This window comes from Salinivibrio sp. MA351 (assembly GCF_001996065.1).
GTDB lineage: Bacteria > Pseudomonadota > Gammaproteobacteria > Enterobacterales > Vibrionaceae > Salinivibrio > Salinivibrio costicola.
Map to the genome: position 1 here is coordinate 1 of NZ_MUFG01000019.1, position 57,671 is coordinate 57,671.

The following is a 57,671-nucleotide window of genomic DNA, read 5'->3' on the forward strand; positions in this document are numbered from 1 at the left end:
AAAGTTTTGCTATTTTCTTGAAGTCCTTTTTAAATTGTCTTGAGTACTCGAGTTTAAGCATTGTCGGTCCTACCGATATTGAATTCTTCGAATAGCTCTTCAATATTGCTGGCGGTATTTGCCTTGCCGGACTCGAGCTCGGAGATGGCTGAGGCTGTTGCTGCATTGGGTTGCTTGACTTTAAGCTCAAAGGGTATGCCGCCGTAATTAACGACCGCTTTGGCAAAAAGCTTTATTGCTTGAGAGGGGCTAAGTCCCATGTTCTCGCAAACGTGAGTAAACGCTAACTTGGTGTCGTGGTCAATTCGGGTGCTCAGCATTTCGTTTTTCATAACATCACCAAATGTGTGAATCTGTAATACAATGTGATACAAAGTATAGCAAAAGCATGTAACAATGCCAAGCAGGGCGACCCATTTTTCGTTGTGCCTGCGGCTTCACTACAAATGGGCACCTGTTGGCGGCGTTAGGTTTTTAAGAGGAAAATTATGTTTACAGTGGAAGTTGAAGAGGGGTTAGAACTTGCCCTCGTTGAGCCCAAATTTGCATCTGAATATCTCGAAATTGTCTCAAATCAGCGTGACTACTTAAGTGAATGGTTGGCTTGGCCACCTCATGCTGTAAATGAAGAGTTCTTCCTAAGCTTTATCAAAAAGTCATTACATGATTATGCAGATGGCAAGTCATTGGTCTGTGCGATGATGTACCAAAACGAAGTGGCAGGAAATATCAGCTTTAATACTATCAATCACGATTTACAAAAAGTTGAAATTGGTTACTGGTTGCGCTGTGATTTACAAGGCAAAGGTATCGTCAGTAAGTCACTATCGAGACTTATTGACTATGCTTTCACAAAATTGAATATGCAAAAAGTTCAAATATCAGCAGCAACGGATAATCAAGCTAGTCGAAATGTTTGTGAGCGTTTAGGGTTCAAATTGGAGGGCGTCATAACTCGTGCTGAAAATTTGAATGGCCGAGTTGTTGACCACGCAGTTTATGGGCTAAGTTGTCCGATTTTAGCCAAAACCTAACAATAAAATTTAAGGGTGATTCACAACGCTAGGCATTCTCACTTCAAGCAAGTTTAGTGTTTATGGCACAATGCTTTAGGCAGGTGGTTAGCGTTGTTCACACCTTAATTTGGCGTTATAACGGGGAGTCCTGATGTCAAGTTGGGATACAGATATTATCAAAGCATTTGAAAATCTTGGTGGAAGTGCGAGCTACGACGCACTTTATGCCGAGATTGAGCAGATTCGTACTGGGCTTCCGAGTACATGGAAGTCAGTTGTCAGAAGGCGTATTCAGGATCTTTCGTCTGATTCTGCCGGCTTTAAAGGAGGGCGAGACCTTTTCTTTTCTGTGGAAGGTTTAGGCGCTGGTGTTTGGGGTTTACGCTCGTACTTGGAGGAGACGCCAAAGGCCTTGGATTTACCAGAGGGTGTTGAGGAGCCTGGCCGTGCGTATTCTCTGACATATCGGGTTCTGCGGGACACGGTTCTGGCGAGGAAGATTAAAGTATTGAATCAGGATCGCTGTCAGATTTGTGGAATGGCGGTTAGTTTATCTGACGGGAAAACTTATTCTGAAGCTCATCACATAATACCGTTGGGCGTTCCACACAATGGGTCTGATGTCCCGGGTAATGTGATAGTGCTATGCCCGAATCACCATGTTCTCTGTGATTATGGTGCAATTCAATTAACTCTCTCAGATTTGCGGACTGTGGAAGGCCATGAGATATCTGAGCATAGCATTTCGTATCACAACGATGTCATATTCGGGCGTAAGTTATAACAAGTCGCAGCAGTTCGCGGTCGATGGCCGCCGGACGCTCGCAAACTCGCGCCGCTGTGCTCGGCGTTATACATTTTCGAGGAAACTATGGATTTAGAGAATATTGCTTCAATTGCGACAGCAAATGGCGTTGGTGTTGCAACTTGGCAGATACGCGAAAGCAAAAAGCTCGCTCAAGTAACGTTTGAAGATTCATTTAACCAACAATATAGAGATCTGATTTACGAAATCCCGGTTGATGCGCTTCTTGGCAAAAACCTGTCTGATCCTGAAAAGTTAAAAGCACGCGAAACCGTGTTTAACTATCTCGACTTGTGTAACGAGCAAATTGCTCATAGGCACAGTAAGCGTATAAGTGAGCGCCGCTGGAAGGACTGGGCGAGTGGAATTGAAGAAAATATTAATAGAGCTTTGTTCTCTGAAATTTGGTCCGAGATTAAAGAATCTGCTCCAGGAATATTTAGTTTTTTGGAAAAACTAGAGCAAGAAGGCTTCAAGTCCGATCCCAAAGTTTGGTCAAATGTATAACAAACCAGTATGTCGTCAATCCTAAATTTTAGCGAGATTTTTATCCCACATCACGCCGTCTCTGAGCATCGAATTTAAGATCACTACCATCTTGCGCACACAGGCAATAATGGCGACTTTTTTCGGCTTTTTAGCGGCGACTAATCGGGTATACGTGGCTTTAGAAACAGGATTACATTGCATCGCAGACATCATCGCCATATACAACACGGTACGAACTTGAGCACGTCCACCTTGGATCACTCGTTTTCCTTTATACCGTCCACTTTCTTTTGTCACGGGAGCAACATCAATGAGTGATGCCGCTTGTTTGTTAGTTATGTGTATTTCTAGCTTGGAGGTTAGATGGAATCGGTTAAGGTAGCATTAAACCCGCTGGATTGGTCTGGTGTTTCAGCAATTACATCAATCCTGATGCTTCTCATCAATTTTTTCTTACTCGTGTCGGTAATTTTTGCTTACCGCACCATCAAAGAGGAAGTAAAAAATAGGGACAGTACCCTGTTGCTTTGGGCAATGGATGAAATGTCAAAGATCAAGTCAGACCTATCATTGCTTCATAATGCAGGCGACTATTCAAACGGAGAGCTAGGGAGTGAAGACCATGAGGTCGCTTGGTCTAAAGAAACCGTTGATGCAGCGTATCGTGTCAGTATTGTGATGCAACGATTGTCCTATATGGCTATGTCAGGGCTTATTAGTCGAGAGCATTTTTCAAAAATGTGGGGTCCTGCTTTTATAAAGGCCTGGGATTCGTTAGAGCCGTATATCCATCACAAGCGCTTCCTAAATGGTGAACCTTTGACGCTCGCAGAGGGCGCCTACAGCCGGAATGATTTCGAAAAATATGCCCTGTACTGTAGGGATCTAAACACATAACACGGCCAAGCACGGCGGCGCCCTTTGACCTTTAAATTGCGCCTTTGGCTCCATTCCAAGGGTGCGCATGCTGCAAGCGTTAGAAAACTAGGAAGTTACGGATGATCAAGGAAGTTGGAAGCACAGTAATTCAAGAGTTTCACAAAGCTCAATGTCATTGTGGTTCAGTCGAGTTTGAGCTGCACTTGCCACAGGGCATCGAAAAGCCTAGGCGTTGTGATTGCTCGATATGCCGTCGTAAAGGAGCAATAGTAGCCTCAGTAAAATTGGATGGCATTCGTATTTTGAAAGGTAAAGAGCATTTAAAACTTTATCAATTCAATACGAATACAGCAAAGCATTACTTCTGCTCAAACTGCGGTATTTATACACATCACCAAAGGCGTTCAGATCCAAGTGAGTATGGTTTTAATGTGGGTTGCTTAAACGGGGTAAATCCATTTGATTTAGGTGATATTGTAACAAATGATGGGGTTAATCATCCAGCGGACAAACGAGAACGAACGACTTATGAAGGATATAGACATGCGTGATCATTACGATTTTTCTTAGTCCGTTAAGAATCCATACGCCAAGAAGCTCAAGAAGCAGGTTACGATCCGGCTGGTGTCGGAAAGGCAAAAGATCCGACCAAAAAGTGGGCAGATAGGCTGTCACGCCCACGCAGACCATGATCCGCTCCCCGCATGAAGGATAACATCGTGTCGAATGCTGCTCAGAGGTCGCCTCAATGGGCCAGATCTGAACAACTATCCTGACATCGGGAGATTCAGTGCTGTCCATATTGTGGTGAGAAGTTAGAACGAGAACTTACCCAGCAAAAGCAACCTATTTCGGCGCTTGCTAATTAGGCTGTTGATCTATGTTTTTTTAGTACGTCGTCAATCACTCGTTTTTGGCGAGGTTTTTATCTCACATTACGCCGTCTCTGAGCATTGAACTTACGATCACCGTCATATTACCAACGGTGCAGGTTCATTCTTTTAATGCGATTTATTACGCAGTTTGGATCGCCTGCTATCGAAGAAGGACGATGAGGCTCAGTCAAGCCTGAAGTGATGACTTTGCCTTAAATGAACACAATTGATAGGGAATAGAGAGTAAACCTGATATGATCCATGTCTTCCAGTTTTCACGTTGATAGCACTGGATTTACCTAAGACTAGGAACTATTTTGACCAATAATGACATTTTACGCCGTGTACGCTATACATTTGATTTAAAAGATAATGTAACAACTGAGATCTTCGCTTTAGCCGATTATACAGTGACCAATGATCAAGTCAGTCGCTGGCTGAAAAAAGAAGACGATGAATATTTTGTTAAACTTAGCGATACAGAACTAGCGATATTTCTGAATGGCTTTATCAATCTTAAACGTGGTAAACGAGACGGTGAGCAGCCTAAGCCAGAGCAAAGGCTAAGTAATAATATCGTTTTTCAAAAATTACGCATTGCTTTGAACTTAAAAGCAGACGATATTTTAGATATTCTGCAGCTTGCCGATTTTCGCTTAAGTAAGCATGAGCTCAGTGCCTTTTTCCGTAAACCGGATAATAAGCACTATAAAGAGTGCAAAGACCAAGTGCTGCGAAACTTCTTATCAGGCCTCCAGCGTCAGTTACGTCCAAGTAGTGACCAATTCGATGTGGAATAAGCGATAACACTGTCAAATAGCTTCCTCATCTGCGTGCCTAGCAGCATGAGGATGACTATTTACCAGAAACACGTATAAAAGGAATGTTTGTGTGAAAAGTAACTGTGTTCTCTTTTTAACATTCACAGTAATGCTGCCATGTTTTAGTACTGTGGCTGCAGAGCTCCCCATTAAAAAGCAGAACCTAATGGGGCAGTGGACATGCTCGTTTACCATGCAAGGTGATAAAGTCTACAAAGAGCAATGGACATTAAAAGATAACAACGCGTTCTCACTACAAGGACGTGTTGAATATTTTCTTGGCGAAAAGAATGCGCATTTTTTATATGATGCGACAGGTGAATGGGAGTTAATCAACGAGACAATTAAGTTGGTTTACAATCCGTTTGAGTTTCAGAGCAAAGACAGCTTCAGTCAAGATTATATCTCCGATATTGAAACCGTATACATTACACCGGCATGGAATGGCACACGACGATTTCAGTACGACGTTGAAGCATTGTCAGCATCACGTATGCAAATCGGCGATGACTACGATAGCTGGCAATGTAAAAGAAACAAACGTGCGAATTAAACGGCTAAAACTACTTTGTTGATAACTCGCGCAACGTGCCAAACCGCGAATTAGGTAGAAAGATCAAGGATGCTCATGAATACAGAACAACAGGAATACTTAAACGCCTACCTTGCCACTTTAAGTGACGAAGAACGTCAGGCCGTGCCTGAAACCATTGCCGAGTACTTTTGCGCGGATGAATACAACGCCAATGAATGCGCTCGTTTGATTGACCAAGGCATTAAACGCGCATCGTGCAGCTTAAAAGCTTGCTATGAGATAGAAAACGAACCCTACCCACAAGTGGGCCGTTTAACTGTGGTGCTTAACTGGGCGCAGCAGCCGGTTTGTATTATTAAAGTGACTGAAGTGAGCGAGTGCCCGTTTGATCAAGTGACTGCTGAATTTGCCGCTGCGGAAGGTGAAGGCGACAAGAGCTACGACGGGTGGCGGCAGGCACATCTTACGTTTTTTGAGCAGGAAGGGCGAACACTCGGCGTGCCGTTTACAACCCAATCCCCTTTGGTGTTAGAGCGCTTTGAGAAAGTCTATCCGCTTGATAACCATGATACTGAGCAGGTAAGCGCATGATAAAACAAGTCGGTCAAACATCCATCCAACCCGAACACTTGGCCCGCTGTCACTGCGGGGCGGTTGTGTTAAGCGAATAACCACTAAACATGTTCTTTAAGTTGTACATGTCTGGTTTGTTGCTCTATACTTCGATGTTGTACGAATAGGAGTGATCCGATGAAAATCATTTCGTTTACTGAAGCGAGAAATGGCCTCAAAACGGTATTAGATGGAGTGGTTAATGACGCTGATACCGCTGTCATTACCCGACGTGATGCAGAGGATGCGGTGGTGATGTCGCTTGATTACTACAACAGCCTTATGGAAACCGTCCATCTGTTGCGCTCGCCCGCCAATGCTGAGCACCTAAATCGCTCCATTACTCAGTACAAGATGGGGAAAGCGATGGAGCACGCGTTAGTCGATGACGATGAGTAGTCGCTTACTTTGCTGGACGGATGATGCGTGGCGTGACTACGTTTACTGGCACAGTCAGGATAGAAAAACACTCAAGCGAATCAACAAGCTTATCCTCGATGTAAAACGAACGCCATTCGAGGGAATAGGTAAGCCCGAAGCACTAAAAGAAAATCTGACAGGCTTTTGGTCGCGGCGTATTGATGATACCAATCGGCTGGTTTACGCCGTGGATGATACGTCTATTACGATCCTATCTTGCCGGTATCACTATTAGTCACCTAGCGCCTGCGGTGCACAATGGCACAATGAAGGTACGAGGCGTCATGTTCACCATCCTCAATAAAAACTACTCCTTATAACGCCTCCGGATAGTGTGTTTTCAGTAATTCGTCGACCACCGCCAGGTTCTGACCGAGCTTTCTTAGTGCCAGCAGGCGTGTTTTGCTAAATTTAGCGTCTTTAGGTACCAAGCGCATGATGTAGGCCGCGCGTTTGCCGTGGTGCACGTCCTCTGATTTATGGAAAAAAGCATTACAAAACAGCAGCGCATCACCTGCATCTAACGCAGGGGTCACTTTGCCTTTCTCCATATAATCATACTCTTGCTGGGTGATTTGAAACGGTGGGTGCTCGGGCACCGACGGGTCGGCAATGCGCACCAGTGAGTGTAATTGGTTGGCTTCGCGAATCAGCGACAGACGCACTGCGCCTTCTTCCATCACAATAGATAACTGCCCTGAGCCGACTTCTTTCACAGGCGTCAGCGGGATCCATACCGTGAGCATATCCTCTGGCCGCTCCATAAAGCCAATCGAGTCAAAATCGGTATGAAAAGGAAAGCCTTGATCCTCAGGCGTTTTCTCCAAATATAAGTCAGCCAAAATACGATAGTCTGGCAGCAGCGCCTCAATGGTGTCGGCGATGTTGAGATCTGGGTCGCGGAATACCATGGGTCCATAGATCGCTTTTTTGTAGATGTCGGCATACCACGTTTGTCCATTGGGCATGGCGTCGAGTTTGGCAGCGAGAGCCGTTTGTGTCTCTTGGCTCAGTACGCCAGGGACGACTTTGCCGTGATGGGGAGAGAGGTTGTCGAGAAAGTCGGGGCGAGCTGGCATAGAAGCTCCTAGTGTAGATATGGGAATCGAATGCGTTGTGATCCCAAGTGTAGCAATTCAGTGAGTCAAACACATAAACTCCCTTCTATCTTAGAGCCTTGGTTCGTCAACACGGTCAATTTAGCGTAGGATGCCAGTAATCCAGTCACATGTAGCTGTTTATGACTATTGAAGTAACAAACGTGCCAACCTCCGATGTTACCTGCGCGACGTGTAAAGCGTGTTGCTGTCGCTTAGAGGTGATGCTGATTACCGATACCGGTGTACCGAGAGAGCATATTGAAATCGATGCTTGGGGCGGAGAGGTAATGAAACGGCTTGACGATGGTTGGTGCTCGGCGGTTGATCGAGACACGTTTATGTGCACGATTTATGAAAATCGGCCTTGGATTTGTCGAGAGTTTGAAATGGGCTCAGATGAATGCATCGATGAGCGTAAAAACATGTAACCACGATTCACCGTGAAAAAAGAGGGCCTGTTGAACAAACAGGCCCTCTTTTTTTATTTTTTGATCGCGCGAGGGCGGCCGTTCTCATCAATGGCAACATAGTTAAATGTTGCATGACTGACCTTATTACGATCACCAATTTCATCATGGCTGACGGGCTTAACCCATACCTCGAGTTCAATGGTTATCGACGTATTGCCGATACGTTGGCAGGTACCGTAGCAGCAGACCACATCGCCGACGCTCACCGGTGATTTAAAGGTAATGTCATTGACTGAGACAGTCACAACGCGACCGCCTGAGATTTCTTTCGCCAAAATGGCGCCGGCCAGATCGAGCTGAGACATAATCCAGCCACCAAAAATATCACCATTGGCGTTAGTGTCCGCAGGCATCGCTAATGTACGAAGCAGCAGTTGGCCGCGTGGGCAGTTGTTTTTATTGTCAGACATGGCTCTCTTCACATCTTATTGAAAAGGGGCAATGCGCCCCTTTTTTACAGTACAAGATAAGAATTGTGACCGCTAACACAGCATTCGGGCAAGTTTTTATTGGTCCGATAAGCGTTAAACCCAATCCCAGCCGAAGACCAACAGCATTAAAATGGGGCAAATAACACGCACATAGCCGGGCCAAATTTTCCAGAACCAGGTGTCGCCCAGTTCAGGACTGCCTTGCACCAACTCTTTTAATATTTCGTTGCGGTGCCATAGCCAACCGGCGACAAGCGCAAACAGTAGACCGAGAATTGGCTGTGCGTATTCGGTGGTCACGGTGACGACCAAGCCAAACAGCTCGCCAAAGTTGTAGACGATGATGGCCGAGGCGGCGGTGATCAGGCCTCCTATCCACCAGACCGCTTTTTCTCGTGATTGTTTCAGCTCTTCGGTCGCACAGGCGACAGGCACTTCAAGCATGGAAATCGCCGAGGTGAGTGCCGCAATCACCATGAGCAGGAAGAAGGCAAAACCGATGAATAAGCCAGCCGAGCCCATGGTGTCAAACATGGCCGGTAATACGCTAAATACCAGGGTGTCGCTGCTCAGCAATTCGCCCGCTTCGCTGTATATCGCCACCCCATTGTGCTGTGCCACAAACATGGCGGGCATGATCAGTAGCCCCGCGGTAAAGGCAATGCCCGTATCGAGTAGCGCAACTTGCGCGGCCGTTTTAGGAATGCTGGCAGATTTGGATAAGTAAGAGCCGTAGACCATCATCACGCAGACACCGAGCGATAACGAGAAGAAGGCTTGCCCCATGGCACTCACAACCAGGCTAGGTGACAGGTGTGACATATCGGGGATCAGGTACATTTTTAAACCGTCGATCGCACCCGGTTGGAACAAAATGTACACCACCATGACCACGAACAACAAAAACAGGACGGGCATAAGGCGGGATGACCAACGTTCAATACCGTTAGCAATGCCATTGCGCACAACCAGGATGGTCGGCACCATAAAACACAGCATCAATACCAGATTTCGGGTATCGCTAAATGATTCTAACCAGGTTGCTGTTTCGGTAAAGCCCAATGCGGTGAGTAAAGGCGAGACCATAAACCCGACCAGCCAGCCAGCGACAATGGCATAGAAGCTCAGAATACCCGTCGCTCCCAGCATACCGACTAAGCCGAGCAGGCGGCCCAACCACTTGTGTCCGCCGGCAACCGACGACAAAGCGCGAACAGGGTTGGCATTACCGTAACGACCAATAGTGAGTTCTGCTATTAAAAGAGGGTACGCTAGGATAAAAACCATTAGCAGATAAATGAATAGAAAAACGGCGCCGCCGTTAGAGGCGGTTTGGGTAGGGAATCCCCAAATGTTGCCTAGCCCAATGGCTGAGCCTGCTGCCGCCAAAATAAACCCAATGCGGGATGAAAATTGTGCGCGTTGTGTGTTTGCCATACCTACTCGTTATCGTTTGCGATAATTAATTGATTTTTTTAACGACACCTCAGGATGTCGTCGTTGATGAAACTGTCAAAGGTGTAAACTTTTTATTACGAACTTGGATGAGTGATTCCCAGCTCAAAGACTCGTAAGTAAAACAGTTTATGCGTAGAATTTGAAGATCTTGCCGTATGTAATGCCTAAAATAAGCATAATTTCCCCATATTCTTCCTGCTCGTGATGACTTCTTCGACAGTGATAAGCGCGATTCGCTACCTATAGTGAGTATCACAGTGACTTTCTCTGCTGCAATCACTGATTTAACAATCTAGTAACATTGCGATGAGTTGTCACAATAATATGAATGACTGCGCTAAGATAAGCGCCAATGATGTGCGTTAACTCACTGTCGAGTCTGATTGTGTCGTAACCTAAAGACAAGGCGTTGCTTGCACCCGCTCAAAACCTAGGCAGAATGGAAGAGCTAGCGGGTTAACCCTTTATTAATGACTATCAAGGTGTGCACTTGGGCATGGAAAAAGTCTACGAAATCCTTACCGTACTGTTGTTGTTACTGTACTGGTTAACAATTGCGGGTGTAACGATACGCGTGGTATTCAAGCGACGCGCACTGGGCGTGTCGATTGCTTGGCTGATGATTATCTATATTCTGCCGATTGTGGGGGTGATTGCGTACCTGCTTTTTGGAGAATTGAACTTGGGGAAAACCCGAGCCGTGCGGGCGAAAGCGATGTTTGAGCCTTATCGTCAGTGGCTGTTAAGTTTACAAGCGTGTCCCGCGCACCGTCCCCATCATATTAATGAGCAATCCCACCATGTGAACCGGCTCTGTCATGCTCGAATTGGTGTCCCTGAGCTCACGGGCAATCAATTGGCGTTGAAAACGGAACCAGCAGAGATCCTTAAATCTGTGGCACTCGACATTCGTCAGGCGCAAAAAAGTGTGGATATGGTGTTTTATATCTGGCACCCGGGCGGGCACGCTGATGAGGTGGCGCAGGCGGCGTGCGATAAAGCAAAACAGGGCATTCCAGTGCGGATCATGCTGGATTCTGCAGGGAGCAAAGCTTTTTTCCGTAGTAAATGGCCTCATGCGATGCGCGAGGCTGGGGTTGAGCTGATAGAAGCACTGGCGGTGAACCCGTTCAGGATGTTCTTTCGTCGCCTCGATATTCGCCAGCATCGTAAAGTGGTTATTATCGATAACCAACTGGCTTATACCGGCTCGATGAATATGGTCGATCCACGATTTTTCAAGCAAAATGCGGGTGTTGGTCAGTGGGTCGATGTGATGGTTCGCGTGTCGGGGCCGACGGTATCGGTGCTTAGCAGCGTATTTGCCTGGGACTGGGAAGTTGAAACCGGCATTCGTGACCTGCCCAGTGCGCCCGAATGCTTGATGATAGAAGATCATCAACATGCCAATCATGCCGTACAAGCGATTCCGTCAGGGCCTGGATTGCCTGAGGGAATGATCCAACAAGTGCTCACCTTGGCCATTCACCAAGCGGAAACCAGTATTACGATTACCACGCCTTATTTGGTCCCCAGTGAAGGCCTGATGGTCAGCCTGCAAACCGCGGCGCAACGCGGTGTGAAAGTGACGATCATTGTGCCGGAAAAAAATGATTCGCTGATGGTGGAGTGGGCGAGTCGCTCATTTTTTGAGGACTTGATGTCAGCGGGGATAAACATCTATCGCTTCAGCGGTGGCTTATTGCATACCAAGTCAGTGCTTGTCGATGAGCAGTACTGCTTAGTGGGAACGGTAAACCTTGATATGCGCAGCCTATGGTTAAACTTTGAATTGACTTTAACTGTCGATGACCCTGAATTTTGTGCTGCTATTAACCAATTACATCAGGATTATCTGGCTCAGTCTTCGCGCGTGAACCCTGAGAGCTGGCAACAAAGGCCGGTTTACCTCAAACCTATCGAGCAGTTTTTTTATATGTTTAGTCCGCTGTTGTAAAAAAAGCCCACCATGGCACGACTTGCCTGGTGGGCTTTTTGCTATCGGTACTGATGACGACAAGCGACTGAAAGCTACGAGGCGTGTGCTGTTGCCGCTTTCATGGCTCGGACAAACTCAGTAAGCGCGTTGAGCATAGTCGGCACGTCGTGCTGATGGGTTTCAATAATTTTCACCACCGCTGAGCCTGATATTGCACCGGCGGCTCCGGCCACAATGGCTGCCTTGACTTGCTCAGGGGTTGAAATACCAAACCCAAGTAGCGGGCGCGGTGCTTGATGATGAAGTAGGGTGCCTAGCAAGTGCTCGACCGGTGTGCCGGCTTTGGCTTCCGCACCTGTTACCCCGGCGCGCGATACCAAATAGGTATAGCCACGACCCAGCTCGGCCACTTTGGCGAGGGTTTTATCGTCCGCATTGGGTGGGGCGATAAAAATCGGATCGATACCGTGCGCTAGGGCGTGATCACGAAAGGGGGCGGATTCAGAAATCGGGGCATCGGCGATAAGCACCGAGTCGACGCCAACCTCAGCGCAGCGGGTGTAAAATGTTTCGATACCCCGTGCATAGACTAAGTTGGCGTACATTAATAACCCAATGGGAATCGTGGGGTGCTTGGCACGAATGGTCGCTAACATGTCAAAACAGGTATCGGGTGTGGTGCCGGCTGCCCGCGCTCGGATGGTGGCGTCTTGAATGGTCGGCCCATCAGCGAGCGGATCGGAAAATGGCATGCCGAGCTCTAGGGCATCCGCGCCACCTTCAATCAAGGCATCGACCACGGCGAGCGATTGCTCAGGATTCGGATCCCCCAAGGTCACAAAGGGAACAAAGGCGCCTTGCTGTTTGGCATCCAAGTTTGCAAACATTGATGAGTATCGCGTTGATGGTGCCACCATTACAGCTCTCCTTTGCCTTCTAAAATCTCATAAACCGAAAAAATATCTTTGTCGCCTCGGCCCGATAAATTAACCACCAATATCTGCTCTTTATTGGGGTCGGCGGCGATCATTTTTTGCGCGTGTGCCAGGGCGTGGGCGGTTTCTAATGCGGGAATGATCCCCTCATTACGCGCCAGTGATTGAAAGGCTTCCAGCGCCTCGTCATCCGTGGCCGCCGGGTATTCAGCACGACCAATGGCGTTTAGGTGGGCATGTTGAGGTCCCACGGACGGGAAATCTAACCCCGCAGACACGGAATACGACTCTTCTACTTGGCCATATTCATCTTGCATTAATGGCGATTTCATCCCAAAGAAAATCCCGGGCTTGCCGTGTTTTAGGGGTGCGCCGTGCTGATCGGTATCGAGTCCTTTACCGGCCGGTTCCACGCCAATTAAGCGCACGTCTTTGTCTTCAATAAAGTCCGCAAACATGCCAATGGCGTTTGAGCCGCCGCCGACACAGGCGATCACCGCATCGGGCAAGCGGCCTTCTGCGCGCAGGATTTGTTCGCGGGTTTCTTCGCCAATAATGCGTTGAAACTCGCGCACAATGGTCGGGAAAGGATGAGGGCCGGCCGCGGTGCCGAGCAAGTAGTGCGCGGTATCATAGTTGGCAGACCAGTCGCGCATCGCCTCGTTACAGGCATCTTTGAGGGTCGAAGAGCCCGCGTGCACGGGGATCACCGTTGCGCCCATCAGCTTCATGCGAAACACATTGGGGCTTTGACGTTCAACATCTTTGGCACCCATATAAATGCGGCATTTTAGCCCCAACAGCGCACATGCGAGTGCGGTCGCCACGCCGTGTTGTCCGGCGCCGGTTTCGGCAATAATTTCTGATTTTCCCATGCGCTGAGCGAGCATCGCTTGGCCAAGCACTTGGTTGGTTTTGTGCGCGCCACCGTGGAGTAAATCTTCACGTTTGAGATAGAGTTTAGTCTTGGTGCCCTTGGTAAGATTACGGCATAACGTCAGTGCGGTGGGGCGTCCCGCGTATTCTTGCAATAGACGAATATAGTCGTCTTTAAAGGTGGGATCTTCTTGCGCATCAATAAACGCTTGCTCGAGTTGATCGAGCGCAGGCACCAAAATTTGTGGCACGTACTGGCCGCCAAATTCACCAAAATAGGGGTTAAGCTTGCTCATAATAATCCTTTTACGTCTTTAATTTGGTGCCGAGGTGCGTCGTTCACCCCGGCGTAATCACTCATCTCTGGACAATTAATAACGGCGTAGGGCACGAAACGCCGCGTTAAGCTTGTGGGCGTCTTTCACACCGGGCGCATGTTCGACGCCGGAGTTAAAATCGAGCCCTAAGCAGCCTTGTGCAGCGGCCTTTGCGGCATTGTCGGGCGTCAAACCACCCGCGATCATTACTTTGTCTTTGGCCGCTTTTGGGATCAGGTGCCAATCAAAGGTTTTGCCGGTGCCGCCAGATTGCTGACCGACTCGGCTGTCGATGAGGTGGCGGTCTGCGTCGACGCCGTCTAACGCTGGGGCGACATCAGACACACCGTGCGCTTTCCATATTTCACAGTGGGTCGGAAGCCTTTCGCGCAGTGCTTGTAAGTACGCAGCATCTTCATCGCCATGTAATTGCACCGCGTGTAGGTTGAGCTGATGGGCATGCGCTGCGACTGTCTCTATTGCGTGGTTTTGGAACACGCCCACATAGCGAAGCGGCGCGCCTAGCTTTACACGTTCGGCCACGGCTGGGGTTACCGCGCGCGGCGAGTGTTCAACAAAAATGAGCCCGCCATAAACCGCGCCCGCGTCATAGGCGGCGAGGGCATCATCGGCTGAGGTTAACCCGCACACTTTGTTATCGCCCAAGATCACTTTACGTAGCGCAAGCGTGAGATCGGGCTCTGCCATTAAGGCACTGCCAATCAAAAAGCCGTCGGCGTAATCGGCGAGGTCGCGCACATGGCGGTGGCTATGAATGCCACTTTCTGAAATCACGATCGCTTTTTCCCCCACTTGCGGTGCTAAGCGTTTGGTGCGATCGCGATCAATACTTAAATCGCGCAAATTACGGTTGTTAATGCCAATCACCACCGCCCCTAAGGCATTGGCCCGCGCCAGCTCGTCTTCGGTACTCACTTCGGTGAGTACCCCCAGCTTTAAAGACTCGGCTAAATCGGCTAGCTCACGGTATTCGGCGTCGTCGAGCACTGACAGCATCAACAAGATCGCATCGGCTTGATAATGACGCGCGAGGTAAACCTGATACGGGTCGATAATAAAGTCTTTACACAGCACCGGCGCATCAACTTGGTCACGCACGATGGGGAGAAAATCAAAACTGCCCTGAAAGTAGTCTTCATCGGTGAGTACCGAAATCGCCGTGGCGAATGGCTTGTATGCTTGCGCAATGGCTGCTGGATCAAAATCGTCTCGAATCACCCCTTTCGAGGGCGAGGCTTTTTTGCACTCCAAGATAAACTGCGAGCCCGGTGCGGCTAACGCAGCACGAAAATTACGATCGCTCGGCGTCAGTTGGTCGACAAAGCTTTCTAACGGCTGGGCTTTTTTGCGGGCGGCGATCCAGCGTTTTTTGTCGTCGACAATACGGCCTAAGATAGTGTCGTTGAGGGCTGACGTGGTCATACTGCGCTCCTTTGTGCTAACGCTTGCATGATGGTGTAAGGCTTGCCCGACGCCATCACGTTCAAGGCCTGTTGGGTATTTGCTTTCAAATCTTCTTGTCCGAATAAGCGTAGCAATAGGGCGACATTGACCGCTACCGCCGCTTGCTGGGCATCTGTGCCTTTACCTTGCAAAATCGCGCGGATCATCTCGCGGTTTTGCTCGGGCGTGCCCCCGGCAATGCTGTCCAGCGGGTATTGGGATACACCAAAGTCGCTGGGGGTCAGGGTGTAATGCTCAATCTGCGTTGGCGTGATTTCTGCTACCGTCGTAGGGCCATGGATCGCCACTTCATCCAGGCCGTCACCGTGAACCACTGCCGCGCGCGTCATGTTGAGGTTTTGCATGGTTTGCGCAATTGGCGCCACCAGTGCTTGGTCGTACACGCCCATTAGCTCAATACTGGGCTTGGCTGGATTAATTAACGGTCCAAGCAGGTTAAAGATGGTGCGTGTTTTCATGGCTTGGCGCACGGGCATCGCATGGCGCACACCGGTGTGGTATTGCGGGGCGAATAAAAAGCACACGCCAAGTGTATCCAGTGCCGCACGCGCTTGCTCGGCAGGCATGGCCAAATCAATCCCAAACGCGGCGAGTAGATCCGACGAGCCGGATTTGCTTGAGACCCCGCGATTGCCGTGCTTGGCGACTTTCACGCCACAGGCAGCGGCCACAAATGCGGCGGTGGTAGAAATATTAATGGTGTTCGCCCCATCGCCACCCGTGCCGACGATATCGGCAAACGGATAGCTGGGACGTGGAAAAGGCTCGGCGTTATCGGTGAGTGCCTTCGCGGCGCCGGCGATTTCTTCCGGGGTTTCCCCTTTAATCTTCAATGCGGTTAACGCAGCGGCTAATCGAGCAGGCTCGAGCTCGCCTTGAATAATGGCGCTAAATAGTTGTTCACTGTGCGTTTGGCTGAGCGACTGCTGTTGGTAGAGCGCTTCTAGTAGGTGATCCACGGTTGCTTGATCCATCACTGCATTTAACCTCGATGTGTCTGTCCTGACGTCCGTACTTATTGGTGATGTACGTGTTGTATCTCTATTCGTTTCTTTATTTATTGGTTTGTTTAGCTATTAATCACGATTGCCTTGGTAAAATTCACTCGCCCAATCAATGGTGTGGGTGAGTAGCGCCGCCCCTTGCGTGGTTAAAATCGATTCGGGGTGGAATTGATAACCGACTACATAGTCGGTGTTGTTAACCACGGCCATCACTTTCTGATCTTTGCCATCAAAGGTTGTGGCGATGACATCCAAGTTGGCAGGGACATCAGTGGCAACCAGTGAGTGGTAACGGGCGACGGTTAATGGTGAGGCAAGTGGACCAAATACCGCATGTTGCTGGTGGTGCATGGCTGAGGCTTTGCCGTGCATAATGGTGCCGGCGCCTGCCACTGTGCCGCCGTAGGCTTCAACGATGGCTTGCTGGCCCAGACAAATTCCTAACATCGGCACGTGGCCGCGTAACGCCTCAATCAATGCGGGCATGCAGCCGGCATCGGCGGGTGCACCCGGGCCGGGCGAGAGCACCAGTAGCGGCTGGGGCAGGGCACGAATGTGGCTGACAATGGCATCAGCATCTAAATGGTGCCGGAACACCGTGACCGGGTAACCCAATGCGCGAAATTGATCCACTAAGTTATAGGTAAAGGAGTCCATGTTATCGAGCAAGACAATGTCCATTTTCGGGGTGCTCATGGTTGGCCTCCTTGGTGAGCAGCTTGAATCGCATGGATCACGGCTTGCGCCTTGCCGCGGGTTTCGTCCGCTTCCGCTTGTGGGTCAGAATCAAACACCACGCCTGCGCCGGCTTGCACGGTAGCAAGGCCGTTTTCAACGTAGGCGGAGCGGATCACGATGCAGGTGTCCATGTCGCCTGAACCGGTAAAATATCCCACCGCACCGCCATAGCTACCGCGGCGGCAATGCTCGGTATCACGGATCAGTTGCATCGCTCTAAGTTTCGGTGCACCGGTGAGCGTGCCCATGTTCATACAGGCTTGGTAGGCATGCAGCGCGTCAAGATCGGATTTAAGTTGACCCACCACCCGAGAGACTAAGTGCATGACGTGGCTGTAGCGGTCCACTTTGAGCAAATCGGCCACGTGGCGGCTGCCGGGCGTGCTAATGCGTGCAACATCGTTACGGGCCAAATCGACCAGCATCATGTGCTCAGCATTTTCTTTTTCATCATTACGCAGCTCAAGTTCAATTCGGCTATCTAAGTCGTGATCAATGCTGCCTTGGGCCGTTTTTCCGCGTCGACGAGTACCGGCAATAGGGTAAATTTCGACTTGATTGGTCGTTTGGGTATATTTGAGTGCGCTCTCTGGTGAGGCACCAAATAAGCTGAATTCGCTATCGCGCAGATAAAACATATATGGGCTAGGATTGCCGTGTTTCAGCGCGCGATAGGCATTGAGCGGCGACGGGCACGCGAGAGTAAAACGGCGCGAGGGCACCACTTGAAAAACATCCCCGGCGATCACGTGTTTTTTTAGCGCTTCAACTTGCTGACAAAAGTTTGAATCGGAGACTGAAACTGCGACTGAGTGTTCAGTCATCACGGGCGCGTCGGGAAGTGGCGCAGGCGATAAGCAGGCTTCTTTGATGCGTTGCAAGCGGCGCGATAAATCCACGTAGTGGGCACTTGCATTATCGCCACCAAACAAGGTGCCTTGTAAGCGTGCTTGTCGGTGTTGGTGATCAATCACCAGTAAGCTCTCGGCGACATAAAAGAGATAATCCGGACAGCTCTCGGTGCCGTCTACGCTGGACAGTGTTTCGGTACTGGCGACTAAGTCATAGGCAAATAAGCCGCCGATAAACAGCGCATCGTCAGGCTGGTTATCCAACGCGACGCTTTGTTTAACGACGCGCAGCGCATCAAACACCGACGCTTGGCGCAGGCGGGCGTCTTCATCCAATAGGGCACCATTGTCGTTAGGATGGCGGAATGTCAGTGTCAGTGCCGGCTGATTGTTACGCTCAGTGCTTTCTGCCTCACAGGGTAACGCTTGCAGCGCCGCACTTTGCCTGATGCTGTCGAGCAAATGGGCGCCATTATGGGTCAGCGCTTGCAAGGTTACGGTTTGCGCCCGGCATTCAATCCGTACCGCGGCGTCAACGAGCATCAGGCTTTTCACGTTGCGCTTTGAGTCAATTTCAGCTGACTCCAGCAACATGCTAAAGGGTTTATCTTGGCACACGGCGGCATACAGCTCGGTCGGATCGGCCACATAAGGCACCGACAGTTGGAGCGTATCGAGCTCACCGTATTGGAGGTGATGGGTGTTCACAGCTTTCTCCCTGCCGCTTGAACAAAGGGGGTTAATTCTTGCATTAGCTGCGCGAACATATCGCCGGTCAATGCTTGGTGACCGTCTGACAACGCCTCGCTTGGATTCAGATGGCTTTCCACAATAATGCCATCTGCGCCGACGGCTGCAGCCGCGCGTGATAGCGGCGTGACGAGCTCTCGCACACCCGTTCCATGGCTTGGGTCGACCAGTACTGGCAGGTGGCTGCGTTGTTTCATAAAGGCCACCGCGTTTAAATCCAAGGTGTTTCTTGTGGCGGTTTCGTAAGTGCGAATGCCGCGCTCACACAAAATCACATTAGGGTTGCCCGCATCGACAATATATTCCGCTGCCAGCAAACATTCTTCGATAGTGGCGGAAAGGCCGCGTTTTAACAAGACCGGTTTGCCAGTTTCTCCCACTGCTTTGAGTAAGCCATAGTTTTGCATATTACGTGCGCCAATTTGCAAGCAATCAATGTATTCACACACGGCATCGACTTGGCTGATTTCCATCACTTCTGACACGGTTGGCATGCCGGTGAGCTCACTGGCTTTTTTTAGCAGCTTAAGCCCTTCTATTCCCATGCCTTGAAAATCATAAGGGCTGGTGCGCGGCTTAAAGGCACCGCCACGTAACACGCGAGCGCCGTGGGTTTTAACTCGCTCTGCCACGGAAAGCAATTGAGGTTCCGACTCCACCGAGCAAGGGCCTGCCATGACCACAAAGTCTTGTCCACCGACAGGCACATTGCCGATATTTACTACGCTATCGTGCGGCTGCACATCACGGCTGACGCGTTTGTACTTGGTTAAAATCGGTTTCACTTCTTCAACCAGCGGGTTGGCCTCAAAGTGGCATTGTTGCAAAACGCGTTCATCGCCCAACGCGCCGAGTACAATGCGCTCAACCCCTGGCATGTAAAGTGGTTTTAATCCGCACTGCTCGATTTGGTTGAGTAGCCCTTTGGCGTCCTGCTCAGTGGCTTGGGGTTTAAGTACAATAATCATCAAATATCCTTTTAAACTATGGTTGTGGATTACCGTGGCTGAATGCTTAGTGGCCAAATGCTTAGTGGCTAAATGCGTAGTGGCACGATAACGCTTAATGGCAAAGCTCAGAGACAAAAACGCCCGCGTCAGTGGCGGGCGTTGTGAATAAGGTAGCTGTTGATACAGCCTGTCACACCGCCCGTAAGGAGCCGTGCCACCCAATAAGCGCAACAGAGGTCATAGATGTCGCTAGCGCGCTGACGGCCAGTACTGCAGTGGGTGCCGTGTAAATGCCCTTTGTACGAGGCGAGGTATTGAAATACATGCTGCGAGACTCCGTTGTGACTGTTACCCTTAGCGCCATCTTGCTCCCCGAGACCGAGAAACGGTGCGCGTTAACTTGTGTACTAGTAAACTGATATTTTGTCTCTGTGTCAACGGGGAAAACCAAAAGAATGCAGAAAAAGTGCGGAAACAGCGCACCATAAAAAATAACAAATGAATCAATAGTGTTCGCGTACGTGCATTAACTTGCTTGCGTTAGCATTACCAGAGCGCGTGGACATATTAAGGAAACCCGATACACCATGATCATTGATTTACATAGTCACACGACGGCCTCAGATGGCCGTTTATCGCCCCAAGATTTAGTGCAGCGTGCGGTTGAGCGCCGTGTGGGGGTGTTGGCGATTACCGATCACGACACCACTGCCGGGCTGGTGGATGCGCAAGCAGAAATTGACCGCCAAGCGCTGCCCCTCACCTTGGTCAGCGGTATTGAGATTTCTACTCTGTGGCAAAACTTTGATATTCACATTGTGGGCTTAAATATCGATCCGCACCATCCGGCATTAATCGCGCTGATTGCCGAGCAAGCTGAGCGACGCCAACAACGGGCGGAGTTGATTGCTGCACGGCTAGAGCGCTCGCATTATATAGGCGCGTTAGCGGGTGCACGTGAGCTGGCCGGTGATGCACCGCTAACTCGTGCGCATTTTGCCCGCTGGCTGGTGGAGCAGGGCCACGCGAAAACCATGCAGGCTTGTTTTAAGCGCTTTTTAACCCGAGGCAATACGGGGTATGCGCCGCCGAATTGGTGTTCGATTGCAGAGGCCGTTGAGGTGATTCACCAAGCCGGTGGACAGGCAGTACTCGCTCACCCGGGCCGATACAAACTCAAGGCTAAGTGGCTGAAGCGACTGCTAACGGCGTTTTCTGAGGCGAAAGGCGATGCCATCGAAGTCGCACTCCCTCAGCAGTCGCAACAAGAACGTCGTTTGCTCGCTGACTACGCGCGGGACTATGGCTTATTGGCCTCATTGGGCTCAGATTTTCATTACCCTTCACCATGGACAGAGCTAGGCCGAAATCTATGGCTGCCTAAAGACTGCCAGCCGCTTTGGTGGAATTGGGCATGGTTAGAGGCTGCCGAGCAGAAACAGCAATCAATAAATCAACTAGATAGCAACCAGTCAGACGCGTTACAATAGAAGGATAATAAGGATTATCCGGCGCGTCGGCCACTATCGCTGGGTTGCGGTGCGCATCCAAAACGTGGTCAAGCTACAGCAGGAGGAACCATGAGTCAGTTTTTTTATGTCCACCCAGAGAATCCGCAGGCGCGGCTGATCAAGCAAGCGGTGGAAATTGTGCGAAACGGTGGGGTGATTATTTATCCGACTGATTCGGGCTATGCGCTTGGCTGTCAGCTTGAGAATAAACAAGCGCTAGAGCGTATTTGCCGTATTCGTGATCTCGATAAAGATCATAATTTTACGTTGCTATGTCGCGATCTTTCTGAGCTTTCACTGTATGCACGGGTGGATAATGTTGCGTTTCGGCTAATCCGGAACAATACCCCAGGGTCGTATACCTTTATTTTTAAAGCGACCAAAGAAGTGCCAAAACGTTTGATGAATCCAAAACGTAAGACCATTGGCATTCGTGTTCCCGATAATCAAATCGCCCTAGATTTGCTCGAAGCTTTGGGTGAGCCATTAATGTCGACCTCGCTGATTCTGCCCGGTAATGATTTCACCGAATCCGATCCCGAAGCGATACGCGATCATTTAGAACACAGTGTGGATTTGATCATGCACGGTGGGGTGTTGGGTGAGCATCCAACGACGGTGGTCGATTTTAGCGACGGTGCGCCTGAAATTCGACGCCAGGGTCGTGGTGATTCGACGCCGTTTGATTAATCCTTTATCGCCAGTGAACCAACAAACATTGCACTGCGTAATTATCAGTGCAATGTTCTTGTTCTGATGTTGCGTCAGCCAGTGGTTGACCTTCCATTCCCGCCCAGCCACCTTGCTGGGCGTTTTTTTATGATCCGATATGTCTCAATTTATGCGGTAGGCGATGCACTATTGACCCAGTTGATGCGCCGTTAAAATTGCGGAATAAACATTATCTGCTGTCACAGGAAATGGCATATTATGGATAGTCTCTCCTTCAGCAGTTGATGCTTCTGCCACCGCACGCAACGTCGTATGATTCAGCGTTTTTACGCCCATATCAAAAAGATTGGTCGGTAGGCCAACGGAACGGCAGAAAGCGAGGACGGTATTTATCTCTTCCATTGCCGCGTTTTCGAGCACGAGTTGAACAAGTGTACCAAATGCCACCTTCTCTCCATGGTAAAGGTGGTGGCACTCCTCAAGCTTGGTGAGACCGTTATGGATCGCATGTGCGCCAGCTAGGCCACTGCTCTCAAAACCGATACCGCTTAGGTAGGTGTTGGCTTCAATAATGTTTTCTACCGCCTTAGTACTCACACCATTTTCTACTGCGATTTTCGCTTTTAAGCCATCTTCAAGTAATGTTTCATAACACAGTTTTGCTAGCGCTTGCGCGGACCGGGTCGCAAGCCCACCGGCCATGGTTGCTTTACCTGACGTCATATTTGCACGAGCTTCAAAGTAAGTTGATAGCGCGTCACCCATCCCGGAAACCAATAAGCGAACCGGTGCTTTAGCGATGATCGACGTATCCATGATCACCATGTCCGGATTTTTAGGAATCATCAAGTATTCAGAAAATTCACCTTCTGGGGTATAGATAACGGCGAGAGCCGACGTTGGCGCATCTGTAGACGCGATGGTCGGCACAACAACAACGGGAATTTTGGTATAGAAAGCAACGGATTTTGCCGTATCTAATGTTTTCCCGCCGCCAATACCGACGATGACATCATGTTTCTGTGTCGCACAAATATCGGTGATGCGCTCAATCTCAGCACGCGAACACTCGCCATTAAAAATATTGGTTGCGAGTGATATCTCTTCATCAGCAAAACTCTGTTTTACCTCTGCACCCACCAAGTCGGTCACGAACGCATCAGCGATGGCTAATGGTTTCTCACCAAGACTTTTTACATAGTGTGCAATCGAGCTCAGTACTTGCTCACCTTGGACGTATTTACTGGGGCTAATAATTATTTTGTCCATAATTCAGACCTTTATTCTTTATTCTGTGTGTTTTCTGCAATGAAAAACCATTGTAGGGAAGGCGCTATATTAGGACTGACAGCTCAAACGAGAAAGGATATCGAGGATTTGAATTGAGCTTTTATGACCGCAGTGTCAAATCCGTCGCGAAAGAAAAAACGACAAACCCTGCTTTATGGCATTGATCACTATTCAGACTGTTTGCGTCATTCGTGTTCCATATTGAAACGAAATAAAAAGATAAATTGTTCCACTATGGAACAAAATTATTTTTGTTGAGCCCCTGTTTTCTCTGCTTAAGATGAGTTCATACCCTACGTGAAAATAAATGGAATGAGATAGAACGATGAAAAAACTAATCAATCAAGTCGATGATGTTGTCTTGCAACAAATGGAAGGCCTTGCGTTGTCCCGTCCTGAGTTAAAGGCCAATTACGAACCTCGTTATATGTGGCATGAGGAAACACCAGGACAAGTCGCGTTAGTATCTGGTGGCGGTTGTGGTCATGAGCCATTGCACGCGGGTTTTATTGGTAAAGGTATGTTGACCGGATCGTGCCCGGGAGAAGTCTTTACATCGCCCACACCGGATCAAATGTATGAGTGTGGTAACCAAGTAAACACCGGTGAGGGCGTGCTTTTTATCATTAAAAACTACACGGGCGATGTGTTGAATTTTGAAACGGCCGTGGAGCTACTTCATACCGATGGTATCAGTGTTGGATCAGTCTTGGTGGATGATGATGTGGCCGTAAAAGATAGCCTTTACACCGCTGGCCGTCGTGGCGTGGCAGGCACTGTGTTAGTGGAGAAATTAGTCGGCGCTGCGGCAAGTAAAGGTTATACGTTGGCACAGTGTGAAGCGCTTGCTCGACGCGTCAATAACCAGTGCCGATCCTTTGGTGTCGCGCTTAATGCTTGTGTCGTGCCAGCCGCAGGTAAGCCGTCGTTTATCTTAGAAGATAATGAAGTGGAGTTTGGTGTTGGTATCCATGGTGAGCCAGGTATTAAACGCATGCAATACACAGACGTCGATACTTTGGTGGATGACATGTTTGCTGAACTCGCTGAAAACGCACCTTATCAGCGCACGTTACGGATTTGGAATCGTGAAGAAGGCGAATGGGATGAGGTCGTGTCTAGTATTGAGCCTTTTTCTGCCGATCATGACTACATCGTGATGGTCAATGGTATGGGAGGCACGCCAATTTCTGAGCTTTACGGCGTGTATCGCCGTCTAGCGCATAACTGCGAGCAAGCGGGATTCCGCATCGTACGAAATAGGGTAGGTAACTTCTGTACGTCGCTTGATATGGAAGGGGTGTCAATCACCTTACTCAAAGCGGATAAAGAGATGTTAGAACTTTTTGATGCACCCGTTGATACTGCCGCAATCAACTGGTAACAGGGGAAATAACATGCAAATTGAAAAAACACATATTATTCACTGGTTAGAGTTGTGTGCGACGACCTATCAAGACAACCAAGATTTTCTCACGGATCTTGATCGTGATATCGGCGATGCCGACCATGGTCTCAACATGAATCGTGGTTTTAAGAAAGTCGCGGAAAAACTGCCACAAATTGTCGAGCAAAACATTGGTAGCATTCTAAAAAATACGGGAATGACATTATTGTCTAGTGTCGGAGGCGCGAGTGGCCCTTTATATGGCACGTTATTTATTCGCACAGCGGCGGCTGTCGGGACTCGAGAACAATTAACCTTTGAAGAGCTGATCGACGCGCTAAAAAGTGGGGTCGATGGTGTGGTTTCTCGTGGTAAAGCTGAATTAGGCGACAAAACCATGTGTGATGTTTGGCTACCGGTTTTGACGAGTATAAAGGCATCGTTAGATAAGGGCACAAGTGCTGATCACTTACATAATGAGATGATTGAGCTCGCAGAAGCGAATGTATTAGCCACCATTGAAATGCAAGCGAAAAAAGGACGAGCGAGCTATTTAGGTGAGCGCAGTATCGGTCATCAAGATCCCGGTGCTACGTCCTCTCTATTAATGATTAAAGCACTAAAGCAAGCAATAGCAGGTAATTAAGATGGTGGGAATTGTTGTTGTCTCTCATAGTCGTCGCCTTGCTGAGGGGGTCGCTGAATTAGCGACCCAAATGACCCAAGGCAAAGCGAATATCGCCATTGCTGCAGGTGTTGATGATCCTGAAAACCCGATAGGTACCGATACCATTGCTGTCATGGAAGCGATAGAGCGGGTGAATGATGAAAAAGGCGTTATTGTCTTGATGGATCTCGGAAGCGCATTGCTAAGTGCAGAAATGGCGCTAGATCTCCTTGATGATCAAATAAAGGAAAGTGTGACGTTAATATCAGCGCCCATCGTCGAAGGGACGATGGCGGCATCGGTGGCAGCAGCGGCAGGGTTACCGATGGCAACCGTGGTTGAGGAAGCGCAGAATGCCTTGGGTGTAAAACAAGCGCATCTAGGTGATCAGCCATCAACAGATGTGGAACCCGCGCAAACGGCGAAGCAGGATAAAGAAACGCTGACATACGACTGGATTGTGCAAAATCCGCATGGATTACATGCTCGGCCAGCAGCAGCCATTGTTGGTGCACTTGCGCATTTTGACAGTCAACTCTGGCTACAAAAGGGCGATCGACAGGTCAATGCAAAAAGTCTCAATAGTATTGCGAAGCTTGGTGTCCGTTGCAATGACACAATAACCATACATGCCCTTGGTTCCCAAGCCGTGGATGCAATAGCAGCATTTAAAGTACTCGCACATGATCACTTTGGCGAAAAACAAGCCGTTGATGATGGGGTTATCGAACATCAAAGCGATGAAGTCGATACATTACACCATGAGGTGAATGCGCAAACTATTGAAGGCGCGATCACAGGGATTAGCGTGAATGAAGGTATTGTAACGGCGCCCGTTGTTCTTTTCACCAGTGATATGCCACCCGCACCCGATCGTCCCTTTGGTCATAAAACCGATGAAATTACGCATGTTAAGCAAGCGATAGAGTGTGTTGTTCAACGTTTACAACGTCAAGCAAAGCAAGCGAAAGGCGACATATTTTCGGCGCATAGCATGATGTTAAGTGACCCTGAATTGTGGCAATCGGTCGAATCGCATATTCAGTCAGGCATGATTGCCGAGCAAGCTTGGCTAGAAACCCTTCACGCGCTGGCGGAAGAATATCGTCATGCTGAGACGCTATACATGCGCGAACGTGAAGCTGATGTACATGATATTGCCCGCCAAGTGATGATTGAAATGACAGGTGCCAAGCCTCAGGCCATTGAGATTCAGGAGCCAAGTATTTTATTGGCCCATGACCTTATGCCCTCGGATGTGGCTGGATTAGATAAAGAAAAAGTGCTCGGTATTTGTTTAAGTGAAGGCGGTAAAACGTCCCATAGTGCGATACTTGCTCGCGCGATGGGGATCCCCGCGATGGTAAAAGCGCAAGGGTGTCTCGATGCCGTTCGGTCAGGTCAAATGGTGACGCTTGATGGCTTCAAAGGGCACTTATGGTTTGCGCCGTCAGATGAGATACAGCAGGCGCTAGACGCACAGAAAATTGAATGGCAAAACGCGCGAAAAAGTGCGCTAGCGAGCGCACAGCAAGTGGCGATGACTCGCGATGGTATCGCTATTCCCGTTTTAGCGAATATTGGTGGACCGAATGATTTGGAAAATGCGTTAACATCGGGGGCAGAAGGTGTTGGTCTATTTCGTACCGAGTTTTTATTCCAAGACAGTGAAGCCTTACCGACTGAAGATGAACAATACCAAGTTTATCGAGACATTGCCGCTGCGCTCGGCGATAAACCACTCACCATTCGTAGTCTCGATGTGGGAGGGGATAAACCTCTAGCGGCTTATCCTATGCCTGAGGAAGATAATCCTTTTTTAGGCTTGAGAGGGGTACGTTTGTGCCTCAAGCATGAAGCTTTATTTAACACGCAACTGCGCGCGATTTTAAAGGCGTTTCAGGTACAGCCGAATATTCAACTGATGATACCCATGGTCGCGCAGGTTGAAGAAGTAAAAAAAGTGAAAGCATTGTTGGCGCATCAAGCTCAGCAATTAGGGGTGGATGCAAGTAAGCTTCCTGTCGGTATTATGATAGAAGTACCCGCTGCTGTCCTAAATGCGGATGCGTTGGCGCAAGAAGTTGACTTTTTTTCTATTGGTACCAATGATCTGACGCAATATGTTATGGCGGCAGATCGCGGCAATACGGCAGTCGCAGAGCTTGTGAATTACTTTGAACCGTCGGTGTTAAAAGCCATTGAATTGACGTGTGCTGCCGGTGAGCGTGCTGGTATTCCCGTGAGCATGTGTGGCGAAATGGCGGGTGATCCGAACGCAACACAGATGTTACTTGGTATTGGTCTTCGTAAGTTCAGCGCTAGCGCTAGCCTGCTGCCTGGACTCAAAGCTCAGATTCGCCAACTGTCTTTGCAGGCATAGCGTTCCTCTACGTATAAACCGGCGTTCAACGCCGGTTTTTTTATATGACTTTTTTAATATGACTCGTTAGTACCACTCCATCTGTTCATGTAAGCCAAATTTTTTGATTTTTCGCCATAGTGTCGTGCGTCCAATTTGCAGTGCTTTGGCCATCTCGTTCATTTTCCCATTACACTGATTCCAAGCCTGAACAATGGCTCTTTTCTCGGCTTCTTCTAGGGTTATGATCGGCGTATTATCTGTACGATGATGGGCGTTCAATTTTATGTCCTCAGGAATATCACTCAGTTTGATCAAGTTTGAACCTCGATTAAGCAAGATGCGCTCAATTCGGTTTCTTAACTCGGAGTTATTTCCTGGCCAACGAAAATTCATTAACGCTTCCAATGCCACTTGTTCTATCGAGAGGGTTACATTGTGGCGACGCTCGTAATGGCTAACAAGCTGCTGGACAAGATGTTCGATGTCTTCTCTGCGTTTTCTTAGTGGCGAAATAGGGAGTTCGTTTGAGGATAACTCATAGTAAAGTTGGCGACCAAATGAGCGCTGTGTGACATATTCGCTGATTTCTGCGGTCGTGCTGGTAATGAGTTGAAAGTCTACTGGGATCAATCGCAAGCTGTCGCTACGGCTTACCAAGCCTGTCTTTAATAACTTTAGTAACACGGCTTGTAGGTCTGGCGATAGGTATTCCACTTTTTCTAAAAACAGAGTTCCGCCGTGAGCTAACTCAAACTTAGAAGGCATGCCCTGTCCTTCATCATAGCCCAAGGTCTCTTTCACCAGTTGTTCCGTATTGATCGAGCGGCAGTTGAGCGTAATGAATGGCCCATCTTTATAGCTACTCTCATTATGAATCGCCATGGCTAACGTCGCTTTTCCCACACCTTCCTCTCCAGTAATGAAGATCGGTGAATTCGATTTTATCGCCCGCTTGGCCATGGTAATCACGTGTTTCATCTTGCGTGAAATAACAGGCAACGTATTGAATGTATATCGTGCACTGCCTCCGATTTGCTGTTGAGCTAGTTCGCGAATTTTATCGATGGGGTGCAAGAACAGTAAATGGGTGCCGTCATTGAGCGCACGCAGCGTGATAATCGCTTCAACAAACTCGCCGCCGACTTCTATTGTGGTCAATTTACGCTTAATTGTTGTACCAGATTCAATACTGTTGAGTACATTGGGAGGGAAACGAAAAACACAGAACACATCTTTTTCTAAGACATCGCTTGCCTCGATATTCAGTAACCGCTCAGATTGATGGTTAACCATGGTGATGTGATTGTCTTCATCCCATGCCAGGAGACCATCATCCATGGACTCTAGTGTGGCGTTGTGCGCGCAGGAAAGACGGTTAATATTCTCTTGTTCAGAATGAATATGTATCTGCAAACTGATTTCTCTCGCACTTGACGCGATGATGACTAAGCTCTCTTTCTGGTAGTGTTCTGCGTTTTTGATCAAACACGTTGTCCCACGTAGCTTGCCAAATTGATCGAAAACAGGTGCTGCCACGGAGGCATAAGGATGTAAGTGACGATTAAAGTGTTCTGCGGCAAATACTTCACAAGGCATATGGGTGTTGATACAGAGATTGACTGCATTGGTACCAATCTTCCCTTCAGAAAGAAAGCAACCGTGTTTTATACCAAGCTCGTTCATCTCCTGCTTTATTACGTCATGCCCGACGAGAGAAAGAATGCAGCCATTGTTGTCAGTCACAATCAATAGCAAATTTTCTTCGCCTAACATATCGTAAGTATCTTCAAGCACTGTGGTGGCACATTCGATAAGATGCTCGTTGCGCTTCATCAAAGACGACAAGGTAAAACCAGAGGCAATGTGTGGTTTTGACCAAGTGTAGGGATTACATTGCTTTATACACCGCTCCCACGACTTAAGTACGGGGGTACGTGAGAATTCATGAGACACCCAGTGGTGTCTTTGGAAAAAGTCCCATTTGGTTTTATTGTCTTCGATCGAAAGCATGCTATACCGCTCTAGCACAAGTTATGGACTGTCGGCATGTTACAGGTACTTTAGCCCAGCAGCTGTGAGAACTTTCACGCCTCAGCACAGAGAGACGAAATGAGCGAGATAAAAGACGTATAAAAACTGACCGTTTTATCCAGTGGTCAGGGTGTATTTTTCTATGCGTGCGTGATGCGGTCGTGTATCATTAGGCACCTGTTATAGCGCCGCGCTTTATCTTGTTGGGGATGTTTCAACAAGTTTTACTAGGGGCGTATTATAACCAGCCATAACGTAGAGTTATTCCGTTTTTGACGCCTGTGAAGGCGACAGTAAGGTAAGACAAACATGAGCGAAAAATTACAGAAGGTGCTAGCGCGTGCTGGCACGGGGTCACGCCGCGAAATGGAAAGCTATATCCAAGCCGGCCGAGTGAGTGTCAATGGTGTGGTGGCCAAGCTGGGCGACCGTCTTGACGATCCGAGTGCGCTGGTGCGTGTCGATGGCCATGCAGTGCCGCTCAATGCGCCTTCTGAGTCAGTATGTCGCGTGCTGGCTTACAACAAGCCAGAGGGCGAACTATGTACGCGTAGCGACCCAGAAGGTCGTCGTACCGTGTTCGACCGGTTGCCAAAGCTCAAAGATGCCCGCTGGGTCGCTGTTGGCCGCTTGGACGCCAACACGTCCGGTCTCATGCTGTTTACCACTGACGGTGAACTGGCAAACCGCTTGATGCATCCAAGCCGCCAAGTGCAGCGTGAATATATGGTGCGCGTTTTTGGTGATGTGAACGAAGACATGGTGCGCAACGTGGTGGCCGGTGTCGAGCTTGAAGACGGTGTTGCCCGCTTTGAGGACGTGGTTTACGCGGGTGGCGAAGGGATGAACCACACCTTTTATGTTGTGATCACCGAAGGGCGTAACCGCGAAGTGCGTCGCCTTTGGGAAACTCAAGGTGTGACTGTGAGCCGCTTGAAGCGAGTGCGTTACGGTGACATTTATCTTGAGAAAGACCTGCCACGTGGTGGTTGGCGCGAGATGGAACTTAAAGAAGTTAACTATTTGCGCGAGATGGTGGAAATGAAGCCTGAATCGCAAACAGTGATCACGCCAGAAGACCAAAAGCGTAAAAAGTCGCGTCAGAAAATTCGTCGAGCAGTGCGCCGTTATGAAGAGCGTATCGACTCGAACGATAAGCCAAAGAAAGCCCGTCAAGCTCGCCGTGGTAATGCCCCGGCAGCAGGACCAAAAGGGTCGGGACCCAAAAAAGGTAGCCCACGCCCTGGCGCGCCAAGAGGGAAAGGAAAGCCTCGGACGCGTAAATAAAACGCTTTCAGCATTAATGAATGAAAACCCGGCCTTGTGTCGGGTTTTTTTATTCAAGAGAGAAGAGAAGGGTATACATGATAACGATTATTATTTGTGTTATTGTCAGCTCAATTTATAGAACTATCGATATACGGAAATAATGACGATCGCTGCTGAGCCTTATCAAGCTGCCACCCGTTTGAATCGGATTGAGCGTGTATTAGCCTACATCCATACCCATTTAGATCAGCCACTATTGGTTAGTGAACTTGCAGCAAAAAGTTGCTGGTCTCGTTGGCAACTGCAGCGCGTGTTCTCTGAGCAAACGGGGATGAGTGTTGCGCACTACGTGCGGGAGCTTAAATTGAGTGATGCCGCTAAGCAGTTACTGACTGGCCAACGTCGTATCATTGATATTGCCTTATCCTGTGGGTTTACCTCTGAGGCTAATTTTTCCCGCGCATTTCGACAGCAATATAATATGACGCCTCGAGAATATCGTCGACGAGGCATTATGGATGGTATTCGTACACCGTTACAAATTACCACTTTAACCACACCACAACCTCTGTGGTTATCTGTGCAGATTAAAACGCGACCTCAAGCCACAATCGCGGGAGACGTTGCACCGATATTGGGATTATTTGCGCCAGAGCCTGATTTTAATGATGTTGTGCCAGCGCTTTGGCAGCGAGCCTATGCGCGCGGCGTGATTGATCTAAACCAGCCAAGTATCGGTGCCATTGATGTAGCTAGCGCGGATACACTGCAATCACCGTTGCCATACCTTGCGGGACAACAGGCATTAGCAGGCTTTCAACATGACACCACAAGCTGGATCATTCCGGAAACGACCTATGCCGTTATCACGCACTCCGGGCCGGTGAGCGGGCTCCCTGATACATTGCAGGCGTTTATTTACGCTTGGCTACCAGACTCTGGCTATCAATGCACCGATGGTATAGAGCTTGAAATCTACCCCAGTGGTTACCAGCCCCACTCGAATAGCGCAGTAATGACATATTGGGTGCCACTCAATCCCGTGCATCGTGCTATCGATCCCGTGCATCGTGCACCAAAATGAACAGTATTTCCTCTATGCATCCATAAAATACGAATGATTCCGTTTTAGATTTATTGGTTCGTCATTAGAGGAAATCATGATGCATACAGGTTTTTCGTGCCCACGGCAGGCTATTGGGCGATTGTCGCCGTTGACCTTAGCTGTGATTAGCAGCGTAGTAACTGTGTCGGCTTACTCTGCTCCCCAAGAAGCCAACATGGAAACCATACAAGTCCTAGGCGACACGTACCGCAATACCGCCACCAAAACGGTATTGGCACCCGAAGAGACACCACAAGCGGTCACAGTGATTAACCGCGACACTTTGGAGCAGCGCCAAGCAAGTTCATTAAGCGAAGCCGTCCGCTACACCCCGGGCGTAAATACCGAACTTCGCGGTGGGGCCGTGACCCGTCTCGACCTTTTCAATATTCGTGGTTTTATCAACTATCAAAATTTTTACGACGGGTTAGCGATCCCTTACAACACCTGGAATTTACAGCCACAAATTGATCCGATCGCGATTGAGCAAGTCGAGGTTTTTAAAGGGCCTACATCCGTGTTGTACGGAAATATTCCACCGGGCGGTATGGTGAATATGATCGCGAAAACGCCACAGCGTGAAGCCGCGCATCGGGTTGGCGTCAGTACTGATACAGAGGCGTTGCGAGAAATATCAGTCGACAGCACCGGAGCGATTCAAGATACCTCGTTGGCCTATCGGATGGTGGCGCTGGCACGGAAAAAAGACGGGCAAGCCGGGCATTCAGAAGAAGAGCGGTATGTCGTGGCTCCGTCGCTAGATTGGCGTATCTCGCAAGATACCTTAGTGAATTTTAATCTATATTATCAAGCGGACCCGGCTGCGGGCATTTATACGTCGCTACCAGCGAAAGGCTCAGTGCTGCACAGTGACCAAGGCAGCCTTTCGAGTGACAGTTTTTCCGGTGACAACAACTGGAATACCTATGACCGAGAGTTTTTAATGCTGGGCTATAAAGTGCAACACCAACTCGCTTCTGATTGGTCACTACTGCACACCGCACGATACACCGATGCCGATTTACTGCAAAAGAACATGTACCATCAAAAAAGCAGTGATGGCAGACACTATCCGCGTAATGCGTACCTGACAGATGAAACCATGGAATCGTGGGTGGTTGATACTCAGCTTTCTGGCGATTTGCGCTGGGGGGCAGCGCAACATTACACCTTGTTTGGCTTGGATTATCAAAACATGTCGTCCAATGTTGGCTATGACGATACCCTTGCAGGTGTGGTGCCGGCTATTGATATCTTTGAGCCCAATAATAACCAGGTTGACCCAAGTTCACTTAGCTTCGTTTATCAGGATCAGCATGACATTGAGGTCACGCAGACCGGACTCTACGCGCAAGATCAGATCCTTTGGAATCAATGGGTCTTTCTCGCTGGCGCGCGATACGATGAATATGAGTTAAAAGATGATCAGCAAACATTGTTTGCTGGGTCACCGAGTACCTCTGATAAGAACATTCGCCACTACAATTTGGCGTTTCGCGCCGGAGCCATGTACCAATTTGATAACGGTATTTCCCCTTATCTCAGTTACTCCGAGAGCTTTGAGCCGACAGACATGGATAATCGAGGTAATGTCTTTGATCCATCGAAGGGCGAGCAGTGGGAAGCAGGCCTGAAGTATTTATCGTTGGATGGGACGACAGGGCTCAACTTGGCGTTATTTGAGCTGACTAAGCAAGATGCCTTGGTCAACGATCCCAATGATTCTTACGCCAAAATTCAAACGGGTGAAATCCGTTCGCGAGGCGTAGAAATTGAACTGAATCATGCGCTGAGCCTAGATACCAATGTGGCCTTAACCTATAGCTATATTGATATGAAGATCACCGACGATCCTAACCTTGAAGACAAGACACCGGTTTGGGTGCCCGAGCAAACGGCCAGTGCTTGGGTGAACCATCGGTTAACCTCCGGATTAGAAGTGAGCGTGGGGGCGCGTTATGTGGGCGAGTCACAGGGTAACGCGAACAATACCTTTAAAGTGCCTGATTATACCCTGTTTGATACCGCTCTAAACTATGATCTTGCTCAGCTAGATACGTCGCTATCAGGAGCGAAATTGTCACTATCTGCAACGAACCTGCTGGATAAAACGACCTATAGCTGCTTTGACGAGCTGAACTGTTGGTATGGTGATGAGCGGAATGTAAAAGCAAAAATTACCTTTGATTTTTAAACCGCGTTTGTGAAAAACAACGCCCCCGTCAATGGGGGCGTTTTTGTTTATCGTTTGGGTTGCGCATCAATGCACTGGCCATGCACTTCAACACCTTCCGGGGCCATGAGGTAGACGTAGAGCGGAATAATATCGAGTGGCGTTTTTAATGTGTCGGGATCCTCGCCTGGGAAGGCGCTGGCGCGCATGCTAGTTCGCGTGCCACCTGGATTAATCGCGTTCACTCGTACCTTGGTGTCTGACATTTCATCGGCCAGTACTTGCATCATTCCTTCCGTGGCGAACTTAGAAATCGCGTAGCTGCCCCAGTAAGCACGGCCTTGATGACCCACGGTAGACGTGGTAAACACCACGCGCGCATCATCAGACTTTTTCAGCAGTGGCAGCAAGGCTTGTGTCATCAACATGGTGGCTTTGACGTTCACTTTCATCACATCGTCATGCGATTTTTCATCGATTTGATCGAAAGGGCTTAGCACGCCAAGTAGGCCTGCATTATGGAGTACACCGTCTAAACGACCAAATTGTTGGTCAATGGTATCCGCCATGTCGAGGTAATGCTGCCGGGTTGCCCCCAGCATGTCTAAGGGAATAATGGCAGGTTGTGGTGCACCCGTGGCAGTAATTTCATCGTACACAGCTTCAAGTTTTTTCACGGTGCGGCCGAGCAAAATCACCGTCGCGCCTTTTTCAGCATAGCTCAGTGCCGCTTGACGACCAATACCAGCGCCGGCGCCGGTGACCAAAATTACACGCCCTTGAAGCGCGTCGGAGGTTACTTGATAGTCCACAGTACAAATCCTTATTTATTGTTAAACGTAGATTATTGTAAGGTTGCGGGTAATGTGTGACAACCAAGTGCGTGATGCACTGGGCTGAGGCATTGCAAACTCAGAGATAAAAAGAGGATACAACATTGGAATTCATTGCGGATTATGGGCTTTTTTTAGCGAAAGTCGTCACCTTTTTAATGGCAGCGGTGGTGTTAGTGGCACTGCTACGCGCGGCGAATGATAAAGGCGGACAGAAAGGCAGCCTGAAGCTTACCGATTTAACCGATAGCTTTAAGACCTACCGGCAGTCGCTCGAACATCATCTTTACAATGAGTCATCGTTAAAAGCGCGCGATAAAGACGAGAAAAAGGCGAAAAAGAAAGAAGAAAAGGTACAAAAGGCCGCAGCGAAGAAGCAAACGGCGCAGCCAACACAGCGCGATCCACAACTTTTTGTTCTGACTTTTAAAGGTAGTATTGATGCCCGCGAAGTCGAGGCATTGCGTGAGGAAGTGACCGCCATTTTGTCGGTAGCGACCGAACAAGATGAAGTCTTGGTTAAACTGGAAAGTGGCGGCGGCATGGTGCACGGCTATGGGTTAGCCGCCTCGCAACTGGCACGCGTTCGTAAAGCCGGCGTACCGCTGACTGTCGCGGTTGACAAAGTCGCGGCTAGCGGTGGTTATATGATGGCATGTGTGGCCGATAAGCTGATCGCTGCGCCTTTCGCAATCATTGGTTCGATTGGTGTGATTGCCCAGCTCCCTAACTTTAATCAGTTGCTCAAGAAAAACGATATTGAGTTTGAGCAGCTGACGGCAGGGGAGTTTAAACGTACCTTGACCATGTTTGGTGAAAATACCGACAAAGCGCGTGAAAAATTCAAAACCGAGTTGGAAGAAACGCATGGTCTATTCAAAGCGTTTATCACCGAGCACCGCCCTTCGTTAAATGTTGATGAGGTCGCAACCGGCGAGCACTGGTTTGGCAACCAAGCATTAGAACTTGGCTTGATTGATCAAGTCTGCACCAGCGACGAGTATCTTTTTGAGGCGGCCAACAAGGATCGTAAAGTGCTATCGGTCTCTTATCAGCAGCGCAAAAATATCGCTGAGAAATTAGCAGGAACCTCCGCTGAGGTGGCCGATCGTGTGTTACTTAAATGGATTAGCCGAGGCCAGCGTCCGCTGGTGTAAGCAAGCGCGCGTGCATGATACCGGTATATTGCACATAAAATAGGGCATCGTCGCATTGACTGCTGGCATGCCTTTGGCTTGGCGAAATCACGCTATGATGGGATAAATATCAAGAATAATGTGAGCCAAGCCAAAAATTACCGTATCCACTTAGCTATTTTACAGGCGGCAATGGTAATGATTAGCGCGCTTTTTGCCGAAAAGTGGCATAGCGAATAACCGATACACTACTATCACAATTGGTTAACAATTGTGGAAGGTACGAGCAATCAGCGTGTTTTACTGCGAATTTAGTTGATATTCGGCTAGACTCGCTCAATATTGTAAAACAGATAGCGGCATTCCAATATCGGAGTGCAACGCAACGAATTTTCGACAGTTTTAGCGCAAAGGGCGTCAATTAGGTCATTATGGGCAAATCTCTCGTTATCGTGGAGTCCCCTGCAAAGGCGAAAACGATCAACAAATATCTCGGCAAAGATTTCATTGTGAAGTCGAGTGTCGGGCATGTGCGTGATCTGCCTACTGGAGCGACCCAGGGCGGTAAAAAAGCTGCACCTGTGTCTACGAAAGGGCTCAGCGCCGAAGAAAAAGCGCGAATTAAGAAACAAAAAGAAAAGAAGGCGCTCATCAATAAGATGGGCGTCGATCCTTACAACGGTTGGCAGGCGAAATATCAAGTGCTGCCGGGCAAGGAAAAAGTCGTTGCCGAACTCAAATCACTGGCCGAGCAAGCTGACCATGTTTATCTCGCAACGGATTTGGACCGCGAAGGGGAAGCTATAGCTTGGCACCTGCGGGAGCTGATCGGTGGCGATGAAGATCGTTTTAAGCGTGTTGTGTTTAACGAGATCACCAAAAATGCCATTACCCAGGCGTTTGAAGCGCCGGGAGACGTCAACATTGATGGCGTCAATGCACAGCAAGCCAGGCGCTTTCTCGACCGTGTGGTGGGCTTTATGGTGTCACCGCTGCTTTGGAAAAAAGTGGCACGCGGTTTGTCGGCAGGGCGTGTGCAATCGGTCGCGGTGAAATTGTTGGTCGAACGCGAGCATCAAATTAAAGCGTTTATTCCTGAAGAGTTTTGGGATGTGCATGCGGACACGCTCACTCCTAACGAGCAGGCGCTTCGATTGCTCGTTGCACAGCAAAATGGAAAAGCCTTTAAGCCGAAAAACAGCGATGAGGCGATGGCCGCGGTGGCCGCGTTGGAAAACGCGAGCTATGTGGTACGTGATCGTGAAGATCGCCCCTCAACCAGTAAGCCATCTGCGCCCTATATCACCTCAACACTTCAGCAAGCCGCCAGTACGCGGTTAGGCTTTGGGGTGAAGAAAACCATGATGTTAGCGCAGCGTCTTTATGAGGCGGGTTACATCACCTATATGCGTACCGATTCGACCAACCTTAGCAAAGAGGCGGTGGACGCAGCGCGGGGACATATTGCCAGCGAATACGGTGAACAATATTTACCTGAGTCGGCGAACGTCTACGGGGCAAAAGCCAATGCGCAAGAAGCCCACGAAGCGATCCGTCCATCGGATGTTGGCGTGACGGCGAGCGATTTGCAAGGTATGGATCCTGATGCGCATCGACTGTACGACCTGATATGGCGTCAGTTCGTGGCGTGTCAAATGGTACCGGCTAAGTACGACTCCACCACATTGACCGTAGAGGCCGGTGAGTTTTCTTTGAAAGCAAAAGGGCGGATTTTACGTTTCGATGGTTGGACGCGCGTACAGCGCCCGACGGGTAAAAACGAAGATCAAATCTTGCCTGCGGTGGAAGTGGGACAATCACTGACGTTGAGTCAGCTTGATCCGAAACAGCACTTCACTAAGCCACCGGCGCGATTCACGGAGGCGGCTTTGGTTAAAGAGCTGGAAAAAGCGGGTATTGGCCGTCCGTCCACGTATGCGTCGATCATTTCGACCATTCAAGATCGTGGTTATGTGCGCGTCGAAAATCGTCGTTTCTACGCAGAGAAAATGGGAGAGATCGTCACCGATCGTCTGACCCAGAGCTTTGCAGACTTGATGGATTATGACTTTACCGCCCGGATGGAAGCGTCGCTGGATAAAATCGCTGAAGGTCAAGCCGATTGGAAAGGCGTGCTTGACGACTTCTTTGCCGACTTCACCGCAGAGCTAGAGCAAGCGGAACAAGACGAAGAAGAAGGCGGGATGAAACCGAACAATATGGTCATGACGGATATCGATTGTCCAACATGTGGCCGTAAAATGGGTATTCGTACTGCATCAACTGGCGTCTTTTTGGGCTGCTCAGGGTATGCATTACCGCCGAAAGAGCGTTGCAAAACCACCATCAATCTGATGGATGAAGACGGCATTGTTAACGTCCTAGAAGAGGATGTTGAAACCGCGGATCTTCGTGCCATGAAACGTTGTCCGATTTGCGAAACGGCGATGGATTCATACCTGATTGACCAACATCGTAAGCTTCATGTCTGTGGTAATAACCCAAGCTGTGAAGGTTATGTGGTCGAAAAGGGTGAGTTTAAACCGAAAGGCTATGACGGTCCGGTCGTTGAGTGTGACAAATGTGGTAACGATATGGTGCTGAAAAATGGCCGCTTCGGGAAGTACATGGGTTGCACCAATGATGAATGTAAGAATACGCGCAAGATCTTGAAAAACGGTGATGTTGCACCACCGAAAGAAGATCCTGTGCATTTCCCTGAACTGCCTTGCGAAAATTCGGACGCCTATTTTGTGCTGCGAGACGGCGCCTCGGGGCTGTTTATGGCGGCAAGTAACTTCCCTAAATCGCGTGAAACTCGCGCGCCGCTGGTGGAAGAGCTCGATCGCTTTAGAGATCGTATCTCGGAGAAATTCCAATACCTTGCGGATGCACCACAACAGGATCCTGATGGACGACCGACGGTAGTTCGTTTTGCACGTAAAACCAAAGAAAACTACGTGCGAAGTGAAGAAGACGGTAAGCCATCCGGCTGGTCAGCTTTCTTTGTCGATGGTCAGTGGGAAGTCACTGACAAGCGCAAGAAGAAGGCCAAAGCCTAATGAGATTCAACCCGCCATCACGGCGGGTTTTTTTTCGTCGTTTTTAGCGGCCGTGATACCGACGTTTGATCTCTACCAAAGTGCCACTGGTTTGTGCTGCTAAGATGCGACTTTGTATTGAGCCACGAGGCACCATGGAGCTGCACCAGTTAGTTAATACACTTGGCCAAGATCTCAAGCACCGCTATGGCGAACGGGTGCATAAACTGACGTTGCACGGTGGTTTTAGCTGCCCAAACCGCGATGGTACGTTGGGACGGGGCGGTTGCACGTTTTGTAATGTGGCCTCGTTTGCGGATGAAAAAGCGCAACATGCATCGGTCAGTCAACAACTCAGTCAACGCGCCAAAGAAGTGGATCGTGCCCGCCGTTATTTAGCGTATTTTCAGGCTTATACCAGCACCTATGATGAAGTCGCCCGTTTAAAAGTGTTATACGAGCAAGCACTGGCCCAAGAGCACATGGTGGGATTATGTGTGGGAACACGTCCTGATTGCGTGCCGCATGCCGTGCTCGATTTGCTTGCAGATTATTATCAACAAGGCTTTGAGGTGTGGTTAGAGCTTGGCTTACAAACCGGCCATGATAAAACGCTCAAACGCATTAATCGTGGGCATAACGTCGCGGTATACCAACAGGTCGCAACAAAGGCCCGTGCCTTAGGGATCAAAGTGTGCACCCATTTAATTGTCGGCCTGCCAGGGGAGGAGATAACGGCCCATCAACAGACGATTGATACAGTGGTAAATACGGGCACCGATGGGATCAAGTTGCATCCGCTGCACATCGTTGAAGGAAGCACCATGGCAAAGGCGTGGCGAGCTGGGCGACAAAGGAAAATTTCGTTCGACGATTACATCGCTAGCGCCTCGATGATGATTCAGCGAACGCCACCAGAGGTGGTTTACCATCGGGTGTCGGCAAGTGCACGTCCACCCACATTGTTAGCACCTGCCTGGTGTGAAAATCGCTGGCTTGCGATGACAGCGATCGCCGAGACACTCACACAAACAGGCGCACAAGGGGCCGCGCTGGGCCACCCCTTTGTAGGGCGCTAGCCGATTGAATCTTTTGAACTAGCGGGGTTGATCCTCTGATGCCGTTGGCAAGACGCGTTGCATTAGTCTTTGCAACACTCTGCCAATATCTTGCAATATCAGGTACAAGCAAGGCACAAGAATCAGTGTGAGCAAGGTTGCGAACATCACGGCAAAGCCTAACGCCACTGCCATGGGGATCACAAACCGTGCTTGTAAGCTAGTTTCAAACATGATCGGCAGTACCCCGGCAAAGGTGGTGATGGAGGTGAGAGTGATGGCACGAAAACGCGCGCAGCCGGCGTCAATCACCGCTTGTTTGACTGCAACGCCCGCTTGCCGAGCCCGGTTGATGTAATCGGTCATTACCAGTGAATCGTTGACCACCACACCTGCCGCGGCAATTAAGCCAAAGGTCGACATCAAGCTCAAATCGATATCAAACCAATAATGTCCCCAAATGGCGCCGGTGAGACTAAATGGGATCACCGACATAATGATTAATGGCTGGGTGTAACTTTTTAATGGTACGGCAAGCAATGCATAGACCACGATCATGCCAGCGATAAAAAACAGCAGTTGCTCACTTTGCTGAGCTTGTTGCTCCTCAATCGAGCCACTGAGCTCACTGGTGACTTCAGGATAATCGGCCAACACATCAGGTATTATCGATTGTCGAATCGTTTCAACCACTTGGTTGGGTTCTACTTGCTCTTCATCAATGGCGCCATAGACGTAGACAGTGCGAAACCCTGCTTCACGGCGAAGGCTACTGATCCCAGGCTGTTGCTCAAAGTTGACCACATCACCCAGCATCACTTGTTGCCCCGTTGGCGTCGTAATCACGGCATAGCGTAGCGATGAGAAGGTTTCTCGCGTGCGCTTTGGATACCGCACCATGACTTTGATTTCTTCACCGTCTCGGATCAATCGCTGTGCTTCACCGCCATAAAAGCTGCCCCCAACTTGCTGGGCAATGGTCGTCAGATCCAGTCCCAGATCATGGGCGACGGGAGTGAGCGAGATCAGAATTTCCTGACTGCCAGAATCCATCGAAGAGGATATATCGAAAAGCCCTGGTTGCTGATTAAGGCGTGACATCAGCGCCCGCCCAGCGGCATTGAGGGTATCAATATCGGGGCCGAATAACAGGTAACCAAATTCATCACCTTGTTCTCCGCCGTTGACATCGTCTTGAATGGTGAGCTTTTTCACCCCCGGAATATCAGGCATGGCATCGCGCCAGCGCCGAGAGAGTTCAAAAGTGGTAAAGGGGCGAACGGCATCATCCACCAAGGGGATCACCAGCTGCCCAGCGGTTCGGCCCTCATTAAATACCAGGGTTTCTTTGATCATGGCTTGGCCGGTTTCCGCTTGAGTGTTGTTATCAACGTCGTAGACCATACGCTCGATAGCTTTTAGGGCAGCGATGGTTTGTTCGCTCGATGCGTTGTTATTCATCTCTAAACGAATATTGGGGAAGTCATGTGGTACTTTCGGCGTCGGCACCATACGAACGTGGCTGGCCACCACCAAAGCAATACTGATTGCCAATAGGGCAATGAATACGGTAAGTACAGACCAACGCCAGTGTGTGGCCCGGGTGACTGTACGACGATAAGGGCCGTGAATGAATTGCTGAAAACGGCGGTTAAAGCGTTGGCGTAAGCTATTTGGTTTAGGGGTAGAAAAGTGGGTATGAGCAAGGTGTGCTGGAAGGATGAGTTTGGATTCAATCAAACTAAATACCAGACACAAGATGACAATGGCGGCGATACCAAAGAAGAAGGCACGCTCTGGTCCACTAGACATCAAAAAAGGGGCAAACACTGCAATGGTCGTTAATACCCCAAAGGTAGCGGGTGTTGCAACCCGTTGAGCACCGGCAACCACGTTATTCACACCACCGCCCTTATGCTCGACTTCGGTATAAACGCTTTCGCCTATCACAATGGCATCATCAACGACGATCCCCAACACCATAATAAAGGCAAACAACGACACAATATTAATACTGACCCCTATCACTGGCATCAGCATAACCGCGCCAAGAAAACAAACGGGCAGTCCAACGAGCACCCACATTGCTAGCTTAAAGCGTAAAAAGAGGGTCAGTAACAACGCGACGAGCACTGCCCCTTGCAGCAAGTTTTTGAGCATCATGTCCAAGCGCGCGTTTAAGTAGTGGGTCATATCAACCACGGACTTTAGCGCCAAGCCGGCTGGAAGCGTGTTGTTTTTCGTCTCGATGTAATCTTTGACTGCGGAGGCGACGGTAACCATGTTTTGCGACGCTGTCGCGTTCACCGAGAGAAAGATGGCATTTTGCCCAGAGTATTTAAAATAGCGCTCACCTTCGGTAAAGCCATCTTTAATGGTCGCGATATCTTGCAGTCGTAGCCGGCTACCATTTGGACCAATTTTAATCGGGATCTGTCGAAATTCGTCGCCGCGATAGCGTTGGTTTTCCACGCGAATGGCGATCATACCGCTATCGGTGCGCACTTCACCGGCTGAGAAGTTGGCTGAATAGCGGGCTATGGCATCACTGACTTGACCCAGAGTGAGGTCGTATTTTCTTAATTGTTGCGGTGCAACTTCAATGGCGATTTCGTAGTTAGGGGCACTGAGCTCGACTAATGTCACATCGTTAAGTTGAAGTAACTCGTCTTCGATGTTTTGTGCGACGGGTTTTAGCTCGGTCAGTGGCTTGTCGCCCACCACCGCCATGCGTATCACTGTTTGTCGAAACTCAACTTGCGACACATTGAGCGGCTCCATAGACGCGGGCAGATTAGAAATGGCATCGACTTTCTGATTCACCCGATCCAACACCACATTGAGGTCTTCGCCAACATCCACTTCGATTTCGACACGGCCAAAGCCTCGGCGTGCTGTCGATACCACAGACTCAATGCCGGTGACATCTTTAATGGCTTCTTCAACCTTTACGAGGATGCTTTCTTCAACCTCTTGTGGCGAGGCGCCTGGGTAGTCAGCAGTGATATGGATATAATTAATTTCGATGTTGGGGAACATCTGACGTTGAATAAAGAAGTAGCTCGCGATCCCCATGATCAATACAAAAATCATGATCAGATTCGCCGCGACAGGGTTATGTGCAAAATACGCAATGAGACCACGAGGTGGCGTAGGGGCTTCATTCATCGTCGTCGTTCTCCTGCGCAACCTGCGATGCCACGCGTACCGTCATTCCCGCTTCAGGAAACTCGGGGGGCGTTGTCACAATCTGGTCATTGGCACTTAGCCCTTGGTCCGCATAAAGGTATTGCCCTTCGGCACGGACGATATTCAAGGCGCGAGATGAAAGTTGGCCCTTGCCATCGACTACCCAAACTTGTCGATTATTTGCCAAGGCTTGGGGAAGTTTAAATACTGCGTCTAACGTGGTGCCGTTAAAGGCCACCTCAACATAACTGCCGAAGGGCAGAGTTGGTTTAGGCGAGCTGATACCGTAGGGGTCATCAAGACGCACAACCACACGCATCATCCGTGTACTTTGTTCCACAATCCCTAAATCACGCACCACGGTGCCTTCGCGATGAATCGGCGATGTGCCATTTCGTGTCAGCGAGGCCTGAATCCCTTCGAGTTGTTCGGGCAGAAATGCACTGTCAAACCCAGCCACAGGTACGTGGACTTCCGCCACTTCAACATTGTTGATCGTACCCACAGTCGTGCCTGCGCTAATATATTGACCCACACCGATATCGCGTGAGACCACTAGGGCATCATAGGGTGCAGTGACTTGACAGTTATCAAGATCGCGTTGAGCGCGTTTTAATGCCGCTTGGGCCGACTTCACCCGCGCCTTGGCCGTTAATAGTTGTGGTTTGCGTAAATAGAGATCGGTGACCTGTGTCGGAGGCAAGCTTTTTGCTTGGCGCTTTGCCACTGCGGCTTGCGCTTGTTCTTCAATGAGAGCGGCTTGCGCGCTGGCGAGATCGGCCTCTGCACTGAGTACCGCCGCCTGATAATTATCCGCCTCAATAGAGAAGAGCACGTCGCCACGTTTTACGATGCCACCGGCGACAAAATTCGGGTGCCAATCCATGACTTCTCCCGATACTTGCGCGGAGATTTGCGTGGTTTCCAGCGGCATTAATTCACCATGCCCCGTGATGACTACTTGATGTTGCGTAGGCGTGATGAACTGCGTATCGACGATCGGCGGAGGAGGAGCGGGATTATCGACCTGTGTCTCTGATTCTGTTGCCGCAATAGCAGTATAGCCAAGGTAGCCGAGCCCTAATACCACTAAGGGCAGAATCCAACGTAGTCCTTTCATTAATGATGAGTCCTTTCTGTGCGTCGCCATGTGTAGTGTGACAGCCGATTCGGGTTATATGTCTATTAACTAATTTATCATGTAACGTCAGTACTGTGATGACACGCTAACTGATCTTTTGAATTTCATCATTTTTTGTTGCACTCAACACGTTACGACTGAGTGTGTCCTCCCGATCGCCTCGTTTCGGTCATCCGGCATGTGTCTTTTACTAAAACGCAAACCTGTTCTTTTTTTTCAATAGATAATTACATAGTTAGTTTTTATCTCACTTATTTTTACGTTTTTTACGTGATTTCTCTGAATTTGTTGGTAAAAAACAAGCGATCCACGCGGCTATAATCTTGTTATTTTCCACAATAAAAAAAGAAAGGGGTTTTTTTACGATTTTAACGTAGCGGTACAGGGTTTTATTGAATAAGAGAGGCTGTTTTATGTACCTATGGGAATAACGATGGTTACGCTTGTTTTAAGGTGTATTTATGAGCTAAAAAATAAAAAAATATACTATTCAGGTATTTATGTTTTTAGTGTTACATTTCAATGTCAGATCTATGTCATAAAAATGCCAAAAATATGCTCGCCGTCATATTATTCGTATTAAAAATTAAGTCGCGATTGATATTTTTCTCTGCGTATTTAGTCTGGAGATGTGGTTACACGAAATGTGTAAGCAGCGGGGTGAAAACATGACATGAATGTTTGTGTTTTCGAATCGGTTTTGCACTCGATAAAACTTAATAACCCAACGGGGCAAGACCTCATCTTGCAGGCAGCAGGAGTATTTCATGGAAAAGATGTTTAGTGTATCGACATTGGCTGCAGCGGTCTTGAGTGCAGTCGTGGCGGCACCAGCAATGTCACAAGATACAACGTCCGACTATGCAGAAAATGTATCGCCTTTTTTTGCTGATTCAACAATTAACGGCAATCTCAATATCTGGACAAGAGCCAGAGATCGAGGAAATTATGATAAGAATGGAGAAAAGGAAACCAATCTAGATCACGGTTCTATATTTACCAATCTCGCCTTTAATTCTGGCTATGCCGCGGATGTTGTAGGTCTAGATCTGATGGCATTTGCCACCTTTGATATGTGGCAAAACGGCAGCCCTGATCATGAAATGAACTTCTGGGGCGTGAATAACCCATACGACAAAGTGCCAGATGACAGTCAATGCAGTGGGGCGTGGGAGGAAGACTGCACAGATAACGGTGTTTCTTTGGCGACGGCTGCAGCAAAATTTAAGTTTGGAGACACAGCCACCGCGAAGCTTGGTTACTTTCAGCCTTCCGTCCCAAGTACCATAGGTATTAACTGGTCGTTTGCGCCAGGCACGCACCTTGGGGGTGAATTAGGTCTTAATTTTGACCAGCTTAATGTGGGTCTTGTGGTGTCAGAGCGTTATAAAGCGCCTTGGTTTAAAGAAACCTATGAATTTCAAACGACCAATGGTGAAGATGCCGGCACAGCGTATTCGCTAGGTGCGCGTTATGAGCTCGATAACGGTATTTCACTCGATACGGCCTACGGCGCGTTAAGCGATGGTGATCGTTGGAATGCACACCTTAAAGTGAAAGGTACCACAGAGGGTGGCGTGTATTGGTCGCCGCAACTCTATGTGGTTGATGACGATGAACAATATGATAGCACGGCATTCCAGCTAGCTATGCTTACCAGTATGTCATCAGGTCAATACTCTTATCGTGCAGAGGCCACTTATACCGAAGCCGACTCTGGAGATCCTGCTGTTGTGCAAAATCTAGCGTATCGTCTGACAAGCCAATACGGTGGTTCGAACGGTACTTATGACATTTGGTGGAATAATCGTTCCGATTTTAACCATGACGAAGAATTAGCAGTATTTGGTTCATTGTCCCGTGATTTCTCTGATATCGGCGCGACTGGCTTTAGTGCAGGCTTGAGCGGTGCTTATGGGTTTGGCTCATCGGCTCAAGGATATGAGGATTTAACCGAGTACTCGTACAGCTTGTTTGCTGATTATGCGATTCAAGCCGGTGCCCTTAAAGACGCAAAAGTTAGCTTTTACTTCACGCAGTACTTCAATGATACGGATGTCGGTAACTGGGCACCTTACACCAATCTCTTCCAAGATGAAGATGACTTTAAGCTAACATTAGCGATTCCTTTTTCAATTAAATAACGTCTTTTTTAATACTGCCTTTTAGCTGAGCCCTGTGCTCAGCTTTTTTCATTGGCGCACAAAACCACCGCATAGGACATTCGATTTGGTGGCTGTTTGAACAGTTTGCTGCTTTTGTCTTCGCCTGATATCGATTTAGCAAAAAAAAGATTGATTTATATTGGCAAATCATTAAATTGAACCGCGTCTATGAGGTGCGCCCCGGTGGTGGAATTGGTAGACACAAGGGATTTAAAATCCCTCGACGTTCGCGTTGTGCCGGTTCAAGTCCGGCCCGGGGCACCATAGCACTCATAGCCTGTGACATCATCATGTCACATCCCTTCCAAGTTCTATCTCTATTTTATTGAAGCACTCATTCATATTAAGCAACCAATCAGCTGTATTGCCATGATGTTGTTAGGCCATTAATTGTGCTTCTTATTCGCTTTTATCGTTCCTTATTGCTCCATTTTCTCCCATAAACTAGTTAAAAAGAAGCCTCATACGCTCATTAAGCGATATATTCTATTTTTTCTATCATAATCGGCACCGCTGTCTAGATTGCTGACTAATATTGATATGTTGGTTAGTAGTGATAATAAAAAGGGACAGTGTATGCGTTGGCAAACTCTTTCAATCAGAAAGCGGATTTATATCGTTCTCTCCACCATTTTAGTGCTCAGCACGCTGATTGCGATGGTGCAACAAGCGATGTTATCAGCAAACAAACAGCTTGATGATTTAAAAAATATCATTCTGCCTAGTCAGTTACGTGGGTTGGCATTTGAGATCAGTAATGAACTGCAGCCAGCAATTACGGGCTCTAACTTTCTTGCTCACCATTCGGGGCTAATCGATTGGGTGGATAATGGCGGAGACTTATCTAATCTCGCGCCAATCCATCAGGCACTTTCCAACGCGAAAACGCGTCTTGGTGCAGATAATGCGTTTGCGACGATAGACACAGAGCAAGGCAAGTATATTTTTACCTATGATGGTGAGCATCGGAGCAGCTCGATGCAGACCTACCCTTATCGTGATTTCTACCCCAATTTTTTGAATAAAAATCAACCTTATGAGCTGAATATGAATCGCGATGTGAATAACAGCGAGTATGTGATTTTTATTAATTATCGGAGTGTCCCTGTCAACGCTGCTACCGGTCAGCCTTATGTGGTGGCGGGTGTCGGCTTTAATGTCAGCAGTTTGGTTAATCTCGTGCAGGGTTTTCGCATTGGAGAGCAAGGGCGTGCGATGTTAGCCGCGCGCGACGGCAGCGTAGAGGTGGCACCAACGGACTCCGCACTGAATGCAGACAACGCCAATCGCTTTCAGCAAGCGGTGACGAAAGGAGCCAATAAACCGGTTATTAGCGAAGTAACTATTGATGATAAAGCATTTTTTGTTGGATCTTACTGGCTAGCAGACTTAGATCGCTTTGTGGTGGTTGAAATCCCTAAAGCACAAATAACGCAACCCATCTTGAATCAGTTTATCCAGTCTTTGTTAGTAACCTTGGTGTTTATTGCCATTGCGTTGCTTGTCACGCACTGGGTGATCAGTAATTTGACCCAACCGATCAAGCAACTCTCAGCTGAAGTCGATGAAATTGCCAATAAACTCGATTTGGGTCATCAGATATTAGTAAAAGATCAGGCCGAAGTCGGACGTCTTGCCAATAAAATTAACGGTCTATTAGCGCGTATTCGTGACGCATTGCAGGCAGTGAACCATACCGTTGACGAGTCGCAATCCGCATTTGGGGTACTAAAACAGCAAGCCCACGAAGTGAATCAGGCAGCGATGGTGCAGCAACAATCGCTGCAAACTATCTCTGCGGCCAGCCAAGATATTACTGAAATTACCACTGAGGTGACGGATTCGGCAAATCACGCCGGCGAGCTGTCTCAGGCTGGGAATGCGGCGCTTAAAGAGGCCTTAAGTGGTATGCATACCAGTTTGCGGCATATTGAGCAACTGGGTGAAAACATGACCTCGAGCCAAACTAGCTTGGATGAGCTCAACCACCATATTGAGAATATTCTTCGCGTGCTTGAAGTGATTAGTGCCATTTCCGAACAAACCAATTTACTGGCACTTAACGCGGCGATAGAAGCCGCACGCGCGGGGGAACATGGCCGCGGCTTTGCGGTGGTTGCTGATGAAGTGCGCTCGCTGTCACAACGTACCGGTGAGTCGACCAGTGAGATCCAAGAAATCATCAATCAGCTTCGTGCTGCATCCGACAATGTAACCGGACAAATTAATCAAGTGAGCCAAGATAGTCAGAATAGTCTTGATACTCACCAAAAAGCGGTTGCGAATATGGACACCTTGGATAGCAACCTACAAACATTATTTGAGCACAATGCGCGGATCGCTGATGGTGCTAATCGACAAAGCAGCGCCGTGAATGAGATTAATCAAAGTATTGAAGAGTTAGCGCAGCAGGGAGGTCGCACCCAAGAGGTATTTGAACAAAGTGAACAAGCAGTGACCAGCTTTGATCAACGCATGAAGGAGTTAACCAAAAAAGTCAGTGCTTTTAATGGGTTGAGCAAGTAACTATACGAGGTGTTGCACACAAATGCTAACGCCTTTATTGCTTGTGTCTTTGCCGTGCTCCGGTAGGATAGCGCGAGGAGGGCGGCATGAATCTAACCCAAATTGATGCGTTTTGTGCAGTGGCAGACACCGGATCAGTGTCTGAAGCAGCACGTCAACTGGATGTGAATCGCTCACGTTTAAGTATGGCGATTAAAGCGCTAGAACAATCACTTAACGCCGAATTGTTCTATCGCACCGGTAACCGTCTAACACTGTCGGAAATCGGCAAAGCTGTGTACAAAGATTTCGAGAGCATATCGGTCACGGCGGCGCGTATTCGCCGTACTTGCGAGCAAGCGAACGCGGGATTTAATGCCGAAGTATGGATCGCGCGTGATGATGCCATTCCCGATCAACTTTGGCAGGATTGGGCCCATCAGCTTAACAAGCGCTTTACCGCGACCTCCTTTAACCTTGTGCTGGCCTCGAGCGGTGATTTGGCCAACTTGGTTGAAACCCAACAAGTCGACTTTGCGTTTGGGGTCGATTACGAGCGTATTGACGACCCACGTATCAACTACCAACCGCTGGGTAAAATTCGCATGATGTCTGTATGTAACAGTGAGCATCCGTTGAGTCGACTACGTCGGGTCAGTGATGATCAACTACGTAACGCCATGCAAGCGGTAATGGTCTACCTCAACGAAAAAGACAATCCCGAGCTTCAACCCTTCTCACGCCGCTATATTGGCTTTTCTAGCTTTGAATATATGCTCAATACCATTTTGCAAGAAGAGGCATGGGGCGTGCTACCTGAGCCGCTGATCCGCAAACATCTCCGCGAGCAGCGCTTGGCTGTGATCAAGCATACTTACGGCCTCACGCAAGAAGACTATTGCCTGTTTACGGCGTCTGGTATGGCCGAACACCCTGGGATCCAATGGCTGAACGATAGCATTACTAACTATTTGTTTGATTTCTAGATCTTGTTTAATTTCTAAATCGTCTATTAAAAGTGATTTATATCATTGTCTTAGGCTGCTTTTTCGGGCGTTTTTAACTGACTCGAAAAAGTTTAAGATTTTCTGAGCGCACACATAGCGCTAGAATGCTTGCACTTGATTTCATCAACCCGGCTGATTGTCATCGAGCTTACTTGTTTTCATCGAGCCTACTTGTTTTCATCGAGCCTACTTATTTTCATCTAGCCCACTTATTGTCATCGAGCCTAATTATGACTGCCTATCTTCGTTATCTGCCTTTTTCTCTCGCGGTCCTCGCGTGCTTAACCCCCTGGGTCACTTCGCCCATCGCTTTAGTACTCGGTTTTTTACTTACGTCTTTGGGCGGGGTACCCAGCGGATTACCGCTCACTAAGATCACTAAAAAGCTCCTCGCGTACTCTATCGTTGGACTGGGGTTTGGTATTCCTTTGCAAGAGGCGTTGGCGGTTACCGGCGACGGGATAGGGCTGATTATTGCCACCATTACGGGCACTCTGGTGTTTGGCACGATACTGGCCAAGCTGATCGGGTTGGATCGAAAAACGGGTCATTTAATTGCCTCGGGAACAGCTATTTGTGGCGGCAGTGCCATCGCGGCCGTCTCGCCCGCCATCAATGCCGATGATGAACAAATTGGCCTCGCGCTGGGCACCGTGTTTGTACTGAACTCGCTAGCGCTGTTTGTATTTCCGATGATTGGGCATGCGTTAGGGCTTGATCAGCATACCTTTGGGACTTGGGCGGCGATCGCGATTCACGATACATCATCGGTGGTGGGGGCGGCGTCTGCCTATGGTGAGCAAGCATTAACCACCGCCACGACACTCAAGCTTGCACGTGCATTATGGATTGTGCCTGTCGCCTTTGTCAGTGCACTGATGTTTCGTAGTCACGCCAAAAAAATCACTATTCCATTTTTTATTGTCTTTTATTGCTTAGCTATCGGCATCAGTGATGTGTTTGTGCAAGCACAACCGATTTACGATGTGATTTTCGCGGTGGCTAAGCAAGTGTTGGTGGTGTGCTTGTTCTTGATAGGCTGCAGTATCTCTATCGCCCAGCTACGTGCCGCAGGCCCCAAGCCCCTGTTTTTTGGCATTGCGCTATGGGTGATTATCTCTTGCTCGTCGCTTGCTTGGCTGCTCTTTGCTGCTTAGTTGTCCGGTTTTGCTTCAGGATCACTCGTGCGGTGTGTCCTGAGGCAAACGGAGTACCGCGACCAATAAAAAAGCACTGAGTGCCGCAGCAAACTGCCACCATCCCGTGCTGGTCACTGCGAGAAAAAGCTGCAAGGTAATGGCAGCAAGCAAAATACCTTTCCTCATTTTCTTAGTCCATAAAGAATATAAATGTGCGTTTAGTATGCGCAATAGTTATATAAGAGCAAAATGCGATTTTGCGCTATCTCATAACTAAAATGTGTTTAGGACNGACACTGAGTGTCAAAAATACTGACAGTTGATTTTTTTTATAAATTATTGAAATTAAATGCCTTTCATTTTCCACTCAACGGGATGATGAAAACGCCAGCAAGTTCGCATTTGTAAAGCGGCGCAGTAGCACCAAGAATGTGTGCGTGTTTTCTACTTTTGGTGTTTTATGTCTCCTCAAAACGTGATCAATGAAAAGTCAGTCTTAGTGTTTTCGGCCCTTCTCGCATTGGGGTTTGCCATCGCTGGCCTGGCGGTCGGGTGGTTTGCTGGCTCTTTAGTGATTATGTTCGACGGTATCTACTCGTTGATTAGCCTAGTGTTAACTTTGTTGTCACTGGGCGCGTCATGGTATATCCACTCGCGCTATGCGAGGCCGATCACACGTGCGCTGCTCACTCCGCTTGTTGTCGCCATTAAAGGTGCCGTGATTATGCTGTTGGTGAGTTATTCCCTTTACGAAGCGGTATCATCCTTGGTCGAGGGCGGACGTGCGGTTAATCCGTCATTGGCGGTGTTAATTGGTATCGTCAACGTGGAGGGTTGCGGTTACGGATGGTGGATGATTGCGCGTAAAAATCAAGCAGGGCAAAGCCAGTTGGTGGAGGCGGAATCGCGCCAGTGGCAAATGGACACCTTATTAAGTCTCGCAGTCACCTTAGGCTTTTTAGGTGCTTGGTTAGTGGCGCATTCACCTTGGTCGGATTATGCGGTTTATGCGGACCCTATGATGATGGTATTGATGTCGTTCTACTTTATCAAAGTGCCGTTCATCATGGTGCGTAACGCGTTAAAAGAGCTCGCACCTGTCACGGTAAAGTGGTATCGCACCCGAACGATGACAGTTTAACTGCAATACATATGGCGGCAATCAGCCGCCTCTTTATGCCATCTAGGCGGTATATCTATCGCACCGTTATCAGCAGCCTGTCGTGCACCCGTCCGAATAGCCAAGTCACTACAACGCGAGTTTAGTGAGGTAGTGATGGCTTAACGTCAGTGAGCGTGCCAGCGGCTTGGGTAGGGTGTCGATTTCGAGGCTATCAAGCAGGTTTTTCACATGCAGCCCGAGTTCGGTATCACCACTGATACTGAGTTGGCGCTGGAAAAACAGCGTATCCGGATCGCAATAGTGAGTCGCCATTTTCAAAAACGCTAACCAATCTCCCTCGATACTGGCGTCTTCCTCCCCAGACAAGCGCACCAATAATTGGTTGTCTTCGTTGAGCGACACGAACCAATTCGCTTTGAGATCGCGCAAACCAATGCGAATGGTACGGCCAGCAAGAAAGTCGAACTCTTCCTCCGCCAGCGGCACGGCAAAAGCGGTATTCATCAATTTAGTCAACACCTGGGCCTGTAGCCCTTGTGGTAACTGAGTGATCGCTTTTAGGCCTGGTGTAATCAGATTGGGCTGAGGCAGTGGCAGAGCAAGGGGTTGTTGTGTGATTGGGTTAACGAGCATTTGGCTTTCCTTTGGTGCCAATGGTTGAGTACCACTAGAGTAGCGAGGTTGGAGGCGCTGCCATTGGATCCGAGTCAAAAATGAGGAGGATTTTTGTGGCAACAGCGTCATTTATCGCGATTTTTATCCTCATGGGGAAGTGAGCTTGATACATATCAACCCCCCACACTGGCAACGCCCTTATCTTAGCCGGACAATCATAAAATGGAATGCAATGTTATGGAGCTCCTTTGTCCGGCGGGCAATATTCCGGCGGTTAAAAAAGCGATCGAGCATGGCGCCGATGCGGTGTATGTCGGCTTAAAAGATGATACCAATGCGCGCCATTTTGCTGGGCTGAACTTCACCGACAGCAAATTGCAGCGTGCCAGTCAGTATGTGCATGACCACGGCAAAGACTTGCACGTTGCCATTAACACCTTTGCTCACCCCGATGGTTGGCGCCGCTGGCAATATGCGATTGATAGCGCCGCCGGAAATGGCGCTGATGCACTGATCCTTGCTGATATGGCCTGTTTAGATTACGCCGCCAACACCTATCCCGATTTGGATATACACCTTTCTGTTCAAGCATCCGCCACTAACGCTGGGGCGATCCGTTTCTATCAGCAGCAATATGGCGTTAAGCGAGTAGTATTGCCACGGGTGCTGTCTATTCATCAGGTTAAACAACTAGCACGCGATACCGATGTTGACTTAGAGGTATTTGCCTTCGGCAGCCTGTGCATTATGGCCGAAGGGCGCTGCTATTTATCGTCTTATCTTACCGGCCAGTCGCCCAATACCGTGGGCGCCTGCTCACCGGCGGCATTCGTGCGCTGGCAAGATACTGAGCAAGGGCTGGAGTCGCGCTTAAATGGTGTCTTGATTGATCGGTATCAAGCCGACGAAAAAGCGGGGTATCCCACCCTCTGCAAAGGTCGTTTCTGTGTCGACGGCAACCGCTATCACGCACTGGAAGAGCCCACCAGTTTGAACACCTTAAGTGTCCTGCCTGAGCTTTATCGCGCCGGGATCAAATCGGTCAAAATCGAAGGTCGTCAGCGCAGCCCTGCATATGTGGAGCAAGTTGCACGGGTATGGCGTCAAGCGATTGATCGCTGTGTCGCAAACCCTGATGCGTTTGATATTGCACCGGATTGGGCGCATTCGCTCGATAGCCTTTCTGAAGGGGTGCAAACCAGTTTGGGTGCTTACCATCGCAAGTGGCAATAAGGAATTATGATGCAATTTTCTCTCGGGCCAATCCTGTATTACTGGCCCAAGGCTGAGGTTGAAGCCTTTTATCAAGCGGCGGCAGACAGCCAAGCCGATGTGATTTATCTCGGCGAAACCGTCTGTGCTAAGCGGCGAGAGCTGAAAACCAAAGACTGGATCGGGCTCGCGCGTGAGCTGGCTGAGTCTGGTAAACAAGTGGTGCTCTCGACCATGGCGCTGATTGAAGCGCCCTCAGAGCTGACCATGCTAAAACGCTACTGTGATAATGATGATATTCGCATTGAAGCGAATGACGTGAGCGCGGTGCAATTTTTAAGCGAGCGTCGGCAGCCCTTTGTGGTGGGGGCGGCCATCAATTGCTATAACCCGCAAACATTAAAGCAATTTGTTGACCTTGGCATGACACGCTGGGTGATGCCGGTGGAGCTTTCGCGCGATTGGTTGGTGAATATGTTGAACGGCTGTGATGCACTGGGTATTCGCGACCAGTTTGAGGTGGAGGTCACTGGCTATGGTTACTTGCCACTGGCTTATTCGGCACGCTGTTTTACCGCGCGCTCAGAAAACCGTGCCAAAGATGACTGCGAGCTGTGCTGCCTAAAATACCCCAATGGACGGTTAACGGAATCCCAAGAGGGTCAAGCGGTATTTGTGCTGAACGGCATTCAAACCCAGTCCGGGCAATGCGCCAATCTCGTTAACGATTTACCGTCGATGCAAGGGCTGGTGGACGTGGTGCGATTAAGCCCACTGTCGCTTGACACCTTGCAATGGGTAGACAAATTCCGTGCTAACCAAGCAGGCACCCAGCCGCAACCGCTCAACCACGATTGCAATGGCTATTGGCACCATTTGGCGGGCATGGCACAAGTCATCGGGTAGTTGACTTTTCCTTTCAAGGTGCGCGATGAATCACTTCATCAACATGGTTTTTAAGGCATTGTCTACTATTATCGCTTAGCTAAATGGTTGCATCGGGCTATCGGGAATTAGGGCGACTCAACACTCGGATAGGAACACAAGGATGCAGGTGGGGCGTACCTCGGTTGAGGGCTTGGATGTAAATTTTGCCTGAATGTACAAATTGGTGACATGCATCATCAACATGCGCCGCATCTGTTTGCAACGCCTGGCCAAGCGGTCGGGCGTTTTAAGCCAAAGGAGCCAACATAATGATTGATAAACATACCGTGATGCGGGTTGCGCGGCCAACTGATAACTTAGCCGATATTACGAATATGTATTGTGAAGGATTAGGTTTTGAGTTGCTCGGGACCTTCTCTGGCCACAATGACTTTGATGGTGCCATTATCGGTCATCCGCATCACAATTATCACCTTGAGTTTACCCACCACCGCGGCACCCATGTTGGACCAGCCCCCTCACAAGAGAATTTATTGGTTTTTTATTTGCCGGATCACTCGGCATGGCAAGCCGCGTGCAAAAAAATCGAAGCGGCCGGATTTACACCGGTTTCGAGTTATAACAGTTATTGGGATAAAGACGGCTGCACCTTTGAAGATCTGGATGGTTATCGTGTGGTGCTTCAAAATCGCGAATGGGCATGGTGAATGTGAGTTAGCGCGTCTCTCATCAGCTCATAAGTTATTGGCTATTAACATTATTGGCATAACAGATTAGCGCTTTGTGTGATTGTCTATTAAGGTTACTCATGTTTAGTTAGCAATAACTAATGATAGCGTCAGTGCGGCCTAGTCAGGTGTTTTAGCGTTCGCACTGATGGATAAAACATAAGGAGAAAGCAATGTCTCAGCAACGCTCAACGTCGGGCGGTCAATGCCCCGTGATGCATGGTGGCGCAACATCGGAAGAGATGGCACACAAAACCTGGTGGCCCAATGCACTTAACCTCGACATTCTTCATCAGCACGACACAAAATCAACGCCGTTTGATAACGATTTTGATTACCCGTCAGCCCTAAAAACACTCGATATTGACGCACTTAAAAATGACGTTAAGTCGCTACTTACCGACAGTCAGTCTTGGTGGCCTGCAGATTGGGGACATTACGGCGGATTGATGATCCGCATGGCATGGCACTCGGCAGGGAGCTATCGCATTGCTGACGGTCGCGGTGGCGGCGCAACAGGTAACCAGCGTTTTGCACCTTTGAACTCATGGCCGGATAACGCCAACCTCGATAAGGCCCGTCGCCTTCTATGGCCGATTAAGAAAAAATACGGCAACAAAATTAGTTGGGCAGATTTGATCTTGCTCGCGGGCACGCTGGCGTATGAATCGATGGGGCTAAAAACCTATGGGTTTGCGTTTGGGCGTGAAGACATTTGGCACCCTGAGAAAGATACCTATTGGGGCGCAGAGAAAGAATGGCTGGCGCCAAGTGATGCTGAGAACAGCCGCTACTCTGGTGAACGCGATCTGGAAAACCCATTGGCGGCGGTGATGATGGGGCTGATTTATGTTAACCCTGAAGGGGTAGATGGCAATCCCGATCCGCTCAAAACTGCCCATGATATGCGTGTCACGTTTGAGCGCATGGCGATGAACGATGAAGAAACCGTCGCGCTAACTGCCGGTGGCCATACCGTGGGTAAATGTCACGGTAATGGCGATGCGAGCGTATTAGGACCTGAGCCTGAAGCGGCTGATGTTGATGAGCAAGGCTTAGGTTGGAACAACCACCAAGCGCGTGGCATTGGTCGCGATACGGTCACCAGTGGCATTGAAGGGGCTTGGACTACCCATCCCACGCAATGGGATAACGGCTACTTTTATCTCCTGTTTAACTATGAGTGGGAATTGAAGAAAAGCCCTGCGGGTGCCTGGCAGTGGGAGCCTATCGACATCAAAGAAGAAGATAAACCTGTTGATGTTGAAGACCCCTCGATTCGTCGTAACCCCATCATGACCGATGCCGATATGGCACTCAAAATGGACCCGGCCTATCGCAAAATCTCTGAACGCTTTTATCAAGACCCTGACTACCTGGCAGACGTCTTTGCCAAAGCCTGGTTTAAATTAACGCACCGCGATATGGGGCCCAAGTCACGTTACATCGGCCCAGATGTGCCGAGTGAGGATTTGATTTGGCAAGATCCCTTGCCTGCAGGACGTACCGATTATGACGTGGCAGCGGTAAAAGCAGATATTGCCAATAGTGACCTGACGTTGGCAGAGAAAGTGACCACCGCATGGGATAGCGCACGGACTTATCGCCAATCCGATAAGCGGGGTGGGGCGAACGGCGCGCGGATTCGCCTAGCACCGCAAAAAG

General features: G+C 49.0%; 49 protein-coding genes, 1 tRNA gene and 2 pseudogenes (1 of these 52 running past the window's edge). 33 read left to right on the plus strand and 19 right to left on the minus strand.

The features are described 5' to 3' along the window. Positions 1–53: 53 nt before the first annotated feature. A complete protein-coding gene (locus BZG78_RS10650) occupies positions 54–332 on the minus strand; it encodes a type II toxin-antitoxin system RelB/DinJ family antitoxin (protein ID WP_077661187.1) in 279 nt (92 codons plus the stop codon). A 156-nt stretch (positions 333–488) separates the two neighbouring features. On the opposite strand from BZG78_RS10650, the gene BZG78_RS10655 reads away from it, so the two are divergent. From BZG78_RS10655 to BZG78_RS10665, 3 genes are all read left to right on the plus strand, one after another. Further along, positions 489–1,034 (plus strand): GNAT family protein, encoded by a 546-nt coding sequence (locus BZG78_RS10655; RefSeq protein ID WP_077661188.1) that lies wholly within the window; start codon positions 489–491, stop codon positions 1,032–1,034. A gap of 133 nt (positions 1,035–1,167) precedes the next feature. After that, positions 1,168–1,800, plus strand: a complete 633-nt coding sequence (locus BZG78_RS10660; RefSeq protein WP_077609099.1) for an HNH endonuclease — start codon at positions 1,168–1,170, stop codon at positions 1,798–1,800. An 87-nt stretch (positions 1,801–1,887) separates the two neighbouring features. Beyond that, entirely contained in the window at positions 1,888–2,328 is a 441-nt protein-coding gene (locus BZG78_RS10665; protein WP_077661189.1) for a hypothetical protein, read from the plus strand. A 21-nt stretch (positions 2,329–2,349) separates the two neighbouring features. On the opposite strand, the pseudogene BZG78_RS10670 reads toward BZG78_RS10665, so the two are convergent. Then, a pseudogene (locus BZG78_RS10670) lies at positions 2,350–2,673 on the minus strand (transposase); the annotation flags it as partial. Between BZG78_RS10670 and BZG78_RS10675 the strand changes: the two are divergent. The 7 genes from BZG78_RS10675 (at position 2,674) to BZG78_RS10705 (ending at position 6,687) form a co-directional block, all read left to right on the plus strand. Beyond that, entirely contained in the window at positions 2,674–3,207 is a 534-nt protein-coding gene (locus BZG78_RS10675; protein ID WP_077661190.1) for a hypothetical protein, read from the plus strand. 104 nt (positions 3,208–3,311) lie between these two features. Next, a complete protein-coding gene (locus BZG78_RS10680) occupies positions 3,312–3,740 on the plus strand; it encodes a GFA family protein (protein WP_199877191.1) in 429 nt (142 codons plus the stop codon). 641 nt (positions 3,741–4,381) lie between these two features. Then, positions 4,382–4,864: a DUF1456 family protein gene (locus BZG78_RS10685; RefSeq protein ID WP_021024588.1), complete on the plus strand. Its 483-nt coding sequence runs from the start codon at positions 4,382–4,384 to the stop codon at positions 4,862–4,864. A 187-nt stretch (positions 4,865–5,051) separates the two neighbouring features. Next, a complete protein-coding gene (locus BZG78_RS10690) occupies positions 5,052–5,438 on the plus strand; it encodes a hypothetical protein (protein ID WP_077461021.1) in 387 nt (128 codons plus the stop codon). A 75-nt stretch (positions 5,439–5,513) separates the two neighbouring features. Continuing rightward, positions 5,514–6,011, plus strand: coding sequence for an ASCH domain-containing protein (locus BZG78_RS10695; RefSeq protein ID WP_077661192.1), 498 nt, complete (start codon positions 5,514–5,516; stop codon positions 6,009–6,011). Between the two features lie 159 nt (positions 6,012–6,170). Then, a complete protein-coding gene (locus BZG78_RS10700) occupies positions 6,171–6,431 on the plus strand; it encodes a type II toxin-antitoxin system prevent-host-death family antitoxin (protein WP_077661193.1) in 261 nt (86 codons plus the stop codon). After that, positions 6,418–6,687, plus strand: a complete 270-nt coding sequence (locus tag BZG78_RS10705) for a Txe/YoeB family addiction module toxin (protein WP_198532325.1) — start codon at positions 6,418–6,420, stop codon at positions 6,685–6,687. The genes BZG78_RS10700 and BZG78_RS10705 overlap by 14 nt, the downstream gene beginning before the upstream one ends. A 79-nt stretch (positions 6,688–6,766) precedes the next feature. Here the strand turns inward: BZG78_RS10705 and BZG78_RS10710 are convergent, their stop codons facing one another. Beyond that, a complete protein-coding gene (locus BZG78_RS10710; RefSeq protein WP_077461025.1) occupies positions 6,767–7,531 on the minus strand; it encodes a hypothetical protein in 765 nt (254 codons plus the stop codon). Positions 7,532–7,692: 161 nt separating this feature from the next. Here BZG78_RS10710 and BZG78_RS10715 point away from each other — a divergent pair, with 161 nt between their 5' ends. Continuing rightward, positions 7,693–7,980 carry a YkgJ family cysteine cluster protein gene (locus BZG78_RS10715; protein WP_021024594.1) on the plus strand — a complete coding sequence of 96 codons (288 nt, stop codon included), beginning with the start codon at positions 7,693–7,695 and terminating at the stop codon, positions 7,978–7,980. Between the two features lie 53 nt (positions 7,981–8,033). Here the strand turns inward: BZG78_RS10715 and yciA are convergent, their stop codons facing one another. Continuing rightward, positions 8,034–8,432 (minus strand): acyl-CoA thioester hydrolase YciA, encoded by a 399-nt coding sequence (yciA, locus tag BZG78_RS10720; RefSeq protein WP_021024595.1) that lies wholly within the window; start codon positions 8,430–8,432, stop codon positions 8,034–8,036. 114 nt (positions 8,433–8,546) lie between these two features. Then, a complete protein-coding gene (locus BZG78_RS10725) occupies positions 8,547–9,890 on the minus strand; it encodes a sodium-dependent transporter (RefSeq protein WP_077661194.1) in 1,344 nt (447 codons plus the stop codon). A 517-nt stretch (positions 9,891–10,407) separates the two neighbouring features. On the opposite strand from BZG78_RS10725, the gene cls reads away from it, so the two are divergent. Further along, entirely contained in the window at positions 10,408–11,868 is a 1,461-nt protein-coding gene (gene cls, locus BZG78_RS10730; RefSeq protein ID WP_077461026.1) for a cardiolipin synthase, read from the plus strand. A 74-nt stretch (positions 11,869–11,942) separates the two neighbouring features. Here cls and trpA read toward each other — a convergent pair whose 3' ends face one another. The 7 genes from trpA to aroF all read right to left on the minus strand — a co-directional run bounded on the left by trpA (position 11,943) and on the right by aroF (position 19,774). After that, positions 11,943–12,767 (minus strand): tryptophan synthase subunit alpha, encoded by an 825-nt coding sequence (gene trpA, locus BZG78_RS10735; protein ID WP_077661195.1) that lies wholly within the window; start codon positions 12,765–12,767, stop codon positions 11,943–11,945. Next, a complete protein-coding gene (trpB, locus tag BZG78_RS10740) occupies positions 12,767–13,957 on the minus strand; it encodes a tryptophan synthase subunit beta (RefSeq protein WP_077461030.1) in 1,191 nt (396 codons plus the stop codon). Before trpB ends, trpA begins: the two co-directional genes overlap by 1 nt. Positions 13,958–14,032: 75 nt before the next feature. Then, the gene (gene trpCF, locus BZG78_RS10745; RefSeq protein WP_077661196.1) at positions 14,033–15,421 is read right to left on the minus strand and encodes a bifunctional indole-3-glycerol-phosphate synthase TrpC/phosphoribosylanthranilate isomerase TrpF; all 1,389 of its coding nucleotides are present in this window, start codon (positions 15,419–15,421) and stop codon (positions 14,033–14,035) included. Beyond that, positions 15,418–16,422: an anthranilate phosphoribosyltransferase gene (trpD, locus tag BZG78_RS10750; protein WP_077661240.1), complete on the minus strand. Its 1,005-nt coding sequence runs from the start codon at positions 16,420–16,422 to the stop codon at positions 15,418–15,420. Before trpD ends, trpCF begins: the two co-directional genes overlap by 4 nt. Positions 16,423–16,539: 117 nt before the next feature. Next, positions 16,540–17,163 (minus strand): aminodeoxychorismate/anthranilate synthase component II, encoded by a 624-nt coding sequence (locus BZG78_RS10755; protein WP_077661197.1) that lies wholly within the window; start codon positions 17,161–17,163, stop codon positions 16,540–16,542. Then, positions 17,160–18,764, minus strand: coding sequence for an anthranilate synthase component 1 (locus BZG78_RS10760; protein ID WP_077661198.1), 1,605 nt, complete (start codon positions 18,762–18,764; stop codon positions 17,160–17,162). Before BZG78_RS10760 ends, BZG78_RS10755 begins: the two co-directional genes overlap by 4 nt. After that, entirely contained in the window at positions 18,761–19,774 is a 1,014-nt protein-coding gene (aroF, locus tag BZG78_RS10765) for a 3-deoxy-7-phosphoheptulonate synthase (protein ID WP_077461176.1), read from the minus strand. The genes BZG78_RS10760 and aroF overlap by 4 nt, the downstream gene beginning before the upstream one ends. A 569-nt stretch (positions 19,775–20,343) precedes the next feature. Between aroF and BZG78_RS10770 the strand changes: the two genes are divergently transcribed. Together BZG78_RS10770 and BZG78_RS10775 are read left to right on the plus strand one after the other, a co-directional pair. Next, positions 20,344–21,246, plus strand: a complete 903-nt coding sequence (locus BZG78_RS10770; RefSeq protein WP_021024310.1) for a PHP domain-containing protein — start codon at positions 20,344–20,346, stop codon at positions 21,244–21,246. Between the two features lie 90 nt (positions 21,247–21,336). Next, positions 21,337–21,957: an L-threonylcarbamoyladenylate synthase gene (locus BZG78_RS10775; protein WP_077577260.1), complete on the plus strand. Its 621-nt coding sequence runs from the start codon at positions 21,337–21,339 to the stop codon at positions 21,955–21,957. Between the two features lie 168 nt (positions 21,958–22,125). Here the strand turns inward: BZG78_RS10775 and BZG78_RS10780 are convergent, their stop codons facing one another. Then, positions 22,126–23,208: a glycerol dehydrogenase gene (locus tag BZG78_RS10780; RefSeq protein ID WP_077661199.1), complete on the minus strand. Its 1,083-nt coding sequence runs from the start codon at positions 23,206–23,208 to the stop codon at positions 22,126–22,128. A gap of 346 nt (positions 23,209–23,554) precedes the next feature. On the opposite strand from BZG78_RS10780, the gene dhaK reads away from it, so the two are divergent. From dhaK to ptsP, 3 genes are read left to right on the plus strand one after another with little or no spacing between them, the layout of a single operon-like run. After that, entirely contained in the window at positions 23,555–24,613 is a 1,059-nt protein-coding gene (gene dhaK, locus BZG78_RS10785) for a dihydroxyacetone kinase subunit DhaK (protein ID WP_077661200.1), read from the plus strand. Between the two features lie 13 nt (positions 24,614–24,626). After that, positions 24,627–25,262 (plus strand): dihydroxyacetone kinase subunit DhaL, encoded by a 636-nt coding sequence (dhaL, locus tag BZG78_RS10790; protein ID WP_077661201.1) that lies wholly within the window; start codon positions 24,627–24,629, stop codon positions 25,260–25,262. Position 25,263: 1 nt separating this feature from the next. Continuing rightward, entirely contained in the window at positions 25,264–27,666 is a 2,403-nt protein-coding gene (ptsP, locus tag BZG78_RS10795; RefSeq protein WP_077661202.1) for a phosphoenolpyruvate--protein phosphotransferase, read from the plus strand. A gap of 66 nt (positions 27,667–27,732) precedes the next feature. Here the strand turns inward: ptsP and dhaR are convergent, their stop codons facing one another. Then, complete coding sequence (dhaR, locus tag BZG78_RS10800; protein ID WP_077661203.1) at positions 27,733–29,658, minus strand: dihydroxyacetone kinase operon transcriptional regulator DhaR; 1,926 nt, start codon at positions 29,656–29,658, stop codon at positions 27,733–27,735. Between the two features lie 330 nt (positions 29,659–29,988). Here dhaR and rluB point away from each other — a divergent pair, with 330 nt between their 5' ends. The 3 genes from rluB (at position 29,989) to BZG78_RS10815 (ending at position 34,247) form a co-directional block, all read left to right on the plus strand. Continuing rightward, positions 29,989–30,966 carry a 23S rRNA pseudouridine(2605) synthase RluB gene (gene rluB / locus BZG78_RS10805; protein WP_021023931.1) on the plus strand — a complete coding sequence of 326 codons (978 nt, stop codon included), beginning with the start codon at positions 29,989–29,991 and terminating at the stop codon, positions 30,964–30,966. A 142-nt stretch (positions 30,967–31,108) separates the two neighbouring features. Beyond that, complete coding sequence (locus tag BZG78_RS10810; protein ID WP_077461044.1) at positions 31,109–32,032, plus strand: AraC family transcriptional regulator; 924 nt, start codon at positions 31,109–31,111, stop codon at positions 32,030–32,032. Positions 32,033–32,228: 196 nt separating this feature from the next. After that, the gene (locus tag BZG78_RS10815; RefSeq protein ID WP_242413013.1) at positions 32,229–34,247 is read left to right on the plus strand and encodes a TonB-dependent siderophore receptor; all 2,019 of its coding nucleotides are present in this window, start codon (positions 32,229–32,231) and stop codon (positions 34,245–34,247) included. Between the two features lie 47 nt (positions 34,248–34,294). On the opposite strand, the gene BZG78_RS10820 is transcribed toward BZG78_RS10815, so the two are convergent. Next, a complete protein-coding gene (locus BZG78_RS10820) occupies positions 34,295–35,038 on the minus strand; it encodes a YciK family oxidoreductase (protein ID WP_077647076.1) in 744 nt (247 codons plus the stop codon). A gap of 125 nt (positions 35,039–35,163) precedes the next feature. Between BZG78_RS10820 and sohB the strand changes: the two genes are divergently transcribed. The 3 genes from sohB to BZG78_RS10835 all read left to right on the plus strand — a co-directional run bounded on the left by sohB (position 35,164) and on the right by BZG78_RS10835 (position 40,315). Further along, the gene (gene sohB, locus BZG78_RS10825) at positions 35,164–36,216 is read left to right on the plus strand and encodes a protease SohB (RefSeq protein WP_077661205.1); all 1,053 of its coding nucleotides are present in this window, start codon (positions 35,164–35,166) and stop codon (positions 36,214–36,216) included. A gap of 410 nt (positions 36,217–36,626) precedes the next feature. Then, on the plus strand, positions 36,627–39,257 hold the full coding sequence (topA, locus tag BZG78_RS10830) for a type I DNA topoisomerase (protein ID WP_077577265.1): 2,631 nt from the start codon (positions 36,627–36,629) through the stop codon (positions 39,255–39,257). A gap of 134 nt (positions 39,258–39,391) precedes the next feature. Further along, entirely contained in the window at positions 39,392–40,315 is a 924-nt protein-coding gene (locus BZG78_RS10835; protein WP_077661206.1) for a TIGR01212 family radical SAM protein, read from the plus strand. Positions 40,316–40,333: 18 nt separating this feature from the next. Here the strand turns inward: BZG78_RS10835 and BZG78_RS10840 are convergent, their stop codons facing one another. Both BZG78_RS10840 and BZG78_RS10845 read right to left on the minus strand, forming a co-directional pair. Continuing rightward, complete coding sequence (locus BZG78_RS10840; RefSeq protein ID WP_077661207.1) at positions 40,334–43,462, minus strand: efflux RND transporter permease subunit; 3,129 nt, start codon at positions 43,460–43,462, stop codon at positions 40,334–40,336. Further along, positions 43,455–44,603 (minus strand): efflux RND transporter periplasmic adaptor subunit, encoded by a 1,149-nt coding sequence (locus tag BZG78_RS10845; protein ID WP_077661208.1) that lies wholly within the window; start codon positions 44,601–44,603, stop codon positions 43,455–43,457. Before BZG78_RS10845 ends, BZG78_RS10840 begins: the two co-directional genes overlap by 8 nt. Before the next feature lie 788 nt (positions 44,604–45,391). Here BZG78_RS10845 and BZG78_RS10850 point away from each other — a divergent pair. The 5 genes from BZG78_RS10850 to BZG78_RS10870 all read left to right on the plus strand — a co-directional run bounded on the left by BZG78_RS10850 (position 45,392) and on the right by BZG78_RS10870 (position 51,458). Beyond that, positions 45,392–46,768 carry a multidrug transporter gene (locus BZG78_RS10850; protein ID WP_077661209.1) on the plus strand — a complete coding sequence of 459 codons (1,377 nt, stop codon included), beginning with the start codon at positions 45,392–45,394 and terminating at the stop codon, positions 46,766–46,768. 198 nt (positions 46,769–46,966) lie between these two features. Beyond that, positions 46,967–47,053, plus strand: a tRNA-Leu gene (locus BZG78_RS10855). Positions 47,054–47,365: 312 nt separating this feature from the next. Further along, complete coding sequence (locus BZG78_RS10860; protein WP_199877189.1) at positions 47,366–49,315, plus strand: methyl-accepting chemotaxis protein; 1,950 nt, start codon at positions 47,366–47,368, stop codon at positions 49,313–49,315. An 86-nt stretch (positions 49,316–49,401) separates the two neighbouring features. After that, positions 49,402–50,280, plus strand: a complete 879-nt coding sequence (locus tag BZG78_RS10865) for a LysR family transcriptional regulator (RefSeq protein WP_021023944.1) — start codon at positions 49,402–49,404, stop codon at positions 50,278–50,280. A gap of 251 nt (positions 50,281–50,531) precedes the next feature. After that, entirely contained in the window at positions 50,532–51,458 is a 927-nt protein-coding gene (locus tag BZG78_RS10870; RefSeq protein ID WP_077461055.1) for a putative sulfate exporter family transporter, read from the plus strand. Positions 51,459–51,479: 21 nt separating this feature from the next. On the opposite strand, the gene BZG78_RS15420 is transcribed toward BZG78_RS10870, so the two are convergent. Further along, on the minus strand, positions 51,480–51,626 hold the full coding sequence (locus BZG78_RS15420; protein WP_021023946.1) for a hypothetical protein: 147 nt from the start codon (positions 51,624–51,626) through the stop codon (positions 51,480–51,482). A 274-nt stretch (positions 51,627–51,900) separates the two neighbouring features. Here BZG78_RS15420 and BZG78_RS10875 point away from each other — a divergent pair. Further along, positions 51,901–52,533: pseudogene (locus BZG78_RS10875) on the plus strand (cation transporter); the annotation flags it as partial. A 156-nt stretch (positions 52,534–52,689) separates the two neighbouring features. Here BZG78_RS10875 and BZG78_RS10880 read toward each other — a convergent pair. Next, a complete protein-coding gene (locus tag BZG78_RS10880) occupies positions 52,690–53,196 on the minus strand; it encodes an SCP2 sterol-binding domain-containing protein (protein WP_158011798.1) in 507 nt (168 codons plus the stop codon). A gap of 219 nt (positions 53,197–53,415) precedes the next feature. Between BZG78_RS10880 and BZG78_RS10885 the strand changes: the two genes are divergently transcribed. The 4 genes from BZG78_RS10885 to katG form a co-directional block, all read left to right on the plus strand. Beyond that, positions 53,416–54,411 carry a peptidase U32 family protein gene (locus BZG78_RS10885; protein ID WP_077661213.1) on the plus strand — a complete coding sequence of 332 codons (996 nt, stop codon included), beginning with the start codon at positions 53,416–53,418 and terminating at the stop codon, positions 54,409–54,411. 9 nt (positions 54,412–54,420) lie between these two features. Then, the gene (locus BZG78_RS10890) at positions 54,421–55,296 is read left to right on the plus strand and encodes a U32 family peptidase (RefSeq protein WP_077647066.1); all 876 of its coding nucleotides are present in this window, start codon (positions 54,421–54,423) and stop codon (positions 55,294–55,296) included. A gap of 290 nt (positions 55,297–55,586) precedes the next feature. Next, the gene (locus tag BZG78_RS10895; protein ID WP_021023952.1) at positions 55,587–55,985 is read left to right on the plus strand and encodes a VOC family protein; all 399 of its coding nucleotides are present in this window, start codon (positions 55,587–55,589) and stop codon (positions 55,983–55,985) included. A gap of 194 nt (positions 55,986–56,179) precedes the next feature. Further along, on the plus strand, positions 56,180–57,671 hold the 5' portion of the coding sequence (gene katG / locus BZG78_RS10900) for a catalase/peroxidase HPI (RefSeq protein WP_077661214.1). 692 nt of this gene lie beyond the right edge of the window; 1,492 of the gene's 2,184 nt are visible here — the first part of the coding sequence; its start codon is at positions 56,180–56,182; its stop codon lies beyond the right edge, outside the window.

What these genes read in the sequence shown, in the direction of transcription:
- BZG78_RS10650 (WP_077661187.1), bottom strand. Translation starts at nt 332, where the DNA reads ATGAAAAACGAAATGCTGAGCACCCGAATTGACCACGACACCAAGTTA.
- BZG78_RS10655 (WP_077661188.1), top strand. Translation starts at nt 489, where the DNA reads ATGTTTACAGTGGAAGTTGAAGAGGGGTTAGAACTTGCCCTCGTTGAG.
- BZG78_RS10660 (WP_077609099.1), top strand. Translation starts at nt 1,168, where the DNA reads ATGTCAAGTTGGGATACAGATATTATCAAAGCATTTGAAAATCTTGGT.
- BZG78_RS10665 (WP_077661189.1), top strand. Translation starts at nt 1,888, where the DNA reads ATGGATTTAGAGAATATTGCTTCAATTGCGACAGCAAATGGCGTTGGT.
- BZG78_RS10675 (WP_077661190.1), top strand. Translation starts at nt 2,674, where the DNA reads ATGGAATCGGTTAAGGTAGCATTAAACCCGCTGGATTGGTCTGGTGTT.
- BZG78_RS10690 (WP_077461021.1), top strand. Translation starts at nt 5,052, where the DNA reads ATGGGGCAGTGGACATGCTCGTTTACCATGCAAGGTGATAAAGTCTAC.
- BZG78_RS10695 (WP_077661192.1), top strand. Translation starts at nt 5,514, where the DNA reads ATGAATACAGAACAACAGGAATACTTAAACGCCTACCTTGCCACTTTA.
- BZG78_RS10700 (WP_077661193.1), top strand. Translation starts at nt 6,171, where the DNA reads ATGAAAATCATTTCGTTTACTGAAGCGAGAAATGGCCTCAAAACGGTA.
- BZG78_RS10705 (WP_198532325.1), top strand. Translation starts at nt 6,418, where the DNA reads ATGACGATGAGTAGTCGCTTACTTTGCTGGACGGATGATGCGTGGCGT.
- BZG78_RS10710 (WP_077461025.1), bottom strand. Translation starts at nt 7,531, where the DNA reads ATGCCAGCTCGCCCCGACTTTCTCGACAACCTCTCTCCCCATCACGGC.
- BZG78_RS10715 (WP_021024594.1), top strand. Translation starts at nt 7,693, where the DNA reads ATGACTATTGAAGTAACAAACGTGCCAACCTCCGATGTTACCTGCGCG.
- yciA (WP_021024595.1), bottom strand. Translation starts at nt 8,432, where the DNA reads ATGTCTGACAATAAAAACAACTGCCCACGCGGCCAACTGCTGCTTCGT.
- BZG78_RS10725 (WP_077661194.1), bottom strand. Translation starts at nt 9,890, where the DNA reads ATGGCAAACACACAACGCGCACAATTTTCATCCCGCATTGGGTTTATT.
- cls (WP_077461026.1), top strand. Translation starts at nt 10,408, where the DNA reads ATGGAAAAAGTCTACGAAATCCTTACCGTACTGTTGTTGTTACTGTAC.
- trpA (WP_077661195.1), bottom strand. Translation starts at nt 12,767, where the DNA reads ATGGTGGCACCATCAACGCGATACTCATCAATGTTTGCAAACTTGGAT.
- trpB (WP_077461030.1), bottom strand. Translation starts at nt 13,957, where the DNA reads ATGAGCAAGCTTAACCCCTATTTTGGTGAATTTGGCGGCCAGTACGTG.
- trpCF (WP_077661196.1), bottom strand. Translation starts at nt 15,421, where the DNA reads ATGACCACGTCAGCCCTCAACGACACTATCTTAGGCCGTATTGTCGAC.
- BZG78_RS10755 (WP_077661197.1), bottom strand. Translation starts at nt 17,163, where the DNA reads ATGAGCACCCCGAAAATGGACATTGTCTTGCTCGATAACATGGACTCC.
- aroF (WP_077461176.1), bottom strand. Translation starts at nt 19,774, where the DNA reads ATGATTATTGTACTTAAACCCCAAGCCACTGAGCAGGACGCCAAAGGG.
- BZG78_RS10770 (WP_021024310.1), top strand. Translation starts at nt 20,344, where the DNA reads ATGATCATTGATTTACATAGTCACACGACGGCCTCAGATGGCCGTTTA.
- BZG78_RS10775 (WP_077577260.1), top strand. Translation starts at nt 21,337, where the DNA reads ATGAGTCAGTTTTTTTATGTCCACCCAGAGAATCCGCAGGCGCGGCTG.
- BZG78_RS10780 (WP_077661199.1), bottom strand. Translation starts at nt 23,208, where the DNA reads ATGGACAAAATAATTATTAGCCCCAGTAAATACGTCCAAGGTGAGCAA.
- dhaK (WP_077661200.1), top strand. Translation starts at nt 23,555, where the DNA reads ATGAAAAAACTAATCAATCAAGTCGATGATGTTGTCTTGCAACAAATG.
- dhaL (WP_077661201.1), top strand. Translation starts at nt 24,627, where the DNA reads ATGCAAATTGAAAAAACACATATTATTCACTGGTTAGAGTTGTGTGCG.
- ptsP (WP_077661202.1), top strand. Translation starts at nt 25,264, where the DNA reads ATGGTGGGAATTGTTGTTGTCTCTCATAGTCGTCGCCTTGCTGAGGGG.
- dhaR (WP_077661203.1), bottom strand. Translation starts at nt 29,658, where the DNA reads ATGCTTTCGATCGAAGACAATAAAACCAAATGGGACTTTTTCCAAAGA.
- rluB (WP_021023931.1), top strand. Translation starts at nt 29,989, where the DNA reads ATGAGCGAAAAATTACAGAAGGTGCTAGCGCGTGCTGGCACGGGGTCA.
- BZG78_RS10810 (WP_077461044.1), top strand. Translation starts at nt 31,109, where the DNA reads ATGACGATCGCTGCTGAGCCTTATCAAGCTGCCACCCGTTTGAATCGG.
- BZG78_RS10815 (WP_242413013.1), top strand. Translation starts at nt 32,229, where the DNA reads ATGGAAACCATACAAGTCCTAGGCGACACGTACCGCAATACCGCCACC.
- topA (WP_077577265.1), top strand. Translation starts at nt 36,627, where the DNA reads ATGGGCAAATCTCTCGTTATCGTGGAGTCCCCTGCAAAGGCGAAAACG.
- BZG78_RS10835 (WP_077661206.1), top strand. Translation starts at nt 39,392, where the DNA reads ATGGAGCTGCACCAGTTAGTTAATACACTTGGCCAAGATCTCAAGCAC.
- BZG78_RS10840 (WP_077661207.1), bottom strand. Translation starts at nt 43,462, where the DNA reads ATGAATGAAGCCCCTACGCCACCTCGTGGTCTCATTGCGTATTTTGCA.
- BZG78_RS10845 (WP_077661208.1), bottom strand. Translation starts at nt 44,603, where the DNA reads ATGAAAGGACTACGTTGGATTCTGCCCTTAGTGGTATTAGGGCTCGGC.
- BZG78_RS10850 (WP_077661209.1), top strand. Translation starts at nt 45,392, where the DNA reads ATGGAAAAGATGTTTAGTGTATCGACATTGGCTGCAGCGGTCTTGAGT.
- BZG78_RS10860 (WP_199877189.1), top strand. Translation starts at nt 47,366, where the DNA reads ATGCGTTGGCAAACTCTTTCAATCAGAAAGCGGATTTATATCGTTCTC.
- BZG78_RS10865 (WP_021023944.1), top strand. Translation starts at nt 49,402, where the DNA reads ATGAATCTAACCCAAATTGATGCGTTTTGTGCAGTGGCAGACACCGGA.
- BZG78_RS10870 (WP_077461055.1), top strand. Translation starts at nt 50,532, where the DNA reads ATGACTGCCTATCTTCGTTATCTGCCTTTTTCTCTCGCGGTCCTCGCG.
- BZG78_RS15420 (WP_021023946.1), bottom strand. Translation starts at nt 51,626, where the DNA reads ATGAGGAAAGGTATTTTGCTTGCTGCCATTACCTTGCAGCTTTTTCTC.
- BZG78_RS10880 (WP_158011798.1), bottom strand. Translation starts at nt 53,196, where the DNA reads ATGCTCGTTAACCCAATCACACAACAACCCCTTGCTCTGCCACTGCCT.
- BZG78_RS10885 (WP_077661213.1), top strand. Translation starts at nt 53,416, where the DNA reads ATGGAGCTCCTTTGTCCGGCGGGCAATATTCCGGCGGTTAAAAAAGCG.
- BZG78_RS10890 (WP_077647066.1), top strand. Translation starts at nt 54,421, where the DNA reads ATGCAATTTTCTCTCGGGCCAATCCTGTATTACTGGCCCAAGGCTGAG.
- BZG78_RS10895 (WP_021023952.1), top strand. Translation starts at nt 55,587, where the DNA reads ATGATTGATAAACATACCGTGATGCGGGTTGCGCGGCCAACTGATAAC.